The organism is Variovorax sp. Soil_C_33 (assembly GCF_057656935.1).
The window spans coordinates 113,327-156,194 of the sequence record NZ_JBDGJK010000017.1; the positions used below are offsets into that span (position 1 = coordinate 113,327).

The window sequence follows — 42,868 nt, forward strand, 5'->3', positions numbered from 1 at the left end:
CATCAACCGGGATCCATCGCCGGACACTGCAAAGAACTGGCTCCCGTAGCAGTGGGCGCAAGCGGGCGTTGCGTTTCCGAAGGTGGAAGTGCGCAGATCGAAGTAGCCCAATCCGTGCCAGCCGGTGCCTGTGCCCGTGGACATCCACAGCTTGCCATCGTTGGTGAAGGCGATGCCCACTTCCTCCATGTTCCCCTGGTCGCCGATGCCGGCAGGAGAGGCATGGCTGCTTTTCACGCTGAAGCTGGCCAGGTCGACCAAGTTGACCTTGCCGCTGGCATCGGTCGCAGCCAACACGCTGCCATCGGTCGCGAGAGCGATGTCGCGCAAGCCCGGAATGGAGAGTGCCGAGCCTGTCCAGCCCGCGGCGCCCGAGCGGAATCGCACGATGGCACTGAGACCGGCTCCGCCGTAAGGAGTCGGGTACGAGGCGTAGATATCGCCATGCGCGGCGTCGTACACCATGGTCTTAGGAACGCCGAAGCCACTGGTGTCCAGCGCGGCGTACACCATGGTCACGGTGAGCGTGTAGCTGACCGTCCAGGGCGAGCCGACGTAGTTCACCGCGCAGGCCGAGTCAGGACAGGCCTGAAAGACCAGCGTGCCCTTGTAGACGCCGGGAGGCAGGCCGGCCTTGGGCTTGATGGCGATGCGCGCAGACCGGCCCGTGACGGACACCTGTGCGTTCTCGAGGTTGGGATCTGATTGCCCATCGGGCGACGTCGCGCGCACGAACAGGCCACTGGACGGCGTGCCTTCGGCAACGGCATTGACGACCGCCTCGCTGGGCGTGGTGGCCCCCATCTGGTAGGTCATCGTCAGCGTGGCCGTGTCGAAGGTGACCTTTAGGCTGCTGTCCGGCGACGTCGGCGTCGGCGTCACGCCCGCCACCGGAACGAAGCCGCCACCCCCGCCGCCTCCGCCTCCGCCGCCGCACGCGCTCGCCAGGAGCAACGCGCCGACGCCAAGCAACCGGATCAGCACGGCCGAGGCCCGGCCACGCCTGAGCCCCCAAGTCATCTGAACACTCAGATACATCTCCATACCCTCCAAAGCAACATTTAGTCTTTAATTCTTACATATAACGATTGCTCTGAATACGTAGGTACTACGAAAGTCGAAGGTGCTGTGCGCGTGCACCGTAGAAGAAGAGTACAAAAATGTGACTTTTTCACATTTAGTGGCAGTACCGTGCGTTACAGGAAGTACCAAAGTACTACATAAGACCGAAGATTTCGGTCATGAAAGACGCACAGGACTTCGGTGGGCAGCCCGGGCCGCCGTCGGCGAGGTATCGCGTGTGGGCAGACGATCCCGCGCACTTCTCCACGCACCGGATCACCACCCTGCATCACAACTTTCACGAGCATGCCCTCTTCCAGGTGCCTGAACTCGTGAAGCTCGGCAAGGAGCTCGCTCCCCTGGGGCAGTGTCGATTCATGAGGCCTGGTCTCACAGTCGCTTCCACCATTGCGCACGACAGCCGGCATCCGGACGGGCGCAGCATCGAAGAACACTTCGAGCGCATGGAGGAGCCGGGTTCGTCGGTCGCCCTCTACAACATTGAGGCCATTCCACGCTACCAGGCGCTGCTTCTCGCCGTCGTGGACACCTTGCGGGGAACCGTGGAGCGCGAGCAGCCCGACATCTTCATGGTGAACGGTTTCATCTTCATCTCGGCGCCGCCTTCGGTGACGCCCTTCCACATCGATCGCGAGAACAACTTCTGGCTGCAGCTGCACGGGCGCAAGATCCTCAACGTATGGGACCACCAGGACCGCTCCATCGTGCCGGCCGAGGCGGTGGAGGATTTCATCGTCACCCATTCGCTCAGGAAGGTGCGATTCAGCGAAGAATTTCGGTCTCGCAGTCAGGAGTTCCACGCACATCCCGGCGATGGCGTCTACTTCCCGAGCACCTCGCCGCACATGACGCGTTCCTTGCCTGATTGGACGGGTCCCGGCGATCGCGTGTCGATTTCGATCGGAGTGACCTTCTACACCTCCGTCACGCGCAGAACCGCTCGCATCCACCAGGTGAACCGGGTGCTGCGCAAATGTGGGTTGTCGCCCGCCTACCCCGGCGAATCAACCGCCGCGGACGCACTCAAGGCGTCGGTGGGCGGGCTGGTCGGTGCGACGCGATCCTGCCTCGTCGGCGTGAGCACATCGGCGCAGCGCTTCAAACCGGTGACGACACCGCCGCCGGGCTCCTATTGAACATGAAGCCCCAGGGCAGCGCATGCGCGCGCGGTCATGCGGCCGGACCCATGCTCAGGGCTTCTTGCTGAGCTCCATCACCATGCGGGTGAGCAGGTAGAAGCGCGGCACCACGCTCTCGACCTCGGCATACTCGTCCGGCGTATGGATGCCGCCGCCGACGATCCCGAAGCCATCGAGCGTGGGAACCCCGACATCGGCGGCCAGGCTCGCGTCGGCGGCGCCGCCGGAGCCCTCGATGGTGAGCTTCTTGCCGATCTCGGCGTAGATCGATTCGGCCGTCTTGACCAGTGCGTCGGACTGCGGCGTGCGCGGCATCGGCGGCAGGCCGCGCGACAGCGTCGTCTTGACCTGCGTGTCGGCGATCAGCTTGTGCTGCGAGACGCGGGCCAGGTCGCGCTCGATGCGATCGAATTCCTCGCGCGTCGCCGCCCGCACGTCGCCCCTGGCGGATGCGTTCTCGGGGATCACGTTGGTGGCGCCGTTGGCATTCAGCACGGTGAAGTTGATGGTGGTGAGCTTTTCCGCATCGCCCAGCTTGCCGAGCTGCAGGATCTGGTGGGCCACCTCCATGGCCGCGTTGCGACCTGCGTCCGGCGCCACGCCGGCATGGGCGGCGCGACCCTTGACCTCCACCGTGGCCGTGGCGCTTCCCTTGCGCCACACGACCAGGCCGTCCGCCGGGCGGCCGGGCTCCAGGTTGAGGGTGACATCGTGTTCCCTGGCAACGCGGCGGATCAGCGTCGTGGTGTCGAGCGAACCCACCTCTTCGTTGGTGTCGATCAGGAAGGTGATGCGACCGTAGTCCATGAAGTTCATCGCTTTCAGGATCTTGATCGCGTACAGCCCGGCGACCACGCCGCCCTTGTTGTCCATCACCCCGGGGCCGTAGGCGCGGCCGTCCTTGATGTAGAAGGGCTTGGCTTTCGCCGTACCGTCGGCGAACACCGTGTCAATGTGCGCCATCAGCAGGATCTTGCGGGTGCCCGTGCCCTCGAAGGTCGCGACCACGTTGGTTCCGGGATGCGGCGTCGCCGGAAAGGTCTCGATCTTTGCGCCGAGCTTTTGCAGCTCTTCGACCACCACACCCCGCACCTTCTCGAGACCTGCGGTGTTGGCCGAGCCGGAGTCGATGTTGACCAGGCGTTCGAGCAGCAACAGCGCTTCGTCCTTGTAGCCGGCGGATCGATCGAGCACCTCCTTGTGGGGCTGGGCATGAAGTGCGGACACCAGCATGGCCGCGCCGAGCCCCAACACGAAACGAGGCAGCCAACATGCCGCAGGCGCACTGATGATCGATGCGAATGTCATCGGAAGATCCTTCGTTGAACACAGACGCGGCGAGTCTAGGCCAGGTTCCGCCATGGCAGCTACGATGCGTCCGCGCCGGTGAAGGTCGTGGCATGGTCAAGGACGTATCGCCCGGAGATATCCCCGGGTGACAAGTCGTCGGCGTCAAGCTACGCGTGTCGCCTCTCGCAGTCATAGAGGCGGCTCGTTGGCGTTGCCGGTGCTTATGCTCTATAACGATATCGGCCGACTGTGAAGTGAGGCACATTGTGCGCTTCGATCACCGGAACGCGCGACCCTTGCCCGAGAGAGGATGTGCCATCCTCGGTATGTCGTTCAACCGCCGGATGACTTGAAATCGACCCAGACGAATCTTGATCTTTGAGAAACTGCACCTCGCGGGCCCGGACCTGTCGAACTATGAGCTGGGCGAACCCGTGTTCGTCTATGACCGGGGCCGCTTTCTTGGCTCGCTCGACCCGATCGAAGTCAGCGCCGACAGGTCGGATGTTCACATCAGCCGCTTCTTGGCTTCGCCGTCCCTGGGCAGCGAGCAACGCAACTTCGGCCCGCTCTTGCTGGTCGAGGTGACCATGTTTCTGGCGCAGCGCTTCCCCAGCATCCAGACCGTGTGCTTCACCTTGACGCGGGAGATCGAGATGTATGGCGAGGGCATGATGGTTGCCGCAGCCCGATCCGACCTGTTGCGAAGCATCGGCGCCACGGACATCCATGTTCGACCGAAGCCGGACTCGAGCAAGCCAGGCAACTTCGTGCTCCAAGGCGTTTGGCTGTACTCGGAGGACAACCTTGGCGCTCTCCGGGCAGCACTGACCACCCAGCGTGCGCTCTATCGCGAGCACCTGGGCCGCATTCGAGCGGACAAGCGTCCGGTTCAGCTGCTGCGCCGCCTGAAGCAGTGGTGGTGGGCGCACGATGGTCACAGATGAGGTGGCGCGCCTTCGTTGACCACGGCGGCCGCACAGGCCGCGCGCCATGGTCGCGATGGTCATACTTGTGGCTCAATCCCATGGAAGTACTTATGGCGGAGCTGGAGACCGAGTTCCACTACAACGGTCACGACGTTGCGATCACACTGGTCGAGCGAGAAGGGGCCTGGCACTGGTCGTATGTCATGGATGCCACGTCGCGCTTCGAACTGCAAAAGTCAGGGTTGCCGTCGAGCGAAATTGCGCACCTGGACGCGATCAGAGATGCGAAGGAGCGCATCGACAGATTGCCTTAACCCGAACCGGCGCATGCGCTTCGGCGCCACCGGCCAGAATCCGGGCACACACTGGCGCGTGCGCCGTTCAGCCAGACCTGCTCTTCATCCAGTTGTAACGAGGTCGAAGGGTCGATGTCGAAGTCGATCCGAAGTGCGCGCTCCACAACGGGATTCTCGATGGGAAGCTCCCACGTCAGGAATACCTGGGTGCAATGCTGGTCGGGCGCGAAGTCGGCCGCATTGAAGCCGCTGCTGCCGCGCTTGATCACAGCGTGAGGCTGGCCGGTATCGAATATCACAGCCGTCCCCCTGGCAAGGGGGATTCGATGACCCGTAGCGGGAAAATGCAGGTCCAGACCCCTGTCCTCGCTGAGGAAGAGATTGCAGAAGGCTGCACCGCCATAGCGTGCGCCGTCATGGTGGTACTTCGCGCCGCGGCAGGCCATCAGGGCTACGTCGCAGGAGGCAAGCACCTCGGGCAGGCCGAGCGTGCGTGTCCAATCGGACACCGACTCCACGCATTGCCTGTAGTCCGGCCAACGCGCACGCGCTCGCGCCAGAGGCAATGCCTCGACCTCTCCGGGTTCCAAGCCCAGGCGCAACGATGTCTCCCTTTCCCAATCTGCCAACAGCCTCGCGGGGGGCGCAGGCACGTCGACCGTGCCTGATAGCACGACATCACTCACGCTTCGGCTGCGGATGACATCGCCACTCCAGAAATAGGAAGCAAGGAGGTCTCGCACGCGATGCGGTTGAGGGGGATGGCTCATTGGGACCAGTGTAGTAAGGCTGCGTGACCCAGCTTGACGCTGGCTCACCCACGCGCCACGTCGATCACGGCCTTCGCGAAGGCCTCGGGCGCTTCCTGCGGCAGGTTGTGGCCGATGCCGCCGCTGACCAGCCGATGCTCGTAGCGCCCCGAGAACTTCTTCGCATAGGCGCTGGGTTCCGGATGCGGCGCGCCGTTGGCGTCGCCTTCGAGCGTGATGGTCGGCACGCCGATCACCGGCGCCTTCGCCAGCCTGGCCTCGAGGTCGAGGTATTTCGCCTCGCCTTCCGCCAGGCCGAGGCGCCAGCGGTAGTTGTGGACCGTGATGGCAACGTGGTCGGGGTTCTCGAATGCCACGGCGCTGCGCTCGAACGTGGCCGCATCGAAGTTCCACTTCGGCGAGGCGAGCTGCCAGATGAGCTTGGCGAAGGCGTGGCGGTTCTTCTCGTAGCCCGCGCGGCCGCGCTCGGTCGCGAAGTAGTACTGGTACCACCACTGCAACTCGGCCTGCGGCGGCAGGGGGATCTTGCCGGCCTCCTGGCTGCCGATCAGGTAGCCGCTGACCGACACCAGCGCCTTCACGCGCTCCGGCCACAGCGCGGCCATGATGCACGCCGTGCGCGCGCCCCAGTCGCAGCCGGCAACGGTGGCGACCTTGATCTTCAGCGCATCCATCAGCGCGATGATGTCGACGGCGACCGCCGACTGCTGCCCGTTGCGCGGCGTGTCGGCCGACAGGAAGCGGGTGGTGCCGTAGCCGCGCAGATACGGCACGATGACGCGCAAGCCCGCGGCGGCAAGCAGCGGTGCGACGTCGACGAACATGTGGATGTCGTAGGGCCAGCCGTGAAGAAGAATCACAGGGGCACCGTCGGCCGGCCCTGCCTCGAAGTACCCGATGCTGAGGCTGCCGGCATCGATGCTCTTGAGCGGCTCGAGGCGCTTGATGCTGCCTGTGCCGGCGGATTGAGCGAAAGCGGGCAGGATCGAAGCCAGCTGGGCGGCGGCGATGCCGAGCGCCGCCTTGCCGAGGAACGCGCGGCGGGGCCACTGTGGGGAAGCGGTCATTGAGATCTCCTGGAATCCGAAGTGATTGAAACGCACCTGTGAGCGCTTACAGCGTTCCCTCGGTCACACCGTGCGCCGCCGTTGCGCGCGCCTGCGCGCGCACTGCCGCGCGGTCGAGCGTGCTGGCGAATGCATGCGGCACCCCAGCATCGGCGCCGTCCGCATAGAGGTTGCCGACACGGGCAGCGGCCACGCCTTCGGCGCGTGCGTCCGCGCGCACAACGACGGCCGGCAGCATCGCAGCGACGCCTGCCGATGCGCCTTCGCGGTACGGGTCGGCGCTGTGCGATGCAACGACCGCCTCTGCCTTGACGCTGGCGCGGCTTGCGCCGGCATGGAACTGCAGCACGCCCTGGTACTGCTCGGCGCTCGCGCCCAAGGCGAACAGCGAGGAGAGGGCGGCGGTGGCGAGGAGGACGGAAGCTTTCACGATGATTCCTTTCGGGTGGGTGATGGCAATCTGGAAGAGTGGTTGTCAGCCGGATCGCATGCGCTGTCCGAGCTGATGGAGCGATTGTTCGGCGGCGAGGCGGCCTGGCGATCAGCTTGCGTATGCCTCTGTATCTGGGCCGGCTTCGTCAACACTAAATTTCAATCGCAGGCGCTCGCCAGGGCGCAAGTCGTTTGCAAAGCGATGTCGCGAGCCGGCCGAGGCGCCGGCCTGGAAGTCGGTGCCCTCGTGGTTCGTCTACGGTGATCGCGACAGGAACATTCCGCCCGCGGCGATGGCCTTCATGGCCGAGCGCGCGAAGGCAGTGAGGACCGTGGTGGTCAAGGGTGCGTCGCACGTGGTGATGACGTCGCAGCCCGATGCGGCGACGAAGGTGATTGCCGAGGCGGCGGCGCACTGAGCGCGACGGCCGCGTTGCCAGGCTCGCCGATAGGAAGGCAGCGTCAGCCGCGCCGAGCCGCTTCGATCGCAGCGATGTCGATCTTTTTCATCCCCATCATGGCGTCGAACGCGCGCTTGGCCGCCGCTCGATCGGGATCGGCGATCGCGTCCGTCAGGGCGCGTGGCGTGATCTGCCAAGACAGTCCCCACTTGTCCTTGCACCAGCCGCATGCGCTTTCCTCGCCGCCGTTTCCGACAATCGCGTTCCACAGGCGGTCGGTTTCGGCCTGGTCGTCGGTCGCAATCTGGAACGAGAAAGCCTCGTTGTGCTTGAACGCCGGGCCCCCGTTCAATCCGAGACAGGGGATGCCTATCACCGTGAACTCGACCGTCAAGATATCGGCCTGCTTGCCCGCGGGATAGTCGCCAGGCGCGCGAAGGACGGCGCCCACCGCACTGTCCGGGAAGGTCTCGGCGTAGAACTTCGCGGCGTCCAACGCGGTGCCGTCGTACCAGAGACAAATCGTGTTCTTGCTGACCATCTTGGTTCTCCTGAGTTGGGACAGACAGGTGCATTCAAGCCGCGCAGGCAGCCTGACCACGTCGGCAACTTGCACCCCATGGGGTGGTGCGCATCGCGAATAGTCCGCCGCGGCGCCGACCGAGTGGAATCGTACCGGCAGAGCATGCAGTTGTCTTGCCGGTTAAGACTGTGTTCAGGGCCCGTACCTAGAATCCCGCCGTTCATTCAACGAGGATCTATGAAATCGAAACTGTTGCTTGCTGCGGCATGCGTGCTGAGCGTCGCACCCCTGGCCTTTGCCCAAGGCAATCCCCATTGGAGCTACCAGGGGCACGGCAGCGCGGCGCACTGGGCCGAGCTGGATGAAAGCTTCAAGACCTGCAAGCTGGGCAAGCATCAATCGCCGATCAATGTCGTCACGCGGGCGGCCGAGAAATCGGCTGACGCCAAGCCCATCGGCTTTGCCTACGCGGCCGGGCCGGGCCAAGTGGTCAACAACGGCCACACGATCCAGGTGAATCTACCCGCGGCCGGCTCGGTCACTCTCGATGGGGTCGAGTACGGGCTGCTGCAGTTCCACTTCCACACGCCGAGCGAAGAGAAGATCGACGGCAAGGCCTACCCCTTGGTCGCGCATCTCGTCCACAAGAACGCAGAGGGACAGCTCGCCGTTGTTGCGGTGCTGTTCAAGGCGGGCAAGGAGAACGCCGCGCTGAAGCCCGTGTTCGACCACCTGCCGGCCAAGGAAGGCGAAACCCTGAAGCTGGACGCCGCCATCAACCCGACCGATCTGCTGCCTGCCAATCGCGCCTACTACGCCTTCACGGGATCGCTGACGACGCCGCCGTGCAGCGAAGAGGTGCGTTGGCAGGTACTGAAGACGCCCGTCGAGCTCTCCGCCTCGCAGCTTGCCGCGTTCAGGAAGCTCTACAGGATGAATGCACGGCCCGTGCAACCGTTGAACGACCGCAAGGTATTGATGGTCGGCTCGACTTGAGACCTTCTCGGCGCAAACGCGGAGCGTGACGCTTTTCGCCAATCGATGGGACCGCTGCCGCCATTGCCGCGGTGGCGAGGGCCGCCTAGATTGCAGGCCTCATGAGCCCTTCCCCTGATTCCCCGGCGCGCGCACCCGCCGGCGCCCCGCTCGCAGGCGTGCGCGTGCTCGACCTGACCCGGCTGCTGCCGGGCCCGCTTGGCACGATGCATCTCGCCGATCTCGGCGCCGACGTCGTCAAGATCGAGGACACCGGCGCCGGCGACTACGCGAGCCCCGCCGTGCGCGCGCTCGTCAACCGCAACAAGCGCGCGATCCGCATCGACCTCAAGCACGCCGATGGCGTGGCCACGCTGCTGCGCCTGTGCCGCGATGCCGACGTGCTGGTGGAAGGCTTCCGGCCCGGCGTGATGCAGCGGTTGGGGGTGGGCTACGAAGCGGTCGCGGCCGTCAATCCGCGCATCGTCTACTGCAGCATCAGCGGCTTCGGCCAGACCGGGCCGTTGCGCGACACGCCGGGGCACGACTTGAACTATGCGGCGCTCGCCGGCGTGGCCGACCAGATCGGCAACGCCGCGGGCCCAGCGCTGTCGAACCTGCCGGTGGCCGATCTGCTGGGAGGCACCATGACGGCGGTGGCAGGGATCCTTGCCGCGCTATTCGATGCCTCGCGCAGCGGCCGCGGTCGGCATGTGGACATCGCGATGGCCGACGGCGTGCTCGCCCATGCGGTGCTGCCGCTGGCCGGTCTGCACCAGCACGGCCAGGTGCCGCAAATCGGCCACAGCGCGCTGACGGGTGCGCTCGCCTGCTACGGCTTCTATCGCACCGCCGACGGCCGGCAGCTCGCGGTCGGAGCGCTGGAGGCGAAGTTCTGGCACGAGCTGTGCCGCACGCTGGAGCGCCCCGATCTCGCGCCGCTGCACCGCAGCGGCGACCCCGCGACCGAGGAGCGCCTGCGCACGGAGCTGGCCGCCATCTTCGGCGCGCGGCCGCTCGCGCACTGGCGCAGCCTGTTCCACGACGGCGTCGGCTGCGTGACGCCGGTGCTGCGCATCGACGAGACGCTCGCGCATCCGCACTTTCGCGCGCGCCGCATGCGCGTCGCCGCCGACGATGCGGCGCCGCCGCAGCTCGGCTGCCCCATCAAGATGAGCGGGTTCGAGCCCTCCGCCCCGCGGCCGGCCCCGCGCGCCGGCGAGCACACCGAGGAGATCCTGCGCCAGGCCGGGCTCGAGGCGTCGGCCGTGGCCGCCCTGAGGGCTGCGGGCGTCGTCGACTGAGTTGCGCTGCCTACAATCATCGGCCGAGCCGCGGCGGCCGCCATCGATGACGCTCACCCACCACACCGTTGCCATCCAGCAGGTGCACAGCATCCTGATGGGCGCGCGCCATCGCGGGCTCGATACGGCGCCCCTGTTGGCACGCGCGGGCATCGCGCCCTCGCTGCTGGAGTCGCCGCTGGCGCGCCTCTCGCAGCGCCAGTACGCGCTGCTGATCCGCGCCTTGCGGCGCGAACTGCGCGACGAGATCTGGGGCCTGCTGAGCCGTCCCCTGCCGCCCGGAAGCTTCGGCCAGTGCATGCGTCAACTGGTGCGCTGCGCCACGTTGGGCGAGGCCCTGCGCGACGGCTTCGCCATGTATCACCTGCTGGTGCACGACTTCGTGCCGCGCCTTACGGTCCGCGAGGGCAGCGCGCATGTGCAGTTCGTGCTGCGGCGTGCCTCCGATGCGCGGCTGGACTATGCGGTGAAGGCTTTCATGCTGCTCGCCTTCAACGCCTTCTCCTGGCTGGTGGCGCGCCGCATCCCGCTGCTGGAGGTGGACTACACGGCGGAGCAGACGAGCACCGACACATCGCGCGTCTACCAGGTGCCGATCCGCTACGGCCAGCCGCATGTCGGCCTGTGGTTCGATGCGCGCTGGCTGGCGCTGCCGGTCGTCCAGTCGCCGCAGAGCCTGCGCGAATTCCTCGCCGGCTCGCCCGCCAACCTGATCGTGAAGTACCGCGACACCAGCAGCCTCACCGAGCGCATTCGCCGGCTGCTGCGCAAGCGGCTGGGCGACGACCTGCCGTCGCTGGAGGAAGTGGGCGAGGCGCTCGCGGTGACGCCGCAGACGCTGCGCCGCCGTCTGCGCGAGGAGGGCCGCGGCTTCCAGCAGATCAAGGACGAACTGCGGCGCGATGCCGCCATCGAGTACCTGCTGCACACGCCGCTGCCCTTGCTGGACATCGCCAACCGCGTGGGCTTCTCGGAAGCCAGCACCTTCCATCGCGCCTTCAAGCAGTGGACCGGCGTGGCCCCGGGCGAATACCGCCTGTCGCACGGGCCGGAACGCTGAGCGGCTTGCTGGGGCTTGGTCGGCTCATTCGGCGCTGGGGCGGGACCAGGCCGGCCTGATGCATCAAGCGCCGCGGGTGTTCATGGATTGAACGACCGTCCCGACCGTCTCAAGCACACGTCTGCATGAGCGCTTTCGCCAAGACATTTGGCGCTTCTCGCCATGGGTCCGGGCCGCAGCCTTGCCTAAGCTTGCCTGCACCACAACAAGCCTGGGGACTCCATCGTGTATCTCACCCAAGGCCTGCATCGTGCGCTGCAGCGCTGCCCCGACAAGACCGCACTCACGCACCTCGACGATGCCGGCACGCGCCGTCATACGCATGCGCAGCTGATGAAGGGCGTGGCCCTGCAGGCGGCGGCGCTGGCGAAGCGCGGCATCGGGCGCGGCGACCGCGTGGCGCTGCTCGCGCCCAACAGCGATCGGCTGGTGCGCGCCATCCTCGCCTGCTGGTGGCTGGGCGCCGCCGCCTGCCCATTGAACATCCGCTGGAGCACGCCCGAGCTGGCGCACGCGCTGCAGGACAGCGAAGCCGCGCTGCTGCTGGTCGACGCATCGCTGGCAGCGCTCGCACCCCGCAACGGGCCCGCGCTGGTCGAGCTGAGCGCGCTGGAAGAAGAGGGCGCCAGGCTGGAGCCGCTGGCCGACACGCGCACCGGCGGCGACGCGCTCGCCGCCATCCTCTACACCGGCGGCACCACCGGGCGGTCCAAGGGCGTGATGCTGAGCCATGCGAACTTCTGGACCGCCTCGATGGCCCGGGCCGCCGAGTTGAACAACGCGCCCGACTCGGTCTCGCTGCTGGTGGCGCCGCTGTTCCACGTCGCCGGCCTCGGCCGCCTGGTGGGCCAGCTGATCGCCGGCGGCCACTGCGTGACGATGGCGCAGTTCCGCCCCGCTGCGGTGATCGAGGCGGTCGCGGAGCACCGCATCGGCGACATCATCGTCGTGCCGAGCATGCTGCAGTCGCTGCTCGACGATCCCGCCTTCACGCCCGAGCGTGTGCAGAGCCTGAATCGCATCGCCTTCGGTGCCGCGCCGATGCCGCCGGACCTGCTGGACCGCGCCCTGGCCGCCTGGCCGCACGCCGAGTTCTTCCAGGCCTATGGCCTCACTGAAACCGCAGGTGCCGTGTGCATCAACCTGCCGGCGAACCACCGGGCCGAGGCACGCGCGCTTGGATTGCTGAACGCCGTCGGCCGCGCCGGCCTCGGCGCCGAGATCATCGTCGCCGACGAGCGCGGATGCGAGCTGCCGCGCGGCGAAGTGGGCGAGGTGCTGGCACGCGGGCCAATGGTCATGCAGGGCTACTGGCGCAACCCCGAGGCGACGGCCTCCGCCTTGCGCGACGGCTGGCTGCACACCGGCGATGCGGGCCGCATGCTGAGCGACGGCCATCTCTTCATCGTCGACCGCCTGAAGGACATGATCATCAGCGGCGGCGAGAACGTCTACTGCGCCGAGGTGGAGGCAGCGCTGCGCAGCCATCCCCGGGTCGCGCAGGCGGCGGTCATCGGCGTGCCGGATGCGCGCTGGGGCGAGGCGGTACATGCGGCGGTCGTGATGGCCGGCGATGCCAATGCCACAGAGGATGAACTGCGCGCCTGGTGTCGCGAGCGCCTGGCCGGCTACAAGTGCCCGCGCGGCATCAGCTTCCTGCGCGAGCTGCCGATGTCGGCCGCCGGCAAGGTGCTGAAGAACGTGCTGCGCGAGCAGGTGCGCGCATGAAGCCGGTCGCGGGCGGGGACCGGCGCAACCTGTTCGGCCGCGTGCCCTTCATGCAGCTGCTGGATGCGCGGCGCGAGTTCGCCGAAGCCGGCCGCGCGCGCGTCGTCATCGACGAGCGTCCGGAGCTCGGCAACGTCGTCGGCGCGATGCACGGCGGCGTGCTGGTCACGCTGCTCGACGTGGTCATGGCCAGCGCCGCCGTGTCGGTGTTCGACTTCGCCCGCACGGCGGTCACGCTCAACCTCAACACCAGCTTCCTCGAGCCGGGCCGCGGCCGGCTCAGGGCCGACGGCGAGGTCGTGCAGCACGACACCGGCGTGGCCTGGTGCCGCGCCTCGATCACCGATGCGGGCGGGCGCGTCGTCGCACAGGCCCAGGGAACGTTCCGCTACCTGCCGCTGCCGCAGGCTTCTTGAACCGCCAACCCGATAACCAGGAGACACCATGAACATGCTCAACCGCTCCCTGTACCGGCGCTCGGCGCTCGGCGCCTTGTTCGCGCTCGGCGCCGCAGCCGCGGCCAGCCCCGCGCTCGCCGCCGACCCGTTTCCCGCCAAGCCGATCACGCTGGTGATGCCGTTCCCGCCCGGCGGCTCCTTCGATCCGATCTTCCGCCCGCTGGCCGAGGCGGCCTCGCGCGAGCTCGGCCAGCCGGTCGTGCTGATGCACCGCCCGGGCGCGGGCGGCATCAACGGTCCCGGCTCGGTGGCCGTGATGAACGAATCCGACGGCTACACGCTGGCCGTGATCCACAACTCCGTGATCCGCGCGCCGCTCTTGCACAAGATCAACTGGCATCCGCTGCGCGACTTCAGCTACATCGCCGGCCTGTTCGGCATGGTCACCGGCATCGTCGTGGCCAACGACGCGCCGTGGAAGACATTGGACGAACTGCTCGCCGATGCGAAGAAGCGCCCCGGCGCGATCAGCTGGGGCACGGTGGGCGCCACCAGCATCAACCGCATCTACGGCGAGCGTCTCGCGCGCATGAACGGCACCACCTTCAACATGGTGCCCTTCAAGGGCGGCGGCGAAGCCTTCAACGCCGTGATCGGCCACCACCTCGACGTCTACGGCGACCCCGGCTTCGGCGCGCAGGTGCAGGGCGGCAAGGTGCGGCTGCTCGCGACATTCACCGCCGAGCGCCTCGCGCGCTATCCCGGCGTGCCGACGGTGAAGGAGCTCGGGCACGACCTCGTCATCGACTCGCCGGTCGGCCTGGCGGCGCCGAAGAACCTCGATCCGAAGATTGCCGCGCGGCTGGCCGCCGCCTTCCGCAAGGCCTCGGCCGACCCGGTGTATCTGAGCCAGCTGGAGCAGTTCGACATGCAGCCCAAGTGGATGGACGCCGAGGTCTACGCCGCCTACGCCAAGGCCCAGTTCGAGCGCGACACCAAGATGCTGGCCGAGCTCGGCTTCAAGCCGGAGTGAGCGCGATGGACTTTTCCGCCTTCGACTTCCAGGGCCGCCACGTGTTCGTGGCCGGCGGTTCCAGCGGCATCAACTTCGGCATCGCGCAGGCCTTCGCGCGCGCCGGCGCGCGCATCACGGTGCTGAGCCGCTCGGCGGACAAGGTGGCGACGGCCGCGCAGCAGCTGGAGGTTCTCGGCACCGAAGCGATCGGCATCCCGGCGGACGTGCGCCAGCCCGAGGCGCTGGAGCGCGCCTTCGCGCAGGCCGCCGAGCGCTTCGGCCCCATCGACGTGCTGGTCTCGGGCGCCGCCGGCAACTTCCTTGCCAGCGCGCTCGACATGTCGCCCAACGCCTTCAAGACGGTGGTAGACATCGACCTCCTGGGCAGCTTCAACGTCGCGCGGCTGGCGCATGCGCACCTGCGCCAGCCCGGCGCCTGTGTGATCCAGATCTCCGCCGGGCAGGCCTTCATCCCCACGCCCTTCCAGGCCCACGTGTGCGCGGCCAAGGCGGGCGTGGACATGCTGACGCAGGTGCTGGCGCTGGAGTGGGGGCCGCAGGGCATCCGCATCAACTCCATCGTGCCCGGGCCGATCGCCGACACCGAGGGCCTGAAGCGCCTCGCGCCCACCGACGAGACGATGGCCGCGATGGCGCAGCGCGTGCCGCTGAAGCGCCTGGGCCGCATCGAGGACATCAGCCGCATGGCGATGCTGCTGGCCAGCGACTGGGGCTCCTACATTACCGGCGCAGTCATTCCGGTCGATGGCGGTCTCGCGCTGACGGGCCCGCGCGACTTCACCGCGGCGGCCGCTGCCTCGAAGCGGGAGAAGGCATGAGCCTGCACCTCGCGAGCGCGCAGCAGCCGGAGGAGGGCGACCGGCCGCGCAGCGGCCCGCAGCGCTACGTCCCCTTTTCCGAGCACCTCGGCCTGCGGGTCGAGCGCGCCGAGGGCGGCGAAGCCGTGGTGTCGGTGGAACTGCGCCCCGAACTGCTGAACAACCACGCGAGCGGCCACGGCGGCGTGCTCATGACCCTGCTCGACAGCGCGATGGCGCATGCCGCGCTCTCGCGCATCGCCTATGCGCGCGAGGTCGTCACCGTCGACATGCACATCGCCTTCATGCGGCCGAGCGGCGGGCGGTTGAAGGCTTTGGGACGCGCCACCGGCGGCGGCCGCTCGGTGTGCTTCTGCGAAGCCACCGTCACCGACGCCGGCGGCGAGGTGGCGGCGCGCGCCATGGGCACGTTCCGCTACCGCGATCCGGCATGAGCGTTTCGGCCAATCGTTTTGGCCCGATCCGCGATTGTTGAAGCGCGTGCCGCGGCCGAGACTTCTCCCATCCATTCAGGAGCTTCCATGACACGTATGCAGCGCCCCGTCCACGTGGTCGGCGTGGGGATGATCCCCTTCACCAAGCCCGGCGCCAGCGACCCGTACACCGTGATGGGCGCGCGCGCGGCGAAGCTCGCGCTAGACGATGCCGGCGTAGCCTACCCCCTGGTGGAGCAGGCCTACGTCGGCTATGTCTACGGCGACTCCACCGCCGGCCAGGCGGCCATCTACGGCGTCGGCTTGAGCGGCATTCCGGTCTTCAATCTCAACAACAACTGCTCCACCGGCTCGAGCGCGCTGTTCCTCGCGCGCCAGGCGGTCGAGAGCGGCGCGGTGGAATGCGCCATCGCGCTCGGCTTCGAGCAGATGCAGCCCGGCGCGCTCAAGGGCGCGTACGATGACCGGCCTTCGCCGATGGCGCGTTTCGCCGAGGTGATGACGCAGAAGCAGGGCTTCATCCCCGAAGCGCCGCGCGCAGCACAGTTCTTCGGCGGCGCCGGGCGCGACTACATGGCGCAGCACGGCATCCGCCGCGACACCTTCGGCCGCATCTCGGTGAAGGCGCGCCAGCATGCGGCGCGCAATCCGTTGGCGGTGTTCCGCCAGACGCTGACGCTGGACGAGGTGATGGCTTCGCCGCTGGTCTTCGATCCGCTCACCCGCTTCCAGTGCTGCCCGCCGACCTGCGGTGCGGCCGCGGCCATCGTCTGCTCGGCCGAGTTCGCGAAGAAGCACGGCCTGGACATGCGTGTCGTGATCGCGGCGCAGGCAATGACCACCGACACGCCATCCACATTCGAGAGCCAGGACATGCGCAAGCTGGTGGGCTACGACATGACGGCGGCCGCTGCGAAGCAGGTGTACGAAGACGCCGGTATCGGCCCCGAGGAACTGGACGTGGTGGAACTGCACGACTGCTTCACCGCCAACGAGCTGATCACCTACGAGGCGCTGGGCCTCACGCCCGAGGGCACGGCGGAGCGCTTTATCGTCGAGGGCGACAACACCTATGGCGGCCGCGTGGTGACCAACCCCTCCGGCGGCCTGCTGTCAAAGGGCCATCCGCTCGGCGCCACCGGCCTCGCGCAATGCGCCGAGCTGGTGTGGCAGCTGCGCGGCCGGGCCGAGCAGCGCCAGGTGGAAGGCGCGCGGCTCGCGCTGCAGCACAACCTGGGCCTGGGCGGCGCCTGCGTGGTGACGCTCTACCAGGTTGCATAAAAAATGATCGATCGCCGCCACATCGGCCACACGCTGCCGCCCTTCCAGGTGGAAGTGGAGAAGGGCCGCTTGCGCTTCTTCGCCAAGGCCACTGGCCAGACCGATCCCGTCTACATCGACGAGGCCGCGGCCCGCGACGCGGGGCATCCGGGCCTGCCGGTGCCGCCCACCTTTCTCTTCTGCCTGGAGATGGAATCGCCCAACCCGGCCGCCATCCGCGAGCTGCTGGGCATGGACTACCGCAGCCTGTTGCACGGAGAGCAGGGCTTCAACTATCACGCGATGGCCTATGCCGGCGACACGCTGAGATTCCAGCAGCGCATCGACGACATCTACGACAAGAAGAACGGCGCGCTGGAGTTCGTGGTGCGCAAGACGCGCGTGAGCAATCAGCGGGACGAACTCGTGGCCGAGCTGCGTTGCGTGACGGTGGTGCGCAATGGGTGACACGGTTTCGGGGCGGGATCAGGCCGGCGGGGCGCGCTGCTCCGCTCATGTCCCCCGGCGGCCTGCGGCCGCCTCCTCCTTTACTTCGCTGCGCAGCGCGCCCCACCGGCCTGATCCTTCAAACGTGGTGGGTGTTCATGGGTTGAACGACACGGGCGCGTCCAGGCCGAGGGCGGCGGGTGCCCGATGGAGCGAAGTAAAGGAGGAGCAGCGGCCGCAGCCCGCTGCGGGGGACATGAGCGGAATCGGGCACCCGGCGCCCTCGGTCCGCCCCCGCACTCAATCAACCGGCCTTCAGCAATGACGATGACTACCACCCTTCCGGACTGGACCACGCTGCAGCCCGGCGACACGCTCCCGCCGCTCGAACTGCCGCCGATCACCCGCCTCGCACTCGCGCTGTACTGCGGTGCCTCCGGCGACCACAACCCGATCCACGTCGACACCGACTTCGCCCAATCCGCCGGCATGCCCGACGTGTTCGCGCACGGCATGCTGTCCGCCGCCTGGCTCGGACGGCTGCTCACGAACTGGGTGCCGCAGTCGGCGATTCGCTCGCTCGATGTGCGCTTCGCCGCCATCACCCATGTCGGCGAGCGCATCAGCTGCACCGGCAAGGTTGCCGAGAAGTTCGAACACGAAGGCAGGCGCTGCGTGCGGCTGCACATCGCGACGGCCAACCAGGACGGCATCCACAAGCTCACCGGCGAGGCGCTCATCGCTTGGAATTGACACAGCACACAGGAGACAACACATGAACCGCAAACTCGAAGGCCAGGTCGCCATCGTCTCCGGCTCCGGCCGCGGCATCGGGCGCGAGATCGCGCTCAAGCTGGCGAGCGAAGGCGCGCGCGTCGTCGTCAACGACCTCGACGCCGAACCTGCCGCGCAGACCGTCGCCGACATCGTCGCCGCCGGCGGCAGCGCCGCCGCCTGCGCCGGCAGCGTCACGGACAGCGGCTTTGCCGACCGCTTCGTGCGTACCGCCGTCGACACCTACGGCGGCCTGGACATCATCGTCAACAACGCCGGCTACACCTGGGACAACGTGGTGCAGAAGATGACCGACGAGCAGTGGGAAGCCATGCTCGCCGTGCACCTGACCGCGCCCTTCCGCATCCTGCGCGCGGCCTCCAATTTCATCCGCGATGCCGCCAAGCGCGAGGCCAACGAAGGCCGCGAAGTGTTCCGCAAGGTGGTCAACATCTCCTCCACCTCCGGCGTCTACGGCAACGCCGGCCAGGCCAACTACGCGGCCGCCAAGGCCGGCATCAACGGGTTGACCAAGGCCATGGCCAAGGAGTGGGGGCGCTACAAGGTCAACGTCAACAGCGTCGCCTTCGGATTGATCAAGACCCGGCTGACCGAGGCCGATGCCAGCGCCGGCGCCAGCATCGACATCGAGGGCCGGCAGATCAAGGTGGGCGTCAATCCGCAGATCCTGAAGAACGCGGAAGCCATGATTCCGCTGGGCCGCGGCGGCACGCCGCAGGAAGCGGCCGGCGCGGTCTACATGTTCTGCATTCCGGAGTCGAACTATGTGAGCGGGCAGGTGCTGGTCTGCGGAGGCGGGCGGCCGTGATGAACCCCAGCCGGCCCTGGATGACGGCAGAGCTGGAGATGCTGCGCGACAGCGCGCGCCGCTTCTTCGAGCGCGAGTGCGTCCCGAACGAGGCGCGCTGGCGCGCGCAGCACCATGCCGACCGCGACATCTGGACCCGGGCCGGCCAGGCAGGGCTGCTGTGCGCCAGCATCCCGGAGGAATACGGCGGCGGCGGCGGCAGCTTCCTGCACGAGGCGGTGATCTGCGAGGAGCAGATGCGCGCCATGGCGCAGGCCTTCAGCAACAACGTGCACAGCGGCATCGTCGCCCACTACGTCTTGGCCTACGGCACCGAGGCGCAGAAGCGCCGCTGGCTGCCGCGCATGGCCAGCGGCGAGCTGGTGGCGGCCATCGCGATGACCGAGCCCGGCGCCGGCACCGACCTGCAGCGCATCAAGACGCAGGCGCGGCGCGATGGCGGCGATTGGCGCATCAGCGGCAGCAAGACCTTCATCACCAACGGCATGCACGCCGGTCTGGTCTGCGTCGCCGCGAAGACGGATGCCGCCGCGGACGGTGCCAAGAGCATTTCGCTGCTGATGGTGGAGACCGAAGGCACGGCAGGCTTTCGCCGCGGGCCGCTGCTGGACAAGATGGGCCAGAAGACGCTGGACACCACCGAGCTCTTCTTCGACGATGTGCGCGTGCCGGCCGAGAACCTGCTCGGCGCCGAGGAAGGCCGCGGCTTCGCGCAGCTCATGGCGCAGCTGCCGCGCGAGCGCATGTTGATCGCCGTCGGCGCGGTGGCGACGATGCAGCGCGCGATCGGCGACACGCTCGACTACGTGCGCGACCGCCAAGTCTTCGGCGAGCCGCTCCTGAAGATGCAGAACACCCGCTTCAAGCTCGCCGAGTGCGAGACACAGGCGCAGGTGGCACGCGCCTTTGTCGACGACTGCATCGCCCGGTTGATGCGCAACGAGCTCGATGTGCCGACGGCGGCCATGGCCAAGTGGTGGACCACCGACGCCTGCTGCCGCATCGTCGACGAGTGCCTGCAGCTGCACGGCGGCTACGGTTTCATGAACGAATACCCGATCGCGCGGCTCTATGCCGACGTGCGCGTCGGCCGTATCTATGGCGGTGCCAACGAGGTGATGAAAGAAATCATCGCCCGCGCCATGGAGAAGCAATGATGGTGAGCGCCGCACGGCCGCCCGAAGGCGCGAGGGCCCACTTGGGGGGCGGCGACCCACACGCAGTGGGGGAGCGTGGGGGAACTGTTCCCGAGCGTCCGCATTTCCGCTTTTGGCCCAAAGGCGTCGCGCGCGAGCTGGTCGTGCCGCAGACGACGCTGCCCGAGTGCCTCGAGCTCGCGGCGCGGCGCTATCCGCATAAGGCCGCCATCGTCTACTGCGGCAGCGTCATCCGCTACGCCGAGCTCCAGCGGCGCGTGGCCGCGATGGCGGCCTGGCTGCGCGGCACGCTCCAGCTGCGGCGCGGCGACCGCGTGCTGGTGGCCAGCCAGAACTGCCCCCAGTTCGTGATTGCCTGCTACGCGGTCCTGCGCGCGGGCGGCGTCGTGGTGCCCGTCAATCCCATGAGCAAGGCCCGGGAGGTCCGCTACTACGCCGAGGACAGCGGCGCGCGCATCGCGTTCGTGGCGCAGGAGCTGCTCGATCACTTCGAGCCGGGCCTGTTCGACCGGATCGTCGTGCACGCGTACGCCGAGGCCATGGGGGAGCGCGCCGACGAGGTCCCCGACTGGGTGCTCGAGCCGCTGCGTCCGATCTCGCGCCCGGATTGCACAGGCTGGGACAGCATGCCGGCCGAAGGCGACGGCGCCGACTCGGGCATCCGCCCCGAAGACCTCGCCATCCTGCCCTACACCTCGGGCACCACCGGCCACCCCAAGGGCTGCATGCACACCCACCAGACGGTGATCGCCTCGCTGGCCGCCTCGCATGTCTGGAAGGGCCTGCATTGCGAGACGGTGGTGCTCGCGGTTGCACCGCTGTTCCACATGCTCGGCCTGCAGAACGGCATGAACATGCCGATCTTCCTGGGCGGCACCTCGGTGATGCTCCCGCGGTGGAATCCGGCCCTGGCCGCCCGGCTGATCGAGCGGCATCGCGTCAGCGCGTGGACGGCCCCGCCGGCGATGATCCTGGACTTCTTCTCGCATCCCGAGGTCGCGCAGCGCGACATCTCCAGCCTGACCCTGCTGTCCGGCGGCGCTGCGGCGATGCCGGAAGCGGTGGCGACGATGATGCAGCAGCGCTGGGGCATCACCTACAACGAGGGCTACGGCCTGACGGAGACCGCATCCTTCCTGCAGGCCAACCCGCTCGCGCGCGGCAAGCGCCGATGCCTGGGCATCCCGGCGCAGGGCGTCGACACCCGCATCGTGGACCCCGAGACGCTGAAGGAACTGCCGCAGGGCGAGGTCGGCGAGCTGGTCACCCATGCGCCGCAGAACACCATCGGCTACTGGCGCAATCCGCAGGCCGACCGCGAAGCCTTCTTCGAGCTGGAGGGCAAGCGCTTCTTCCGTACCGGCGACCTGGCGCACATGGACGAGGAAGGCTACTTCTTCATGCGCGACCGCCTCAAGCGGATGATCAACAGCTCGGGCTACAAGGTCTGGCCGGCCGAGGTGGAGAACATGATGTACGAGCATCCGGCGATCCACGAGGCCTGCATCATCGGCGTGCCCGACGCCAGGCAGGGCGAGGCGGTGAAGGCGATCGTCTCGCTCAAGCCCGCCTTCCGCGGCGAGGTGACCGAGCAGGACATCGTCGATTGGGCGCGCGGCCGCATGGCGGTCTACAAGGCGCCCCGTGTCGTGGAATTCATCGACGCCCTGCCCAAGTCGGGCACGGGCAAGATCCTCTGGCGCGAGCTGCAGGAGCAGGATCGCGCCGCGGCGGACAAGGAATCCAAATGAGCGAGACCCCGGTTCGCTTCGAGCGCCGCGGCACCACCGCCGTCGTCACCCTCGACAACCCCGCCACCCGCAACTCGCTCACCCCCGAGCTGAAGGAGGGCCTGGCCGCCGCCATCGCGCAGGTCAAGGCCGACAGCGGCATCCGTGCCGTGGTGATCACTGGCGCCAACGGCGCCTTCTGCGCGGGCGGCGACCTGCGCGGCATCGCCGCCGCCGGCACGCTGGAGAGCGACGGCCTGCGCGCGCGCATGCAGGGCACGCACGCGATCTTCCGCGAGCTGTTGTCGCTGGACCGCCCCGTCATCGCCGCGGTGGACGGCGCGGCCTACGGCGCCGGCTTCAGCCTGGCGCTGGCGGCGGACTTCGTGCTGGTCACGCGGCGCGCCCGCTTCTGCATGGTCTTCATGCGTATCGGGCTTGTCCCCGACTGCGGCGCCACCTACACCCTGCCGCGCATCGTCGGCGCGCAGCGCGCCCGCGAACTGTTCCTCTCGGCCAGGGAAGTGGACGCGCGCGAGGCGCTGGCGCTCGGCATCGCCATAGAGCAGCACGAGCAGGCCGCGCTGCTGCCGCGGGCGCTGGCCCTGGCGGACAGCTTCGGCGGCGCCTCGCCGCTGGCCGTGGGCCTGGTCAAGCGCATCGCGCTCGACGCGGGCGCCATGGAGGCCGCCTTCGAGGCCGAGGCCAACGGCCAGGCGCTGTGCTTCCAGACCACGCCGCACCGCGAGGCGGTCCAGCGCTTTTTCGACAAGGAGCCGCCGGCCTTCCAGTGGCCGGCGCGCACGGAAAAGGAGTGAAACGCATGAACAGGATGGTGGAGAACAAGGTCGTCGTCGTCACCGGTGCCGGCGGCGGCATTGGCCGCGACATCGCGCTGGCCATGGCGCGCGAAGGGGCCCGGGTGGTGGTCAACGACATCGGCGCCTCGGTGGGCGGCGAAGGCCAGGACGCAGGCCCGGCGCAGGCTGTGGTCGACGAAATCAAGGCCTTCGGCGGCCAGGCCGTGGCCAACACCGACAGCGTGTCGGAACAGACTTCCGCGGCGCGCATCGTCGGCACGGCGGTGGAGGCCTTCGGCCGCATCGACGTGATCGTCAACAACGCCGGCATCCTGCGCGACCGCTTCTTCCACAAGATGAGCGCGGAGGAATGGGACGCGGTCATCAAGGTGCACCTGTACGGCAGCTTCCATGTGAGCCGCGCCGCGGCCACTCACTTCAAGGAGCAGGAAAGCGGCTGCTTCGTGCACATGACCTCCACCTCCGGGCTGGTCGGCAACTTCGGCCAGGCCAACTACAGCGCGGCCAAGCTCGGCATCGCGGCGCTGTCGAAGTCCATCGCGCTCGACATGCAGAAGTTCCACGTGCGCTCCAACTGCATCTCGCCTTTTGCCTGGAGCCGGATGATCGGCTCGATCCCGACCGAGACGCCCGAAGAGCAGGCGCGCGTCGATCGCCTGAAGCAGATGACGCCCGCCAAGATCGCGCCGCTGGCCGTCTGCCTGGCCAGCGATGCGGCCGGGGATGTCAACGGCCAGATCTTCGCCGTGCGCAACAACGAGATCTTCCTCATGAGCCAGCCGAGGCCGGTGCGCTCGGTGCACAGCAGCGAAGGCTGGAGCCCGCAGACCGTGGCCAGCCACGCGCTGCCGGCGCTGAAGGCGAGCTTCTACGACCTGGAGCGTTCGGCCGACGTGTTCAGCTGGGACCCGATCTGAGCGACCATGACCATGCAGACTCTCAACGAAGGCGTGCAGGCCTTCAATCAGCGCGAGCTGGACGCCGGCCGCTTCGTCCTCCAGTGCTGCGGAGGTTGCGGCCGCTATGTGTACTACCCGCGCGAGGGCTGTCCGCACTGCGGCAGCACCGCGCTCGAATGGAAGCGCTTCAGCGGCCTCGGCACGGTGCATGCCGTGACCACCGTGCGGCGCAAGCCGGCGGACGGCGGTGACCTCAACGTCAGCCTGATCGATCTGGACGAAGGCGTGCGTCTCATGAGCCGCGTGGACAACCTTGCGCCCGATGCGGTGCGCATCGGCCAGCGCGTCAAGGCACGGGTGCAGGTGAAGGATGGCCGCGGCCTGGTGCTGTTCGACGCCATCGAAGGAGCGCAGGCATGAGCGCCGGATTGAAGGCATTGCGCGGCAGCGCCGCGATCGCCGGCGTCGCCACCTTCGGCTGCGGCGAGATGCCCGGCTTTACCGACATGGAACTGCTGGCGCGCTCGGCACGCGCGGCCGTGGCGGATGCGGGGCTCGCAATGAGCGACATCGACGGCCTGTGCACCGCCAGCGCCTCGGCCGCGATGTGGGCCTTGCCGGTGGTCGAGTACCTCGGCCTCAACCCGCGCTACATCGACGGCACGATGCTCGGCGGCAGCAGCTTCATCGCGCACCTGCTGCCCGCGATGCAGGCCATCCGCGCCGGCCAGTGCAGCGCGGTGCTCATCTGCTACGGCAGCGCGCAGCGCAGCGCCGCCTTCGGCCGGCGCGAGATCGTGGCGGCACGCCGCTTCCTCGACCCGCAGCCCTACGAGCATCCCTACGAGCCGATGCTGCCGGTATCGGCCTACGCGCTGGCCGCCTCGCGCTACATGCACGAGTTCGGCACCACGCGCGAGCAGCTCGCCGACGTGGCGGTGGCGGCGCGTGCGTGGGCCCGCCTCAACCCCGAGGCCTTCATGCGCGAACCGCTCACGCGCGAGGAGGTGCTGGGCGCGCGCATGGTGTCGGACCCGCTCACCGTGCGCGACTGCTGCCTGGTCACCGACGGCGGCGGCGCCTGCGTGCTGGTGAGCGCCGAGCGCGCGCGCGACCTGCCGAAGAAGCCGGTCTACGTGCTCGGCAATGCGACTGCGGTGTGGAACCGGCAGATCTCCTCGATGGCGGACCTCACCGTCACGGCCGCCAGCCAGTCGGGCCGCGAGGCCTTCGCGATGGCGGGGCTCGCGCCCAAGGACATCGACGTGGTGCAGCTCTACGACGCCTTCACCATCAACACGCTGCTGTTCCTCGAAGACCTGGGCTTCTGCCCCAAGGGCGAGGGCGGCCCCTTCGTCGCCGACGGCGCCATCGCCCCGGGCGGCCGGCTACCGGTCAACACCAACGGCGGCGGGCTGTCCTGCGTGCACCCGGGCATGTACGGCATCTTCGCGCTGATCGAGGCCGTGCGGCAGCTGCGCGGCGAATGCGGCGAGCGCCAGGTGAAGAACGCGCACACCGCCATCGCGCATGGCAACGGCGGCATGTTGTCCAGCCAGGCCACCGCCGTTCTCGGCACCGCCGAAGCACTTTGAGGAAGCAAGCATGATCCGAGACCCGCAAACCCTGCAGGCCCTGCTCGACGCCGTCGAACGCTTCGTGCGCGAACGGCTGGTGCCGGCCGAAGCGCAGGTGGCCGAGACCGACGAGATCCCCGAGGACATCGTGCGCGAGATGAAGGCGCTGGGCCTGTTCGGCCTGACCGTGCCCGAAGAGTACGGCGGCCTGGGCGTGACGATGGAAGAGGAGGTGATGGTGATGCTGGCCATGGGCCAGACCTCGCCCTGCTTCCGCTCGCTCTTCGGCACCACGGTGGGCATCGGCTCGCAGGGCATCCTGCTGGACGGCACCGAGGCGCAGAAGAACAAGTACCTGCCGCTGCTCGCGACCGGCGAGCTGATCGCCTCCTTCGCGCTGACCGAGCCCGACGCCGGCTCCGACGCGGCCTCGCTGCGCACCACGGCCATCCGCGAGGGCGATCACTACATCGTCAACGGCACCAAGCGCTTCATCACCAACGCGCCGCATGCCGGCATCTTCACGCTGATGGCGCGCACGAATCCGGAAGACAAGGGCGCGGGCGGCGTCTCGGCCTTCATCGTGGAGGCGAACACGCCGGGCATCAGCATCGGCCGCAAGGACCGCAAGATGGGCCAGCGCGGCGCCCACACGGCCGACGTCATCTTCGAGAACTGCAAGGTGCCTGCCGCACAGCTGATCGGCGGCCGCGAAGGCCAGGGCTTCAAGACCGCGATGAAGGTGCTGGAGAAGGGCCGCATCCACATCGCCGCCATCTGCGTCGGCGTGGCCGAGCGCATGCTGCGCGACGCGCTGAACTACGCCATCGAGCGCAAGCAGTTCGGCCAGCCCATCGCCGAGTTCCAGCTGGTGCAGGCGATGCTGGCCGACAGCCAGGCCGAGATCTACGCCGCGCGCAGCATGGTGATCGATGCGGCGCGCCGGCGCGACGAGGGCCGCAACGTCTCGACCGAGGCCTCCTGCTGCAAGCTCTTCGCCTCCGAGATGTGCGGCCGCGTGGCGGACCGCGCGGTGCAGATCTTCGGCGGCGCCGGCTACATCGCCGACTACGGCATCGAGCGCTTCTACCGCGATGTGCGCTTGTTCCGCCTGTACGAAGGCACGACGCAGATCCAGCAGATCGTCATCGCCCGCAACCTGGTGCGCGAAGCGATGCATTGAGTTTTTCCCCACCCACCCGAGGAGACAAGACCATGAAGACATCGAAGATGCGAAGACTCTGCATTGCCGCCGGCCTGGCTGCGCTGCTGGCCGCGCCGGCCGTGGCGCAAACGGCTTATCCGAGCCAGCCGCTGAAGCTGATCGTGCCGTACCCCGCCGGCGGCGCGACCGACACCCTGGCGCGCACCATTGGGCAGAAGCTGCAGGAAGCCTGGAACCAGCCCGCGGTGGTGGAGAACCGCCCTGGCGCGGGCGGCACCATCGGCAATGGTTTCGTCGCCAAGGCGCCGGCCGACGGCCACACCCTGCTGATCGCCATCACCGCGCTGATCCAGCAGCCATCGCTGATGGAGAAGCTGCCCTACGACCCGCTGAAGGACTTCGCGGCGGTCACCATGATCGCGCGCAGCCCGAGCATGCTGGCGGTGCCGCTGGATTCGCCCGCGAAGGACCTGAAGAGCTTCATCGCGATGGTGAAGGCCAGCCCCGGCAAGCACAACTTCGGCAGCTACGGCGCCGGCACCTCCTCGCACATCCAGGGCGCGCTGCTGAACATGCAGGCCGGCATCGACCTGGTGCACGTGCCCTTCCAGGGCGCCGCGCCGCTGGTGACCAACCTGGTCGGCGGCCAGCTGGCCTCGGCCTTCATCGACAGCGCCAGCGCGCGGCCGCATCTCAAGTCGATGCGCCCGCTGGCGGTGACCGGCACGCAGCGCATGCCCGGCCTGCCGGACGTGCCCACCTTCGCCGAGCTGGGCTACCACTCCTTCGACCCTTACGGCTGGTTCGGCGTGTTCCTGCCGGCGGCGACGCCGGCGCCGGTGGTGCACAAGCTCTCGGACGAGATCGACCGCATCCTGCGCCTGCCGGAGGTGACGGCCAAGATCGAGGCGCTGGGCCTGCAGGTGGGCGGCGGCAAGCCGGAGGAGTTCCAGAAGGTGGTGCGCACCGATGCGGCCATCTACGCCAGGATCATCAAGGACGCCAACATCCGGCTCGCGCCCTGAGCCTGCGCGTGCCTGACGGGGCCGCCGGCCAGGGTCAATCCAGCATCGAGGCGGGGCCGCTGGTCGCGGCCATTCCGATGGCAATGCGGGCGTGTTCCAGCAGCGCCTGCGCACCGTCGAGATCGGCGGCAACGCCATAGACGATGTGGTCCGGGCGCACGAGCGCCGCGTTGCATTGCTGCGTATCGAACCAGCGCGCGATGACGCCATCGGCCTCTGCGAATCCGGTCAGGCCGTCGATGTCTCCGGGATCGCACAGGCAGACCGCCTTTGCATGCAGGGCCTGGAGGGCGGCGGCCAGCGCTTCGAACTGTTCGCCCGAAGGCGCATCACGCAGGAACAGCAGGAAGCCGCGGGGCAGCAGGTCGTCCATCATCTGCGCGGTGCCCCGCGGGCCAAGCCGTCCCACCGCCTGCGGGAAGGGGGTGCCTGCGGCGCCATGCTCACCGTCGATCAGGCCGTGGCGCACGCCGGGCAGCAGGCTCTGGCGCAACTGCATCCTGACCTGGCCGCCTTGCTGCTCGCGCAGGGCCCGATCGCGCTCGGCAGCGCGTTCGGCGTCGCGCTCGCAGATGATCTGGCCCAGGCGCTTGACGGTGCGGGTGGTCTCCTCGACCTGCGGGCCACGCTCCGTGCCGTAGCTGTCCAGCAGCGCGTCGGACGCATCGCCCTGCAGCACCCGGTCGAGCTTCCAGGCCAGGTTGAGGGCGTCGCGCAAGCCCTGGCACATGCCCTGCGCCAGGAAGGGCGGCATCTGGTGCGCCGCGTCGCCGGCCAGCAGCACGCGTCCTTGCCGCCACTGCTCGAGGACGACCGCATGGAAGCGGTAGGTCGCCGCCCGCCAGATGCGCGCCTCGTGCGGAGCGAGCCAGGGCGAGAGCAGGGTCCAGATCGCGTCGTGCGGCATCTCGCGCTGCCCGGCCTCGTGCGGCAGCAGCAGGAACTCCCAGCGCCGGTGCGTGCCGGGCCCCACCACGTAGGTGCAGGGGCGCGCCGGGTCGCAGTACTGGATGTTGGTGGCCGGCAGGCGCGCGAGCGTGTCCTCGTTGACGTGCATGTCGACCACGATCCACGGTTCGTCGAACTGCAGGCTCTTGAGGCCGAGGCCGAGCTGCTTGCGCATGGGGCTGGTGCCGCCGTCGCAGGCGACCACGTAGCGCGCCCGCAGCCGGGCCTGCGTGCCGTCCGGCGCCCGCACGGACAGCGCCGCGTACTCGCCTTCCTCCTGCACCGACGCGGCTTCATGGCCAAGGTGGACCGACACCGAAGGCATCTCGCCCACCGCGCGGCGCAGCGCGGCTTCAAGCGCCGGCTGGTTGAAGGTGTACGAAGGCGCCCAGGCCAAGGGGTAGGGCGAAGGGCCCATGTCGAAATGCTGGATCGGCTGGCCATCCGCGCCCTGGTAGATCGTGGGGCGATAGGGCGTCATGTGGGGTGCCAGCGCGCCCGCAATGCCGATCTCCTGGAAGGTGCGCAGCGCCTCGTGGTCCAGCGCGAAGGCGCGCGGCAGCGGGTAGATCTGGTCGGACTTGTCGAACACGGCCACGCGCCTGCCGCGGCGGCCGAGCAGCGCGGCCAGCGAGGCGCCGACCGGGCCGAAGCCGATGACGGCGACATCGACCGGCTCGCCGAAGGATTGATTCACTCGTTGTCTCCAAATGCAGGAAGACAAAATTGTGCATAAAAATAGATGTTATGCACCGAGGGTTCTCCCGGATGGCATTCGTCATCGCTGCGCAGAAAAATGCACAAAACCAGATTTGTGCAAACAACCAAGGAGACGCCAATGTCGATGATGAAAGCCGCCCGACTTCACAAGGTCGGCGCCCCGATGGAGATCGAGCAACTGCCCATTCCGCAGCCCGCCGCCAACGACGTGCAGGTGCGGGTGCATGCCTGCGGCATCGTGCCGAACCTGGGCAACATCCTGGCGAACTGGACTACCTGGTTCCCAGAGCTGCCGCTGCCGCCGCTGCCGGCCGTCTTCGGCCTGGACCCGGCCGGAGAGGTGACGGCCGTCGGCTCCCACGTCCACACCTGGAAGCCGGGCGACCGCGTGTACGTGAACCCGAGCCTGTACTGCGGCGGCTGCCGCGCCTGCCGCAACGGCGACCTCATCAACTGCACGCACTACGCCTTCAGCGGCTACTTCGGCTTCTCGCAGAACTCGCTCAAGCTCTACAAGAACTACCCGTACGGCGGCCTGTGCGAATACATGGTCGCGCCCCAGTACGCGCTGGTGAAGCTGCCCGACAACGTGAGCTTCAACCAGGCCGCGCGCTTCGGCTACCTGGGCACCATGTACTCGGCGCTGCGCAAGGCCAAGGTGGGGCCCGGCCGCAGCGTGCTGATCAATGGCATCAGCGGTACGCTGGGCATCGGCGGCGCGCTGTTCGGCCTGGCGATGGGCGCCACGCGCATCCTTGGCACCGGCCGCAACAAGGAACTGCTCGAGCGCGTGAAGGCGCTGGCGCCGGACCGCATCGAGGTGTTCTCGAACGCGAACGGCGAGGCCATCGACGCGTGGGCCAAGGCACGCACCGACGGCCTGGGCGTGGACACCTTCATCGACGCGCTGGGCCCGGGCGCGCCGCACGAGACCATGCAGCAGGGCGTTCGCGCGCTCAAGCGCGGCGGGCGCGCCTTCAACATCGGCGCCATCGCCGGCATGGTAGGCATGGATCTGCACACCATGATGGACGAGCAGCAGAGCATCGAAGGCTCGGCCTGGTTCACGGCCGGCGAAGGCCAGGACATGGCCGACATGGCCGAGGCCGGAACGCTGGACCTCTCGGTGTTCGAGCATGTCTGCTATCCGCTGGACCGCATCAACGAGGCGATCTCGGGCATCGCGACGCGCAACGGCGGCTTCAGCAACTTCGTCATCAACCCCTGAGCGGCGGAGTCCCATGAAGCTTTTGTCCTTTGTTCTGCAAGGGCGCGAAACCTGGGGCGCAGTCGTCGGCGACGGCGTCGTCGACCTGGGCCTGGCGATGCCGCAGCATGCGAGTCTCGCCGACTACATCGCCTCGGGCGACTACACGCGGGCCGCGCAGCACGTCGAGGGCCTGGCCCCGGCCGCGAAGCTGGCCGACATCCGCTTCCTGCCGGTGATTCCGCGCTCCGAGAAGATCATCTGCGCCGTGCGCAACTACATGGACCATCACCAGGAGGTGCTGGCCGCAGGCATGCAGCGCGAGCTCTCCGAGCAGCCGCCGATCTTCCTGCGCGTGTGGCGCTCGCAGTGCGCGCACAACGCGCCCATCGTGCGCCCGCGGGTGTCGGAGTCGCTGGACTGGGAAGGCGAGCTCGCGGTCATCATCGGCAAGGGCGGGCGCGACATCGCCGAAGCCGACGCCTACGACCATGTGGCCGGCTATGCCTGCTACAACGACGGCAGCGTGCGCGAATGGCAGTTCCATGCCAAGCAGATCGCCTCGGGCAAGAACTTCGAATCGACCGGCGGCTTCGGCCCTTGGATGGTGACCGCGGACGAGATCGCGCCCGGGCGCGAGCTCAAGCTCCAGACGCGGCTCAACGGCGAGGTGGTGCAGTCCAGCCACACGGGTCACATGATCTTCAGCATCCCGAAGCTGATCAACTACGCCTCGACCATCTTCACGCTCACGCCCGGCGACGTGATCGCCACTGGCACCCCGGCCGGCGTCGGCTGGAGCAAGAAGCCGCCGCGCTTCATGAAGGCCGGCGACGTCTGCGAGGTCGAGATCGAGGGCATCGGCGTGCTGCGCAATCCGATCGTCGACCAACCATCACAGCAATCAGGAGACCGATCATGAAAGTCAGGCGTGTCGTTTTGGGTGTGGGTTCGAACGGAAAGTCGGGCGTGCTGTCGGATGAAGCGGCGCGACGCAACGTGGCGTTCAAGAGCGTGCCGGGGTTCGAGGCCAGCTTGCTCTGGTCGACGACCGCGTCCAGCGAGGCGGGTAGCAAGGCGACGTTCAGCGATCCGGCCATGGAAGCAAACTTTCTTCCAGGTGTCGGCGAGTCGCGCCTCATGTTCGTGACCTTCCCTCCCGACTCCGTGATGATGAAGGAAGATTTCGATGGAGCCGCGTTCGGGGCCGAGTTCGGCCAGTTGCTGCCGGGGTTGGCGGAAACGTTCGAGCCCGATGCGCCTGGCATGCACACCACCGACAGCATTGACTACGACGTCGTGCTGGATGGCGAGATCAGTCTCGAACTCGATGACGGCCAAGAGGTCCTTCTGAAGAAGCACGACGTCGCGGTGCAGCAAGGCAACCGGCATGCCTGGCGCAACAAGGGCGACAAGCCCGCCACGATGCTCTTCGTGCTGATGGGCAAGAAACGCGCGGCCTGACCGCCTGTTGCCGGACGGCGCCGCGTCGCGCCGCCAATTGCTGCGAATCGAATCTTCTCCAGTCCACGCTGGCGCGCCAGCCTGCGTGCCCCTGCTCTTCAAACTTTCAATCTCCCATGAGCACTTCCAAACAGGCAGACGACGCGAAAACGTTGATCGACCTCGAGCAGCAGCGCTGCAACGCGATGATGAATGGCGATACCGAACGCCTCCGCGAACTGCTGCACCGCGATCTGATCCACGTCCACGCCAAAGGCCAGGTCGACGGCTTCGACAGCTACTTCAGCACGGGTGGGTTCAATGCTCACTACAAACGCGTCGAACGGTCGGAGCTCGTCGTGCGCGTCACGGGCAACAGTGCGCTGATGACAGGCCGCCAGATGCTGGTGGGTGTACGCAAGAACGGCACCGGCACCGTGACCATCGACTCCCGTGTCATGCAGGTCTGGGTGAAGGAAGGAGAGCGCTGGCAGCAGCTCGCGTTCCAGACCACGCCCACCGAGATGAGCGTCGCCTGACCTCGGCATGCGCTGCGGCGGCACCAGCAACCACGTCATTCACCCTTGAGTCAACTCCGGAGACATCCATGACCGCAAAGCAACAACGCCGCGACTTCGTCCGTGTTCTGGGAGGCGCCGCGCTGGCGGCTTCGGTGCCCGGCGCCTTCGTGAGGGCGCAGGGCGCCGACGCCAAGATCAAGTTCGGGTGGGCCATCTCGAAGACCGGCCCGTTCGCCGGTGGCGCCGCGTCCGCGCAGCTTCCCAACTACCGGTTGTGGGTCGATGACGTCAACAAGGCGGGGGGCATCTCGGTCGGCGGCGCGAAGCGCCTCGTCGAAGTCGTCGAGTACGACGACCGCAGCCAGCCGGAAGAGGCGGTGAGGGCTATCGAGCGCATGGTCAACCAGGACAAGGTCGACTTTCTCTTGCCGCCGTGGGGCACCGGAATGAACCTGGCCGTTGCGCCGGCGTTCCACAAGGGCAACTTCCCGATGATCACGCCCACCTGCATCACCGATCAGCTGCCTCAACTCGTCAAGCGGTGGGACAACATGTTCTCGCTGCTCGGCACCCCGTCCAACTACTCGGATGCCATCGTCGGGCTGCTCACGCAGATGCGTACCGACGGCAGGATCGGCAGCAAGGTGGCCATGGTGAACGTGACCGACCAGGGCGGCCTGGAACTCGCCGGCGCCGCGCGCAAATCGCTGAAGGCCGCGAAGTTCGAAATCGTGGTCGACAGCAGCTATCCGATCTCCACCCAGGACATGACGCCCCTGATCGCAGACGCACAGCGCGCGAACCCGGATGTCTTCCTGGCCTTCAGCTACCCGCCGGATACCTTGGGTTTGACCGAGGCCGCCCGCGTGCGCGGCTTCAATCCGAAGGTGTTCTACGCCGGGATCGGAACAGCGTTGCCCCTGTACGTGGGAAAGTTCGGCGCCAACGCCGAAGGCGTCATGGGCCCGGGAGGCTGGAATCCGACTTCGGATGCCATCCGAGCCTACATCGCCAGGCACACCGCGCTGATCGGGCAGCCGCCCGAGCAATGGGTCAGCGTTCTCTGCTATTCGGGCCTGCAGGCGCTCGCTCAATCGATCGAGAAGGTGGGCAAGCTCGACCGGCCGGCCATCATCAAGACGCTCGGGTCGACGACCTTCGACACGGTCGCAGGGCCGTTGAAGTTCGACAACCATTTCATGGCGGGCGGCTGGACGGTCGGGCAATGGCAAGGCGGGACGTTCTCGGGAATTGCGCCAAAGAGATCGGGCGCGAAAGATCCCATCGCGAAGCCGGCCTGGAAGGCCTGAAACCTCCTATGAGGCTGATCGACGCATTGATCTTCGGGCTGACGCTGGGTGGGACCTATGCGCTCATTGCGCTGGGTCTCAACCTTCAGTACGGCGTCGCGCGCATTCTCAACCTCGCCTATGGCGAGATGCTGATTGCCGCGGCTGTCGGCGGCCTGGTGCTCTTCACGCGGGCCGGCGTCTCGCCGCTGGTCGCGCTCTTGCTGCTCGTGCCGGTCGCCGCCGCTGCGGGGGCGTTCCTCTACAAGGTGGCGTTCGTGCCGCTGGTCAGGCGTGCGCGCAGCCGCGACGCCCTCGAGGGCGACAGCATCCTGTCGACTTTCGGCCTGCTGTTCGTGATCCAGGGCCTCATGCTCGCCGCGTTCGGCGGCAACTACCTGAGCTACTCGTTCCTCTCGATTCCGATCGAAGTCCTGGGAACGACAGTAGCCGCCAACCGGTTGCTCGCCCTCGTAGTGGCGTTGGTCCTGGGCGCCGCGCTGTTCGTGATCCTGACCCGAACGCGCGTCGGGACTGCCTTGCGCGCGGTGGCGGTCGACCCCGGGTCCGCGCCGCTGGTGGCGATCGATGTCACGAAAATCGCGATGCTGGCCTTCGCCATGGGCACGGCGCTGGTCGCCATCGCCGGCGTGCTGGTCAGCATGTTCTCGACCTTCAGCGCCACCATGGGCGTGCTCTTCACCATGAAGGCCTTGATCGTCGTGATCATGGGCGGCGTCGGCAACTTCGTCGGCTGTGTACTGGCTGCGCTGCTGCTCGGCCTGAGCGAGAGCCTCGTTTCCACGTATGTGGACCCGGGGCTCACGCTGGCTGCCAACTACGCCATCTTCTTGCTGGTGCTCGTATTCCGGCCGTCCGGCCTGTTCGGGAGGGCTGGCCGGTGACATCGAGATCCAAACTGTTTCTTGCGCTGTCGCTGGCTGTTTTCATCGCGCTGGCTTTCGCCCCGCAAGCCGGGAACGACTACACGACGTCCCTGCTGATCAACGTGCTGCTTTACGCGAACCTCGCCACGGCGTGGGGTATCTTCTGCGGAACGACACGCTTCATCTCTCTTGCGACCGTCGCCTTCTTCGGCGTCGGGTGCTACAGCGTCGCAGTTCTTTCGGAGTTCCTGCCCTGGCCGGCGGTGCTCGTGGTGGCGGCCTTGCTGGGAGGCGCGTTGGCCCTTGCGATCGGCATCTGCACGCTGCGTCTTTCCGGCATGTACTTCGTGGTCTTCAGCTTCGGCATTGCCGAACTGATCCGCCAGCTCGTCACCTGGTACGAGTCCAAGCTCGTGGGATCGGTCGGGCGCTATGTGTTCCTGGAGATCACTGCGGCGCAGATCTACTGGCAGCTCCTCGTGCTGCTCGGCTTGCTCTGGATCCTGGGAGCCTGGCTTTCGAAGTCTCGACTGGGATTCGCCCTTCGCCTGATCGGCGAGGACGAAGCCGCGGCCCGCAGTTGTGGCATCAACACCGTTGGCGTTCGCCTCGCGGTGCTGACGGGGACAGCCATGTTCATGTCGGTGGCCGGGGCCATCGTGGCGCCGCGCTGGACCTACATCGAGCCATCCATCGCGTTCAACTCGCTCGTGTCTTTTCAGGTCGTGGTGATGGCGCTTCTCGGCGGCGTGGCAGCGTTCTACGGACCGATCCTGGGCGTGGTCCCGCTGGTGCTCGCGTTCGAAGTCCTCACCAAGTACTTCCCGGACCACTTCAGCATCGTGCTCGGCGCCATCTTTCTGGTGATCGTGTACCTGCTGCCGCGAGGCCTGCTGGGCGCGAGCGAGAAGCTCAGGAGGCGCCCGTGAGCGCGCCGCTCCTCGAGGTCGACGACCTGTCCCGACGCTTCGGCGGGCTGAAGGCGGTGGAAGGCCTGTCGCTCCACGTCGGCAAGGGCGAGATCGTCGGCCTGCTCGGGCCCAACGGCTCGGGCAAGACGACGGCGCTCAATCTGATCAGTGGAGCGCTGCAACCCGACCGGGGCTCGGTGAAGCTCGATGGACAGGAAACCGCCGGCGCGCCGAACTTCCAGGTTGCGCGCCTGGGTATCGCGCGCACCTACCAGCTCGTGCGGCTCTTCAGGACGATGAGCGTGCTGGAAAACGTGGTGGCGGGGATGTCGTTCACGCATGAGCGACGTTTCGGGACCGAGGCCAACGCCGTCGCGTCGGAGCTTCTGGAGCGGGTCGGATTGGCGGCAAGGGCATCTCGGCGCGCCGAAGATCTCACCTACATCGACCAGAAGCGACTCGAGCTCGCACGCTGCCTCGCGAGCCGCCCTCGCGTGCTCTTGCTGGACGAGTGGCTGGCAGGCTTGAATCCCACGGAACTGCTTCAGGCGATCGAGCTCGTGCGTTCGCTGAAGCGCGATGGCGTTTCCATCCTGATGGTCGAGCACGTGCTGGAAGCCGTCAGGTCGCTGTGTGACCACTGCGTGGTCATGAACGCCGGCCAGCGGATCGCGCTGGGCCCGGCGGCTTCGGTTCTGGCCGATCCTGAAGTCGTGCGGGCGTATCTCGGAGACGATCATGCTTGAGCTCAGAAAGCTGTGCGCGCACTACGGAATGCATCAGGCGCTGGCCGATGTGGAGATTCACGTGGCCGCCGGCGAAGTCGTCAGCGTGCTGGGAGCGAACGGCGCCGGCAAATCCACCCTGCTCAGATGCATCGCCGGGCTGATGCCGGCCAAAGGGGCGGAAATGACGCTGGGCGGCAAAGCGCTCACGGGCCTCAAGGCGGACCAGCGGGTGGAGGCGGGCATCGCCCTGGTGCCCGAGGGACGCGGTGTCTTCGGCGACCTCACGGTGAAGGAGAACCTCTTCCTTGGCGCGTATCCGCGGCGAGCGCGCACGAACGAACACCGCAACTTGGAGCGCGTGCTCGAACTCTTTCCGAGATTGCGCGAAAGGCTGTCCCAGAGCGTACGGACCATGAGCGGGGGCGAGCAGCAGATGGTCGCGATCGGGCGGGCGCTCATGTCCAGCCCGGATGTGCTGCTGCTGGACGAGCCTTCACTGGGCCTGTCGCCGCTGATGGTGTCGGAACTCTTCAAGTCCCTCGAACGCGTTCGCGACGACAAGGTGTCGATCCTGCTCGTGGAGCAGAACGCCAAGCGCAGCCTGGCACTCTCGAATCGAGGCTACTTGCTGGAACAGGGCCGCGTGGTCGGTGCCGACAGCGCAGGCGCCTTGCTCGCAAGCGAGGCCGTGCAGCACGCCTACCTCGGCGGATGAGCACGGCAGGTGCGAGTAGTTGTGCACAAAAGACAGGTCGTGCACAAAAAGTCATTTCATACCTGGTGTTTCCCCTAGGCTCATCGTTTGCATGTAATCTGTCTTTATGCATAAAATTGACGCCATGAAGAATCCCAACAGCAGCGCGGCCGACATCTCGACTCCTCTTTCGGAACAGGCCTTTCGCAGCCTCCGGCATGACGTCCTGGTCGGTACCTTCGAAGCGGGCAGCAAGCTCAAGCTCGATGAACTGCAGGGCCACTACGGCTTTTCGAGCAGTCCCTTGCGCGAAGCCCTCAGCCGTCTCACGCAAGAAGGTCTGGTGCGAGCCGACGAGCGTCGAGGATTCCGCGTCGCGCCGATCTCTTCGGAGGACCTGAACGACATCACGCACATGCGGCTCATGCTGGATGTTCAGGCACTCCGCAGCGCGATCGAACTGGGCGACGATGCGTGGGAAGGGGCGATCGTGGCCGCTTTTCATCGACTCGAGAAGGTCGAATCGCGCTTGAGCGATGGCCCGGTGATCCTGGACGAAGAGTGGAGCGAAGTTCATCGCAGCTTTCATGCGTCACTGATCGCGGCCTGTGCATCGGAGCGTCAACGCATGTGGAGTGCCAGCTTGTTCGATCAGGCTGAGCGCTACCGGCGGTTCTCCGCGCGCCACCGGCAGACGGGGCGTCGCAAGTCCAACGAGCATCGAAAGATCATGGATGCGACCTTGCGTCGCGATGCCGATACCGCTTGCGCGCTGCTCGGCGAGCACATCCTGAGCACGCAACGCAATGTGGAGGCCGCCATGCGGCGTGCCGCCGACGCTTGAAACCGGCGCGCTGCACCGGCGCCTGAGACACTTAAACCAGGAGACCCTCATGCTGAAGGTCAGCAGACCTACGCCTTCGCACTTTGGAATCTACGTGACCGACCTCGACAGGATGGTCGCGTTCTACACCGAGGTGTTCGATCTGACCATCACCGATACAGGCGTTGGCAAGACGTTCAAGAACAAGCTGGTGTTCACTAGCGCCAGCCCTGACCAGCACCACCAGCTGGTCATCGCGTCAGGTCGCCCGGCCGACGTCAAGTTCAGCACGGTCATGCAGCTGTCCTTCGCCGTGCCCGGCATCCAGTCGATGCGCGACATCTGGGCCAAGGCAGAGGCTCGCGGGGCGACCGACATACGTGGGCTCAATCACGGCAACGCGTTGTCCGTCTACATGCTCGATCCCGAAGGCAACATGGTCGAGATCTACGTCGACACGCCTTTCTATGTCGAACAGCCGCATGGCGACCCGCTGGATCTCTCCAAGTCCGATGAAGAGATCCTGCGGGAGACCGAAGCGATTTGCCGCCGGGATCCCACCTTCAAGACCCTGGCCGACTGGCAAGCCGATTTCCTGAGTCGCGCTCCCACGCCGGGCGCATAAGCGACAACCTCTTCCTCGAAACGGACATCACATGAAACTTCTCTCGTTCATCCATCAGGGCCGCGAAACCTGGGGCGCAGTCGTCGGCGACAGCGTCGTCGACCTGGGCCTGGCGATGCCGCAGCATGCGAGTCTCGCCGACTACATCGCCTCGGGCGACTACACGCGGGCCGCGCAGCACGTCGAGGGCCTGGCCCCGGCCGCGAAGCTGGCCGACATCCGCTTCCTGCCGGTGATTCCGCGCTCCGAGAAGATCATCTGCGCCGTGCGCAACTACATGGACCATCACCAGGAGGTGCTGGCCGCAGGCATGCAGCGCGAGCTCTCCGAGCAGCCGCCGATCTTCCTGCGCGTGTGGCGCTCGCAGTGCGCGCACAACGCGCCCATCGTGCGCCCGCGGGTGTCGGAGTCGCTGGACTGGGAAGGCGAGCTCGCGGTCATCATCGGCAAGGGCGGGCGCGACATCGCCGAAGCCGACGCCTACGACCATGTGGCCGGCTATGCCTGCTACAACGACGGCAGCGTGCGCGAATGGCAGTTCCATGCCAAGCAGATCGCCTCGGGCAAGAACTTCGAATCGACCGGCGGCTTCGGCCCTTGGATGGTGACCGCGGACGAGATCGCGCCCGGGCGCGAGCTCAAGCTCCAGACGCGGCTCAACGGCGAGGTGGTGCAGTCCAGCCACACGGGTCACATGATCTTCAGCATCCCGAAGCTGATCAACTACGCCTCGACCATCTTCACGCTCACGCCCGGCGACGTGATCGCCACTGGCACCCCGGCCGGCGTCGGCTGGAGCAAGAAGCCGCCGCGCTTCATGAAGGCCGGCGACGTCTGCGAGGTCGAGATCGAGGGCATCGGCGTGCTGCGCAATCCGATCGTCGACCAGGACTGATTCGACCACCAGCGGCCGCAAGCGCCGCCAGCGATTCCACAACGAACGGAGACAAACCATGCGGCGCAGACAACTTGTCGGCGCGGGCCTTGCCTTGGCCTGCGCGTCACCTTTCACGGTTCATTCGCAGGACTTCCCGGATCGCCCGATCAAGATCGTCCAGGGCTTCGCGGCCGGCGGTAACGCCGACACCATCGCCCGCGTGGTCAGCACCGAGATGAGCAAGGGGCTGGGCCAGCCCTTCGTCGTGGAGGCGCAGACGGGGGCCGGCGGCACCATCGCCTCCGCCACCGTCGCGCGCGCCAAGCCCGACGGCTACACGCTGCTGCTGGCCACCGGCGGGCATGCGGTGGCGGGTGCGCTCTACGGCAAGCTGGGCTACCAGACCGTGTCCGATTTCCAGATGATCTCCACCATCACCTACTTTCCCTTCCTGCTGGTGGTGCGCGCCGATTCGCCGTATCGCAGTCTCGCGGAGCTGCTCTCGGCAGCGCGTGCCGACGGGCGCAGCCTGTCGTACGGCTCCGCCGGCATCGGCTCCACGCATCATTTGGCGGGGGAGTTGCTGGTGAAGACTGCGAAGGCCGAGCTGCTGCACGTGCCCTACCGCGGCGACGCCGCCTCGGTGACCGCGCTGCTCGGCGGCGAAGTCCCGCTGATCATCGCGCCGCCGACGGCCGTGATGGCCAACATCAAGGCCGGCAAGCTGAAAGCGCTGGCGACCACAGGCGCGCAGCGCTGGGCCGCAATGCCGGAGCTGCCCACGGTGGCGGAGCAGGGCGTCGCCGGCTACGACGTGCGCTCGTGGGCCGGCTTCATGGCGCCCGCGGGCACGCCGCGGCCCGTGGTCGAGCGCCTGCGCGCCGAGACGCTCAAGGCCCTGCAGGTCCAGGGCGTTCGCGCGCGCCTGGAAGACATGGGCGGCGAGGCGCGCGGCAGCACGCCGGAAGAAATGACGGCGATGGTGAGTTCGGAGCTGAAGAAGTGGACCGCCGTCGTCAACGAAGCACAGATTCCCAAGCAGTGAGGTTCGCATGTCCCTGATCGAAATCCGAAAGCGCAGTCTCACCATCGAGACGATCCATCACGAGGGCGGCCCGCCGGTGGCCGAGCCGCTGAAGCTGGCCGCGGCCTGCGCCGTGATCCGCAACCCCTACGCCGGGCGCTACGAGCCCGACCTGATGCCCTTCATGGCCGAGCTCCGCACGCTGGGGACTTCGCTGGCGACGGAGCTGGTCGAGGTGCTGGGCCGCGACAAGGTGGAGGTCTACAGCAAGGCCGCCATCGTGGGCGTCAACGGCGAGCTGGAGCATGGCGCCGTGTGGCACGAAGCGGGCGGCTGGGCCATGCGCTCGGTGCTGGGCGAGCCGAAGGCGATCGTGCCCTCGGCCAAAGCAGTGGCCGCCACCGGCTACCGGCTGATGGTGCCGCTGCACTACATCCACGCGGCCTATGTGCGCAGCCACTACAACAGCATGGAAGTCGGCATCCAGGACGCGCCGCGGCCCAACGAGATCCTGTTCGCGCTGGTGATGGGCACGGGCGGCCGCGTGCATGCGCGGCTGGGCGGGCTGACGAAGGACGCCGTCACCGTGCATGACGGCCAGCGTTGACATGCAAAGCCTCATGCGTGCCGTGCAAGTGAGCAACCCCGGCGGCCCGGAGGCGCTGGAGCAGGTCGAGCTGCCGATGCCGGCGTGCAAGCCCGGCGAGGTGCGGGTGCGTGCCGAGGCGATCGGCGCCGGCGGACCCGACGTGCTGATCCGCAACGGCACCTACAAATGGATGCCGCCGCTGCCGGCCATTCCCGGCAACGAGATGGCCGGTACGGTGGAGGCGCTGGGGCCCGGCGTGACGACGCTGCAAGTCGGCCAGCGCGTGCTGGTCAGTTCGCGCGAGCTGCCGCAGCGCGGCGGCTGCTATGCGGAATTCATCTGCGTGCCCGAGGATGCGCCCTTCGTCCTGCCCGACAGCATCGCGTTCCAGGACGCGGTCAGCCTGGGCAACGTGCAGCTGGCGCAGGCGATGCTCCTGGCCGGCAACGGCGGCCTGCCGGTGCGCTCGATCCTCGTGCCGGGCGCGGCCGGCGGCGTGGCCACCATGCTCGTTCAACTCGCGGCGCACCTCGGCATGACCGTGATCGGCACCGCCTCCACGCCCGAGAAGCGGGCCCATGCACTGGCGCACGGCGCCAGCGCCATCGTCGACGGCGATCCGGCAGGGCTGCCCGATCGCGTCTTCGAGCTGACCGACGGGCGCGGCGTGGACCTGGCTTTCGATCACATCGGCGCTGAACTGCTGATCGCCTGCATCCGCTCGCTGGCGCCGCTGGGCACTGCGATCTCCTACAACATCGCGGGCGGGCCGCCGGCGCGCGACGTGTTCATGGAGCTGCGCTCGCTGCTGAGCAAGAGCCTGGCGGTCAGGACCTTTTCCATCCACACCTTCGACGCCGACCGGCAGCAGCGGCGCGCGCTGATGGACAAGGCCATCGGCCTCATGAGCCAGGGCGCGGTGAAAGCTCCGCCCACGCGCGTGTTTCCGATGGCCGAGGTGCAGGAGGTGCACCGCATGCTCGATGCCGGCGAGTCGCTGGGCAAGCTGGTGCTCGCGCCGCGATAGGTCAACGTTTCGGCTCACGCGAGCCAGGCCGGAACCGGAAGATTCTTCTCGCGCAGGAAGGCCGGGTTGTAGAGCTTCGACTGGTAGCGCGAGCCGGAGTCGGCCAGGATCGTCACGATCGTGTGGCCCGGCCCGAGCTCGCGTGCCAGGCGGATGGCGCCGGCCACGTTGATGCCGCTGGAGCCGCCCAGGCACAGGCCTTCCTCGCGCAACAGATCGAAGAGCACGGGCAGCGCCTCCTGGTCCTCGACCTGGTACGCGTCGTCGAAGGAGGCACCCTCCAGGTTGCCGGTGATGCGGTTCTGGCCGATGCCTTCGGTGATCGAGCTGCCGGCGCTGCGCAGTTCGCCGTACTTGATGTAGTGGTACATCGCCGCACCCAGCGGATCGGCGGCGGCGATCACGACGCCCGGCTTGCGTTCCTTCAGGTACTGGCCGACGCCCGCCAGCGTGCCGCCGGTGCCGATCGAGCAGATGAAGCCGTCGACGCGGCCGTCCGTCTGCTGCCAGATCTCGGGGCCGGTCGAGCGGAGGTGGCCGTCGCGGTTCGACAGGTTGTCCCACTGGTTCGCATAGAGCACGCCACGGGGCTCGCTGCGCGCGAGCTCCGCGGCGAGGCGTTCGGCCACGTGCACGTAGTTGCCCGGATCGCTGTAGGGCGCCGCGGGCACTTCGCGCAGCTCGGCGCCGTAGAGGCGAAGCGCGTCCTTCTTCTCCTGGCTCTGCGTCTGCGGGATCACGATCACGGTGCGGTAGCCGCGCGCGTTGCCCACCAGCGCCAGGCCGATGCCGGTGTTGCCGGCCGTGCCTTCGACGATCACGCCGCCCGGCTGCAGCTCGCCGCGCGCCTCGGCATCGAGCACGATGTAGAGCGCCGCGCGGTCCTTGACCGATCCGCCGGGATTCATGAACTCGGCCTTGCCGAGGATCTCGCAGCCGGTCAGCTCGGAAGCCTTGCGCAGCCGGATGAGCGGTGTATGGCCCACCGCCTGGGTGAAGCTTTCACGCACGTCCATGATGAACGAGGATATTCCGCGCTTCCGGCCTTCCCGGTTCGCGCGGCCCGCATCGGACTACGTGCAGAAAGGTCTTTCGCCGCGCGTCCTAGAGTTGCCCCTGGCACAGGTACTTGATGTGCATGTAGTCGTCCAGCCCGTGCACCGAGCCCTCGCGGCCGTAGCCGGACTC

At 67.5% G+C, this 42,868-nt stretch carries 46 protein-coding genes and 1 pseudogene (1 of these 47 only partly in view); 39 read left to right on the forward strand and 8 right to left on the reverse strand.

The window, feature by feature from the left end:
• A protein-coding gene (locus AC3A6B_RS23560; protein WP_487839067.1) for a hypothetical protein crosses the window boundary here: on the reverse strand, positions 1-1,044 show its 5' portion. Its footprint begins 549 nt before the window's first position; 1,044 of the gene's 1,593 nt are visible here — the first part of the coding sequence; it begins with the start codon at positions 1,042-1,044; its stop codon lies beyond the left edge, outside the window.
• Positions 1,045-1,241: 197 nt separating this feature from the next.
• Between AC3A6B_RS23560 and AC3A6B_RS23565 the strand changes: the two genes are divergently transcribed.
• Positions 1,242-2,219, forward strand: a complete 978-nt coding sequence (locus AC3A6B_RS23565; RefSeq protein WP_487839068.1) for a JmjC domain-containing protein — start codon at positions 1,242-1,244, stop codon at positions 2,217-2,219.
• Between the two features lie 54 nt (positions 2,220-2,273).
• Here the strand turns inward: AC3A6B_RS23565 and AC3A6B_RS23570 are convergent, their stop codons facing one another.
• The gene (locus AC3A6B_RS23570; protein WP_487839114.1) at positions 2,274-3,455 is read right to left on the reverse strand and encodes a glutamate carboxypeptidase; all 1,182 of its coding nucleotides are present in this window, start codon (positions 3,453-3,455) and stop codon (positions 2,274-2,276) included.
• Positions 3,456-3,883: 428 nt separating this feature from the next.
• On the opposite strand from AC3A6B_RS23570, the gene AC3A6B_RS23575 reads away from it, so the two are divergent.
• On the forward strand, positions 3,884-4,459 hold the full coding sequence (locus AC3A6B_RS23575) for a hypothetical protein (RefSeq protein WP_487839069.1): 576 nt from the start codon (positions 3,884-3,886) through the stop codon (positions 4,457-4,459).
• An 80-nt stretch (positions 4,460-4,539) separates the two neighbouring features.
• Positions 4,540-4,755 (forward strand): hypothetical protein, encoded by a 216-nt coding sequence (locus AC3A6B_RS23580; RefSeq protein ID WP_487839070.1) that lies wholly within the window; start codon positions 4,540-4,542, stop codon positions 4,753-4,755.
• Here AC3A6B_RS23580 and AC3A6B_RS23585 read toward each other — a convergent pair.
• Genes AC3A6B_RS23585 through AC3A6B_RS23595 form a run of 3 tightly spaced genes read right to left on the reverse strand, consistent with a single transcriptional unit; the run spans position 4,752 to position 7,004 of the window.
• Positions 4,752-5,507 (reverse strand): hypothetical protein, encoded by a 756-nt coding sequence (locus AC3A6B_RS23585; RefSeq protein WP_487839071.1) that lies wholly within the window; start codon positions 5,505-5,507, stop codon positions 4,752-4,754. The genes AC3A6B_RS23580 and AC3A6B_RS23585 overlap by 4 nt on opposite strands.
• A gap of 44 nt (positions 5,508-5,551) precedes the next feature.
• Positions 5,552-6,574 carry an alpha/beta fold hydrolase gene (locus AC3A6B_RS23590; RefSeq protein WP_487839072.1) on the reverse strand — a complete coding sequence of 341 codons (1,023 nt, stop codon included), beginning with the start codon at positions 6,572-6,574 and terminating at the stop codon, positions 5,552-5,554.
• Between the two features lie 46 nt (positions 6,575-6,620).
• The gene (locus AC3A6B_RS23595; protein ID WP_487839073.1) at positions 6,621-7,004 is read right to left on the reverse strand and encodes a helicase SNF2; all 384 of its coding nucleotides are present in this window, start codon (positions 7,002-7,004) and stop codon (positions 6,621-6,623) included.
• A gap of 232 nt (positions 7,005-7,236) precedes the next feature.
• Here AC3A6B_RS23595 and AC3A6B_RS23600 point away from each other — a divergent pair.
• Positions 7,237-7,425: pseudogene (locus AC3A6B_RS23600) on the forward strand (alpha/beta fold hydrolase); the annotation flags it as partial.
• A gap of 43 nt (positions 7,426-7,468) precedes the next feature.
• Here AC3A6B_RS23600 and AC3A6B_RS23605 read toward each other — a convergent pair.
• A complete protein-coding gene (locus tag AC3A6B_RS23605; protein WP_487839074.1) occupies positions 7,469-7,948 on the reverse strand; it encodes a VOC family protein in 480 nt (159 codons plus the stop codon).
• A 219-nt stretch (positions 7,949-8,167) separates the two neighbouring features.
• On the opposite strand from AC3A6B_RS23605, the gene AC3A6B_RS23610 reads away from it, so the two are divergent.
• The 20 genes from AC3A6B_RS23610 to AC3A6B_RS23705 all read left to right on the forward strand — a co-directional run bounded on the left by AC3A6B_RS23610 (position 8,168) and on the right by AC3A6B_RS23705 (position 27,367).
• Entirely contained in the window at positions 8,168-8,926 is a 759-nt protein-coding gene (locus AC3A6B_RS23610; protein ID WP_487839075.1) for a carbonic anhydrase, read from the forward strand.
• A 101-nt stretch (positions 8,927-9,027) separates the two neighbouring features.
• Positions 9,028-10,209 carry a CaiB/BaiF CoA transferase family protein gene (locus AC3A6B_RS23615; protein WP_487839076.1) on the forward strand — a complete coding sequence of 394 codons (1,182 nt, stop codon included), beginning with the start codon at positions 9,028-9,030 and terminating at the stop codon, positions 10,207-10,209.
• Between the two features lie 46 nt (positions 10,210-10,255).
• Entirely contained in the window at positions 10,256-11,269 is a 1,014-nt protein-coding gene (locus tag AC3A6B_RS23620) for an AraC family transcriptional regulator (RefSeq protein ID WP_487839077.1), read from the forward strand.
• Positions 11,270-11,494: 225 nt separating this feature from the next.
• On the forward strand, positions 11,495-12,997 hold the full coding sequence (locus AC3A6B_RS23625) for a class I adenylate-forming enzyme family protein (RefSeq protein ID WP_487839078.1): 1,503 nt from the start codon (positions 11,495-11,497) through the stop codon (positions 12,995-12,997).
• Positions 12,994-13,413: a PaaI family thioesterase gene (locus AC3A6B_RS23630; RefSeq protein WP_487839079.1), complete on the forward strand. Its 420-nt coding sequence runs from the start codon at positions 12,994-12,996 to the stop codon at positions 13,411-13,413. Before AC3A6B_RS23625 ends, AC3A6B_RS23630 begins: the two co-directional genes overlap by 4 nt.
• 28 nt (positions 13,414-13,441) lie before the next feature.
• Positions 13,442-14,428, forward strand: a complete 987-nt coding sequence (locus tag AC3A6B_RS23635) for a tripartite tricarboxylate transporter substrate binding protein (RefSeq protein WP_487839080.1) — start codon at positions 13,442-13,444, stop codon at positions 14,426-14,428.
• 5 nt (positions 14,429-14,433) lie between these two features.
• Positions 14,434-15,249 carry an SDR family oxidoreductase gene (locus tag AC3A6B_RS23640; protein ID WP_487839081.1) on the forward strand — a complete coding sequence of 272 codons (816 nt, stop codon included), beginning with the start codon at positions 14,434-14,436 and terminating at the stop codon, positions 15,247-15,249.
• Positions 15,246-15,683, forward strand: a complete 438-nt coding sequence (locus AC3A6B_RS23645) for a PaaI family thioesterase (protein ID WP_487839082.1) — start codon at positions 15,246-15,248, stop codon at positions 15,681-15,683. The genes AC3A6B_RS23640 and AC3A6B_RS23645 overlap by 4 nt, the downstream gene beginning before the upstream one ends.
• A 96-nt stretch (positions 15,684-15,779) precedes the next feature.
• Entirely contained in the window at positions 15,780-16,964 is a 1,185-nt protein-coding gene (locus tag AC3A6B_RS23650; protein ID WP_487839115.1) for a lipid-transfer protein, read from the forward strand.
• A 3-nt stretch (positions 16,965-16,967) separates the two neighbouring features.
• Positions 16,968-17,411, forward strand: coding sequence for a MaoC family dehydratase N-terminal domain-containing protein (locus AC3A6B_RS23655; protein WP_487839083.1), 444 nt, complete (start codon positions 16,968-16,970; stop codon positions 17,409-17,411).
• A gap of 306 nt (positions 17,412-17,717) precedes the next feature.
• A complete protein-coding gene (locus AC3A6B_RS23660) occupies positions 17,718-18,143 on the forward strand; it encodes a MaoC family dehydratase (RefSeq protein ID WP_487839084.1) in 426 nt (141 codons plus the stop codon).
• 22 nt (positions 18,144-18,165) lie between these two features.
• Complete coding sequence (locus tag AC3A6B_RS23665) at positions 18,166-18,993, forward strand: SDR family NAD(P)-dependent oxidoreductase (RefSeq protein ID WP_487839085.1); 828 nt, start codon at positions 18,166-18,168, stop codon at positions 18,991-18,993.
• Entirely contained in the window at positions 18,993-20,150 is a 1,158-nt protein-coding gene (locus tag AC3A6B_RS23670; RefSeq protein WP_487839086.1) for an acyl-CoA dehydrogenase family protein, read from the forward strand. The genes AC3A6B_RS23665 and AC3A6B_RS23670 overlap by 1 nt, the downstream gene beginning before the upstream one ends.
• A gap of 143 nt (positions 20,151-20,293) precedes the next feature.
• Positions 20,294-21,901 (forward strand): long-chain-fatty-acid--CoA ligase, encoded by a 1,608-nt coding sequence (locus tag AC3A6B_RS23675; protein WP_487839087.1) that lies wholly within the window; start codon positions 20,294-20,296, stop codon positions 21,899-21,901.
• The gene (locus tag AC3A6B_RS23680; RefSeq protein ID WP_487839088.1) at positions 21,898-22,698 is read left to right on the forward strand and encodes an enoyl-CoA hydratase/isomerase family protein; all 801 of its coding nucleotides are present in this window, start codon (positions 21,898-21,900) and stop codon (positions 22,696-22,698) included. The genes AC3A6B_RS23675 and AC3A6B_RS23680 overlap by 4 nt, the downstream gene beginning before the upstream one ends.
• A 14-nt stretch (positions 22,699-22,712) precedes the next feature.
• Positions 22,713-23,618 (forward strand): SDR family NAD(P)-dependent oxidoreductase, encoded by a 906-nt coding sequence (locus AC3A6B_RS23685; RefSeq protein ID WP_487839116.1) that lies wholly within the window; start codon positions 22,713-22,715, stop codon positions 23,616-23,618.
• 6 nt (positions 23,619-23,624) lie between these two features.
• Positions 23,625-24,020, forward strand: a complete 396-nt coding sequence (locus AC3A6B_RS23690) for a Zn-ribbon domain-containing OB-fold protein (protein ID WP_487839089.1) — start codon at positions 23,625-23,627, stop codon at positions 24,018-24,020.
• Positions 24,017-25,195 carry a thiolase gene (locus tag AC3A6B_RS23695; RefSeq protein WP_487839090.1) on the forward strand — a complete coding sequence of 393 codons (1,179 nt, stop codon included), beginning with the start codon at positions 24,017-24,019 and terminating at the stop codon, positions 25,193-25,195. Before AC3A6B_RS23690 ends, AC3A6B_RS23695 begins: the two co-directional genes overlap by 4 nt.
• Before the next feature lie 10 nt (positions 25,196-25,205).
• The gene (locus AC3A6B_RS23700) at positions 25,206-26,360 is read left to right on the forward strand and encodes an acyl-CoA dehydrogenase family protein (protein WP_487839091.1); all 1,155 of its coding nucleotides are present in this window, start codon (positions 25,206-25,208) and stop codon (positions 26,358-26,360) included.
• 32 nt (positions 26,361-26,392) lie between these two features.
• A complete protein-coding gene (locus AC3A6B_RS23705; protein ID WP_487839092.1) occupies positions 26,393-27,367 on the forward strand; it encodes a Bug family tripartite tricarboxylate transporter substrate binding protein in 975 nt (324 codons plus the stop codon).
• A 34-nt stretch (positions 27,368-27,401) separates the two neighbouring features.
• Here the strand turns inward: AC3A6B_RS23705 and AC3A6B_RS23710 are convergent, their stop codons facing one another.
• Positions 27,402-29,012 (reverse strand): bifunctional 3-(3-hydroxy-phenyl)propionate/3-hydroxycinnamic acid hydroxylase, encoded by a 1,611-nt coding sequence (locus AC3A6B_RS23710; protein ID WP_487839093.1) that lies wholly within the window; start codon positions 29,010-29,012, stop codon positions 27,402-27,404.
• Between the two features lie 141 nt (positions 29,013-29,153).
• On the opposite strand from AC3A6B_RS23710, the gene AC3A6B_RS23715 reads away from it, so the two are divergent.
• The 15 genes from AC3A6B_RS23715 to AC3A6B_RS23785 all read left to right on the forward strand — a co-directional run bounded on the left by AC3A6B_RS23715 (position 29,154) and on the right by AC3A6B_RS23785 (position 41,680).
• On the forward strand, positions 29,154-30,263 hold the full coding sequence (locus AC3A6B_RS23715; protein ID WP_487839094.1) for an alcohol dehydrogenase catalytic domain-containing protein: 1,110 nt from the start codon (positions 29,154-29,156) through the stop codon (positions 30,261-30,263).
• 13 nt (positions 30,264-30,276) lie between these two features.
• Positions 30,277-31,164: a fumarylacetoacetate hydrolase family protein gene (locus AC3A6B_RS23720; RefSeq protein WP_487839095.1), complete on the forward strand. Its 888-nt coding sequence runs from the start codon at positions 30,277-30,279 to the stop codon at positions 31,162-31,164.
• Positions 31,161-31,706: a cupin domain-containing protein gene (locus tag AC3A6B_RS23725; protein ID WP_487839096.1), complete on the forward strand. Its 546-nt coding sequence runs from the start codon at positions 31,161-31,163 to the stop codon at positions 31,704-31,706. The genes AC3A6B_RS23720 and AC3A6B_RS23725 overlap by 4 nt, the downstream gene beginning before the upstream one ends.
• A gap of 116 nt (positions 31,707-31,822) precedes the next feature.
• Entirely contained in the window at positions 31,823-32,224 is a 402-nt protein-coding gene (locus tag AC3A6B_RS23730; protein WP_487839097.1) for a nuclear transport factor 2 family protein, read from the forward strand.
• 68 nt (positions 32,225-32,292) lie between these two features.
• Positions 32,293-33,516, forward strand: a complete 1,224-nt coding sequence (locus tag AC3A6B_RS23735; protein WP_487839098.1) for an amino acid ABC transporter substrate-binding protein — start codon at positions 32,293-32,295, stop codon at positions 33,514-33,516.
• Positions 33,517-33,524: 8 nt separating this feature from the next.
• A complete protein-coding gene (locus AC3A6B_RS23740; protein ID WP_487839099.1) occupies positions 33,525-34,400 on the forward strand; it encodes a branched-chain amino acid ABC transporter permease in 876 nt (291 codons plus the stop codon).
• Positions 34,397-35,311, forward strand: a complete 915-nt coding sequence (locus AC3A6B_RS23745) for a branched-chain amino acid ABC transporter permease (protein ID WP_487839100.1) — start codon at positions 34,397-34,399, stop codon at positions 35,309-35,311. Before AC3A6B_RS23740 ends, AC3A6B_RS23745 begins: the two co-directional genes overlap by 4 nt.
• Positions 35,308-36,039, forward strand: coding sequence for an ABC transporter ATP-binding protein (locus AC3A6B_RS23750; protein ID WP_487839101.1), 732 nt, complete (start codon positions 35,308-35,310; stop codon positions 36,037-36,039). The genes AC3A6B_RS23745 and AC3A6B_RS23750 overlap by 4 nt, the downstream gene beginning before the upstream one ends.
• Positions 36,032-36,736, forward strand: a complete 705-nt coding sequence (locus AC3A6B_RS23755; RefSeq protein ID WP_487839102.1) for an ABC transporter ATP-binding protein — start codon at positions 36,032-36,034, stop codon at positions 36,734-36,736. Before AC3A6B_RS23750 ends, AC3A6B_RS23755 begins: the two co-directional genes overlap by 8 nt.
• Before the next feature lie 106 nt (positions 36,737-36,842).
• Entirely contained in the window at positions 36,843-37,559 is a 717-nt protein-coding gene (locus AC3A6B_RS23760; protein WP_487839103.1) for a GntR family transcriptional regulator, read from the forward strand.
• A gap of 49 nt (positions 37,560-37,608) precedes the next feature.
• On the forward strand, positions 37,609-38,163 hold the full coding sequence (locus AC3A6B_RS23765; protein WP_487839104.1) for a VOC family protein: 555 nt from the start codon (positions 37,609-37,611) through the stop codon (positions 38,161-38,163).
• A gap of 31 nt (positions 38,164-38,194) precedes the next feature.
• Positions 38,195-39,058 carry a fumarylacetoacetate hydrolase family protein gene (locus tag AC3A6B_RS23770; protein ID WP_487839105.1) on the forward strand — a complete coding sequence of 288 codons (864 nt, stop codon included), beginning with the start codon at positions 38,195-38,197 and terminating at the stop codon, positions 39,056-39,058.
• Between the two features lie 58 nt (positions 39,059-39,116).
• The gene (locus AC3A6B_RS23775) at positions 39,117-40,085 is read left to right on the forward strand and encodes a Bug family tripartite tricarboxylate transporter substrate binding protein (protein ID WP_487839106.1); all 969 of its coding nucleotides are present in this window, start codon (positions 39,117-39,119) and stop codon (positions 40,083-40,085) included.
• 7 nt (positions 40,086-40,092) lie between these two features.
• Positions 40,093-40,671, forward strand: coding sequence for an amino acid synthesis family protein (locus tag AC3A6B_RS23780; RefSeq protein ID WP_487839107.1), 579 nt, complete (start codon positions 40,093-40,095; stop codon positions 40,669-40,671).
• Positions 40,672-40,684: 13 nt separating this feature from the next.
• The gene (locus AC3A6B_RS23785; RefSeq protein ID WP_487839108.1) at positions 40,685-41,680 is read left to right on the forward strand and encodes a zinc-dependent alcohol dehydrogenase family protein; all 996 of its coding nucleotides are present in this window, start codon (positions 40,685-40,687) and stop codon (positions 41,678-41,680) included.
• Between the two features lie 14 nt (positions 41,681-41,694).
• Here AC3A6B_RS23785 and AC3A6B_RS23790 read toward each other — a convergent pair whose 3' ends face one another.
• Positions 41,695-42,696, reverse strand: a complete 1,002-nt coding sequence (locus AC3A6B_RS23790; protein ID WP_487839109.1) for a cysteine synthase A — start codon at positions 42,694-42,696, stop codon at positions 41,695-41,697.
• Between the last annotated feature and the right edge of the window lie 172 nt (positions 42,697-42,868).

Coding starts and splice junctions, on each gene's coding strand:
- AC3A6B_RS23725 (WP_487839096.1), top strand. CDS start 31,161: ATGAAAGTCAGGCGTGTCGTTTTGGGTGTGGGTTCGAACGGAAAGTCG.
- AC3A6B_RS23660 (WP_487839084.1), top strand. CDS start 17,718: ATGACTACCACCCTTCCGGACTGGACCACGCTGCAGCCCGGCGACACG.
- AC3A6B_RS23785 (WP_487839108.1), top strand. CDS start 40,685: ATGCGTGCCGTGCAAGTGAGCAACCCCGGCGGCCCGGAGGCGCTGGAG.
- AC3A6B_RS23775 (WP_487839106.1), top strand. CDS start 39,117: ATGCGGCGCAGACAACTTGTCGGCGCGGGCCTTGCCTTGGCCTGCGCG.
- AC3A6B_RS23665 (WP_487839085.1), top strand. CDS start 18,166: ATGAACCGCAAACTCGAAGGCCAGGTCGCCATCGTCTCCGGCTCCGGC.
- AC3A6B_RS23670 (WP_487839086.1), top strand. CDS start 18,993: ATGAACCCCAGCCGGCCCTGGATGACGGCAGAGCTGGAGATGCTGCGC.
- AC3A6B_RS23620 (WP_487839077.1), top strand. CDS start 10,256: ATGACGCTCACCCACCACACCGTTGCCATCCAGCAGGTGCACAGCATC.
- AC3A6B_RS23635 (WP_487839080.1), top strand. CDS start 13,442: ATGAACATGCTCAACCGCTCCCTGTACCGGCGCTCGGCGCTCGGCGCC.
- AC3A6B_RS23720 (WP_487839095.1), top strand. CDS start 30,277: ATGAAGCTTTTGTCCTTTGTTCTGCAAGGGCGCGAAACCTGGGGCGCA.
- AC3A6B_RS23730 (WP_487839097.1), top strand. CDS start 31,823: ATGAGCACTTCCAAACAGGCAGACGACGCGAAAACGTTGATCGACCTC.
- AC3A6B_RS23715 (WP_487839094.1), top strand. CDS start 29,154: ATGTCGATGATGAAAGCCGCCCGACTTCACAAGGTCGGCGCCCCGATG.
- AC3A6B_RS23585 (WP_487839071.1), bottom strand. CDS start 5,507: ATGAGCCATCCCCCTCAACCGCATCGCGTGCGAGACCTCCTTGCTTCC.
- AC3A6B_RS23630 (WP_487839079.1), top strand. CDS start 12,994: ATGAAGCCGGTCGCGGGCGGGGACCGGCGCAACCTGTTCGGCCGCGTG.
- AC3A6B_RS23780 (WP_487839107.1), top strand. CDS start 40,093: ATGTCCCTGATCGAAATCCGAAAGCGCAGTCTCACCATCGAGACGATC.
- AC3A6B_RS23605 (WP_487839074.1), bottom strand. CDS start 7,948: ATGGTCAGCAAGAACACGATTTGTCTCTGGTACGACGGCACCGCGTTG.
- AC3A6B_RS23645 (WP_487839082.1), top strand. CDS start 15,246: ATGAGCCTGCACCTCGCGAGCGCGCAGCAGCCGGAGGAGGGCGACCGG.
- AC3A6B_RS23615 (WP_487839076.1), top strand. CDS start 9,028: ATGAGCCCTTCCCCTGATTCCCCGGCGCGCGCACCCGCCGGCGCCCCG.
- AC3A6B_RS23565 (WP_487839068.1), top strand. CDS start 1,242: ATGAAAGACGCACAGGACTTCGGTGGGCAGCCCGGGCCGCCGTCGGCG.
- AC3A6B_RS23755 (WP_487839102.1), top strand. CDS start 36,032: ATGCTTGAGCTCAGAAAGCTGTGCGCGCACTACGGAATGCATCAGGCG.
- AC3A6B_RS23690 (WP_487839089.1), top strand. CDS start 23,625: ATGACCATGCAGACTCTCAACGAAGGCGTGCAGGCCTTCAATCAGCGC.
- AC3A6B_RS23735 (WP_487839098.1), top strand. CDS start 32,293: ATGACCGCAAAGCAACAACGCCGCGACTTCGTCCGTGTTCTGGGAGGC.
- AC3A6B_RS23700 (WP_487839091.1), top strand. CDS start 25,206: ATGATCCGAGACCCGCAAACCCTGCAGGCCCTGCTCGACGCCGTCGAA.
- AC3A6B_RS23580 (WP_487839070.1), top strand. CDS start 4,540: ATGGAAGTACTTATGGCGGAGCTGGAGACCGAGTTCCACTACAACGGT.
- AC3A6B_RS23655 (WP_487839083.1), top strand. CDS start 16,968: ATGATCGATCGCCGCCACATCGGCCACACGCTGCCGCCCTTCCAGGTG.
- AC3A6B_RS23790 (WP_487839109.1), bottom strand. CDS start 42,696: ATGGACGTGCGTGAAAGCTTCACCCAGGCGGTGGGCCATACACCGCTC.
- AC3A6B_RS23685 (WP_487839116.1), top strand. CDS start 22,713: ATGGTGGAGAACAAGGTCGTCGTCGTCACCGGTGCCGGCGGCGGCATT.
- AC3A6B_RS23695 (WP_487839090.1), top strand. CDS start 24,017: ATGAGCGCCGGATTGAAGGCATTGCGCGGCAGCGCCGCGATCGCCGGC.
- AC3A6B_RS23680 (WP_487839088.1), top strand. CDS start 21,898: ATGAGCGAGACCCCGGTTCGCTTCGAGCGCCGCGGCACCACCGCCGTC.
- AC3A6B_RS23570 (WP_487839114.1), bottom strand. CDS start 3,455: ATGCTGGTGTCCGCACTTCATGCCCAGCCCCACAAGGAGGTGCTCGAT.
- AC3A6B_RS23760 (WP_487839103.1), top strand. CDS start 36,843: ATGCATAAAATTGACGCCATGAAGAATCCCAACAGCAGCGCGGCCGAC.
- AC3A6B_RS23740 (WP_487839099.1), top strand. CDS start 33,525: ATGAGGCTGATCGACGCATTGATCTTCGGGCTGACGCTGGGTGGGACC.
- AC3A6B_RS23705 (WP_487839092.1), top strand. CDS start 26,393: ATGAAGACATCGAAGATGCGAAGACTCTGCATTGCCGCCGGCCTGGCT.
- AC3A6B_RS23640 (WP_487839081.1), top strand. CDS start 14,434: ATGGACTTTTCCGCCTTCGACTTCCAGGGCCGCCACGTGTTCGTGGCC.
- AC3A6B_RS23650 (WP_487839115.1), top strand. CDS start 15,780: ATGCAGCGCCCCGTCCACGTGGTCGGCGTGGGGATGATCCCCTTCACC.
- AC3A6B_RS23770 (WP_487839105.1), top strand. CDS start 38,195: ATGAAACTTCTCTCGTTCATCCATCAGGGCCGCGAAACCTGGGGCGCA.
- AC3A6B_RS23765 (WP_487839104.1), top strand. CDS start 37,609: ATGCTGAAGGTCAGCAGACCTACGCCTTCGCACTTTGGAATCTACGTG.
- AC3A6B_RS23610 (WP_487839075.1), top strand. CDS start 8,168: ATGAAATCGAAACTGTTGCTTGCTGCGGCATGCGTGCTGAGCGTCGCA.
- AC3A6B_RS23590 (WP_487839072.1), bottom strand. CDS start 6,574: ATGACCGCTTCCCCACAGTGGCCCCGCCGCGCGTTCCTCGGCAAGGCG.